This is a genomic window from Rhizobium esperanzae, from assembly GCF_014197615.1.
In the GTDB taxonomy this organism is placed as follows: domain Bacteria; phylum Pseudomonadota; class Alphaproteobacteria; order Rhizobiales; family Rhizobiaceae; genus Rhizobium; species Rhizobium esperanzae_A.
Map to the genome: position 1 here is coordinate 1 of NZ_JACIFY010000010.1, position 57,188 is coordinate 57,188.

Sequence of the window (57,188 nt, forward strand, 5' to 3'; positions counted from 1 at the left end):
TGCTCGCTGAGGCACGAGTTCAAAACCCAAGGATGACACGCATCCCCGTCGCACGACCCCATTATACACCAACGGCAACGTACAAGGATGAGGCTGGAGAGAGCTCAGAAAAATAAAAGGCCCGGCACGCAGTCGCGTGCCGGGCCTTTATCGTCAGATCGAAGCGATCAGTCGTTGGCCGAAACCTTGACGCCGAGCACCTGCGGCAGCGTGTTCGGAGCGCCCATGGCGGCACCGACGATCGTCGGGAACGGCACCGGCTTTTCGGGCGCGGCCTTGACGGTCAGGCTCTTCGGGTCGTCGAGGAAGGTGTTGACGGCAGCCGAAACGGCGTTCTGCAGTTCCGGGATATTGAGCTGCGCCAGCATGATCGGCGTCATCGCCTTCAGCGAATCCGCCATCTGCTTGCCGGACATGTTCTGCTGCGAACCGGCGTAATCCAGCGCACGCTTGGTGATCGACGCATCTTCGAAACGCACCTGTGCGGCCTCGAAGGACAGTTGCTGCATCAGGCCGAGCATGGCAAGGCCGAGCGCCTGCTGCGACTGTTCCTTGTTCGGATTGGTTTCGGATTCCTTCATCGCATCCTGCATCGATTTCATGAAGGCCATCGTGTAACCCGAGATCTTGAAGCCGAGATTCAGCTTGCCGATGTTGGTGAAGTCGAAGGCGAATTCCGAAATGTCGATGGTGCCGGGGGCAAGTTCCCAGGCGCCCTTCATGGTGATGTCGCCCTGGACGTGCTGCAGGGCGAGCTTCTCGATCGCGTCCTTGCTCTGTGCGTCTTCGGCCTTGCTGAGATCGGCCTTCATGCTTTTGAAAGCGCCGTCGAAATCGAAGCCGGATTCGTCTTCGCGAAGCGTCAGGTTCATGTCGGTCTGGAGCAGCGAGAACACTTCCGCGCCGTCCTTGACCACCTTCAACGGGCCGGTATGGGCGGTTTCGTAAAGCATCATCGTATCGAGTGAGTCGCCGCCAGCCGTTGCCGGCACGGAGATGCCGCCGAGCGTCAGTTCCTGCGCCGTCACGGTCACGCCGTCCTGGGTCTTGTTGATGTCGGGGAAGGCAGCTTCTTCGATGTAGTAGCCGCCGTCCTCGTCTTCTTCGACGCCGGAAAGGGTGATTTCGCCGATGGGCAGGCTTTCGCCGCCGGCCGGCTTGAGGGTGACATTCTTCAAGGTCACGGTCGTGCCGTCGATATCGATATTCTCAGCCGCAATCGTCCCGCCCTGAGCGGCGTAGGCGGCATTGATCTTCTTCAGCAGATCGGTGCCGTCGAGAGCAAAAGCCGAGCCGGCGAGCGAGAAAAAGGCGGCGCCCGACAGCATCAGCCGCGTTGTCCGGTAAAAGTTCATGGGGTGATTCCTCTGGTGGCGTGATGGCGGTTTGGAAATCTGCAGCTACACTACTACGGATTGGGCCCGCTTTATATTTACGGACTTCTAAATTTCCGTTGAAAGGAACGGCAAACGAAGTCCAAATTGCGGCGAAGCGTTTGTCTCATCCTTTGATGTCATTCCCAAGACTTCATCCACAGCTGCAATGGCCCGGATTCCTTGCCCGCCAGCCTCTTCTGGGCTAGTCAGAACCTATGGGACAAGAGATTTTGCCGCCTTCTGGCGGAGACGACGACAACATCCAGCCGGTCGACCTCAAGGCAGCGCTCGAGCAGCGTTATCTCGCCTACGCACTGTCGACCATCATGCACCGCGCTTTGCCCGACGTGCGCGACGGGCTGAAGCCGGTCCATCGCCGCATCGTCTATGCGATGAACGAGATGGGCCTGAGGCCGACTTCGGCCTTCAGGAAATGCGCCAAGATCGTCGGCGAAGTGATGGGTAACTACCATCCGCATGGCGACCAGTCGATTTATGATGCGCTTGCCCGTCTCGCCCAGGATTTCTCGCAGCGCTACACGCTGGTCAACGGCCAGGGCAATTTCGGCAACATCGACGGCGACAGCCCCGCCGCCATGCGTTACACCGAATCGAAGATGACGGCGGTCTCGGAACTGCTGCTCGAGGGCATCGATCAGGATGCCGTCGATTTCCGCGACACCTATGATGAATCGAATTCCGAGCCGGTCGTCCTTCCCGGCGCTTTCCCGAACCTGCTTGCCAACGGTTCCTCCGGCATTGCCGTCGGCATGGCGACCTCGATCCCGTCGCACAATGCCCATGAGCTTTGCGACGCCGCCCTGCATCTGATCAAACATCCCGATGCAACGGTCGAAAAGCTCGTCGAATTCATTCCCGGCCCGGATTTCCCGACAGGCGGCATCATCATCGACAGCCGCGACAGCATCATCGAGAGCTACCGCACCGGCCGCGGCGGTTTCCGCGTGCGGGCGAAATGGCAGACGGAAGATCTCGGCCGCGGCGGCTACCAGATCGTCATCACCGAAATCCCCTTCCAGGTGCAGAAGTCGCGGCTGATCGAAAAGATCGCCGAGCTGCTGATCGCCCGCAAGCTGCCGCTCCTGGAAGACATCCGCGACGAATCGGCCGAGGACATCCGTGTCGTGCTGGTGCCGAAGACCCGCAGCGTCGATCCGACCATCCTGATGGAATCGATGTTCAAGCTGACGGAGCTGGAAAGCCGCTTCCCGCTCAACATGAACGTCCTGTCCATGGGCCGCATCCCGCGTGTCATGGCGCTGAACGAGGTGCTGAAGGAGTGGCTGGATCACCGCCGTGAGGTCCTGCAGCGCCGCTCGCGCTTCCGCCTGGCGGCGATCGACAGGCGTCTCGAAATCCTCGGCGGCCTGCTGATTGCCTACCTCAACATCGATGAAGTGATCAGGATCATCCGCGAGGAGGACGAGCCGAAGCCGGTCATGGTGGCGCGCTGGGATCTGACCGACAATCAGGTCGAGGCGATCCTCAACATGCGGCTGCGCTCTCTGCGCAAGCTTGAAGAGTTCGAGATCCGCAAGGAATTCGACGAACTCACCAGGGAAAAGGGCGAGATCGAAGCGCTGCTTGCCTCCGACGACAAGCAGTGGCAGACGGTCGCCTGGGAAATCGGCGAAGTGAAGAAGAAGTTCGCCAAGGCGACCGAGGTCGGCCGCCGCCGCACCCAGTTTGCCGACGCACCCGAGGCCGACGAGGAAGCGATCCAGCAGGCGATGATCGAGAAGGAACCGATCACCGTCGTCATTTCCGAAAAGGGCTGGATCCGTGCGCTGAAGGGCCATATCGCCGATACGGCGACGCTGACCTTCAAGGAAGGCGACGGCCTGAAGGTGGCCTTCCCGGCGCAGACGACGGACAAGATTCTGATCGTCACCACGGGCGGCAAGGCCTTCACGCTCGGCGGCGATAAGCTGCCGGGTGGCCGCGGCCATGGCGAGCCGCTGCGCATCATGGTCGACATGGACAACGATCAGGCGGTGCTCACCGCTTTCGTCCACGATCCCTCGCGCAAGCAGCTGATCGTCTCGACAGCCGGCAACGGCTTCGTCGTTCCCGAAGCCGAGCTGGTCGCCAATACCCGCAAGGGCAAGCAGATCATGAACGTCGCACTGCCCGAGGAAACGCAGCTGCTGGTGCCCGTTGGCGGCGACCATGTCGCCGTCGTCGGCGAAAACCGCAAGCTGCTGGTCTTCCCGCTGGCGCAGGTGCCGGAAATGTCGCGGGGCAAGGGCGTGCGCCTGCAGCGATACAAGGATGGCGGCATCTCGGACGTTCGCTGCTTCGCGATAGCAGACGGCCTTATCTGGGAAGACAGTGCCGGCCGCACCTTCACGAAGAACAAGGACGAGCTTGCCGAGTGGCTGGCCGACCGCGCCACCGCCGGCCGTACCGTGCCGAAGGGCTTCCCGCGCAGCGGCAAGTTCGCCGGCTGAAGCTTTGCAGCGTCCTGCGTCTGTTCAGACGCGCAAAGGACGCTGTAACTCTTTGATTTGCCCCGGAAGTAAATTCCGCATTCGGCTCTTGGCGGGCGCGGGAACTCCTCTATCTCATTTTCGTTACCAAAAATATGAGAAGGTCGATTCCGAGGCTGGCGGAATGGCTGAGGCCCGTGCGCTTGGGGAAAGCGCGCGTGCCCTTACCGGAGGAAAATCGATGCCCGCCAGCACCATCAAATTACATGTCAGCCACACCTACAGGGCGCCGCCCGCGGTCGTCTACGACGCCTGGCTCAATCCCGAAATCGCCCGCCGCTTCCTGTTTGCCACCGATGACGGCCATGTTATCCGCGCAGATATCGATCCGCATGTCGGGGGCCGTTTCTTCGTCGTCGATCGCCGCCCGACCGGCGACGCCTTTCACCAGGGCGTTTTCCTGGAACTGAAGCGCCCGCAACGCATGGTCTTCAGCTTCTCGGTCGAGGAGCACGACCACAATTGCGACCGTGTCCAAATCGACATCGAACCTCTCGGCGGCGGCAGCCGCCTGACACTCACCCACGAAATGTGCGCCGAATGGGCCGAACATGAGGAAAAGACCCGGCAGGGCTGGGCGCATGTGGTCGAAGGGCTTGGCAGGGAGCTGGAACAGCAGCAGATGAAGGCTACCGGTTGAGCGCTACGGTGAAGTCACGGAGGAAACGTGTAGCGCCTTCCTCGTCGATCTCGCCGGCTGCGACGGCAAGAACGAATGTAATCACCTGTGCGTTGTCTGCATTGACGACATAGTTGTTGATGTAGAGGAACGTAAAGGCTGCGAGATAGCCTGTACGTTCATTCCCGTCCACAAATGGATGGTTTTTGACAATGGCATAGAGATAGGCTGCTGCGAATGCGAAGGTATCGGTTTCGCCAGCCTTATTCAGCGGGCGTGCCAAACTGGTTTCCAAGGCATTGGCATCTCATTTTGCGAGTTCCCGGAGCGCCACCCGATATTTTTCCATGCCGATACGGGTTGCTCGCATTTGCTCCGCGAGGTCCGCCGATTCCGGTACCAGCTGAATATTACCCTCGATTTCTTGCAACTCGAGGCTGTCGCCGCTGCTCAGACCCAGCCGTTGCGGCACCACTTTCGGGATAATGATACCCTCGGAATTTCCGATCTTGGGAATTACGACGTTCGTTGCATCCTCCGTGTGGTAACGGAGTTATAACGGGGTGGCTGAAAGGCAACAACGCCTATGCCGCAGGCTGTCTGCTGCTTTTGTCCCGCGCCATCCAGAGGGAATGCCCGCCGATTGTCGCCACCAGGATGCCACCGCCGACGAGTGTCATCGTCGCGGGCGTTTCGGCAAAGATCAGCCAGACCCAGATCGGCGCGAGCACTGTTTCCAGCAGATAGAACATGCCGACTTCGGGCGCTGAAAGATAACGCGGCCCGGTCGCGAGGCACCAGAAGGCGATCGGCATCACGATGGCGCCGTTGAGCAGGATCCAGCCGGGATGGGCGATGGCAAGCCCTGTGGGCAGCGCTTGCGCCAGGCCGATCGCGGCTGGCAGGATGGCGGCCAGCAGCGGGACGAAGCCCATTTTCCGGCGCGAGGCACGCCCGACCGTGATGGCTGCGGCAAGAATGAGCGCGCTGAGAAGCGCCATGGCGTCACCAAAAACATGGCCGCTCGCAAGCCCTTCGCGCACGATCAGTCCGACGCCCACGACCATGAACAGCATGGCGATCAGCGTTGCTGCCGGTGGTTTCTCCTTCAGGAAAATCCAGGAAAGAAGCGCCCCGAACATCGGGTTGAAGGCGACGATGAAGACGACATTGGCTGTCGCCGTATTGAAGACGGCCAGCACGAAGGTGAGGGACGAAATGCCGTAGAGCAGGCCGGCGAAAACGCCGGCTCGCCCCGGAATGAGGATCGGCCATTTGCCAGAGGCAAGGCGCATCGCTCCAAGGATGACGAGCGTGGCGACAACCGTTGCAGCACTTCGCGTTCCGAGCACCGACCAGATGTCGCCATCGCCAAGACGGACGAGCGGGATATCCATGGAAAGCGCCAGCCCGCCGATCGCCGTCAGCAGCAGACCCTTCCGATGATCGGAAAGAGCAGTGGGAAACATTCAGCCGGGGGTGCTTTCGGGCATCGAGGAGGGATCGAAACGTTCCCAGCCGCGCGGGGTCAGATGTTCTTGCGGCTGGAAGCGGGTCTTGTAGTCCATTTTTCGCGACCCTTGAACCCAGTAGCCGAGGTAGACATGCGGCAGGCCCAGCGCTTTGGTACGCCTGACATGGTCGAGAATCATGAAGGTGCCGAGCGACCGCCGCTCGACATCGGGATTGAAATAGGAATAGACCATCGACAGCCCGTCGCTCATCGTGTCGGTCAGCGCAGCGGCAAGCAGCTCGCCCTTCGGCCGCTGCTCCAGTCCGGAGCCTTCCTCGCGCCGGCGATATTCGACGATTCGCGTGTTCACATGTGTATCTTCCACCATGATTGCATAATCGAGCACAGTCATGTCGGACATGCCGCCCTGCTGGTGGCGGAAATCGAGATAACGTCGGAAGAGCGAATATTGTTCGCTGGAAGGCTGGGCGGCGAATTCGGTGGCGATGACGTCGGAATTGGCGGCAAGCACCCGCTTCATCGATTTCGTCGGTTCGAATTCCTGGGCGAGAATGCGCACGGAAACGCAGGCGCGACAGGATTCGCAGGCCGGGCGGTAGGCGATATTCTGGGAACGGCGGAAACCGCCCTGGGTCAGGATGTCATTCATCTCGGCGGCGCGCGGGCCGACCAGATGGGTGAATACCTTGCGCTCCATCTCATGCGGCAGATACGGACACGCAGCCGGAGCCGTCAGATAAAACTGCGGGGATGGCGTTGTCTGCGTATTCATCTGTCGCGGAAATTTCCTTGTCGAAACCGTGCCGTTTCTTGACAGCATGACCTAAGAATAGAAAACGTCAACAGCAGGGTGGGCTTCGCCTTCATTTCAGTCTTCTAATTTGAGATATGGGGCGCCGGCACGCCTGGGCAAAGAGAAAGCGGAGACTTTATTTCGTCTCCGCTTGAGGATTTCAGCAGCAATCTCTGTCAGCCGCTCAGGCGGTCCGCACCGTCACCGTGCCGACAAGCAGGTCGTGGATGAGACGGCTGCGCTCGGTAAACAGACCGGCAAGCAGGATGAGCGGCGTCAGCACCGAGTTGAGGATCCAGAACAGCGCCAGATGCACGATCGCCGTCAGGAAGTCCATCGGCCGGCCGTCGACGCGCACGATCGCGATCCCCATCGCGCGCATGCCGAGAGAGGCCTGGCTCGACCCGCCCACCGTCAGGCCGAAGTAAACGCCGGCGACGATGACGAAGAGGGCAGGGTAAAGCAGGAAGCCGAGGCCGAGCGTGAGGATCGACAGGAAGAACAGCACCACCGCGGCTGGAATCCAGAGCAGCGCCACGATGACGTAATCGAGGATGAAGGCGAAGACGCGGCGGCTCAACACGCCGCTATAGGCGCGCCAGTCCTCCGGTGCGGCATAAAGCGGATTGGGGTTGTAGCTCATCTCAATCTCCTCAGGAAAAGCGATGCCGCTGATATGGTATCGGCGCGACGAAATACAATAATTCGCCTTATACTCATCGTTTGCTGAGAATTTTCGCCACCTCGACTGCGAAATAGGTGAGGATACCGTCGCATCCCGCCCGCTTGAACGACAGCAGCGTTTCGAGCATCGCCCGTTCGCCATCGATCCAGCCGTTCATCGCCGCCGCCTTGATTTGCGAATATTCGCCGGACACCTGGTAGGCGAAGGTCGGCAGGCCGAAGGCCTCCTTCATCCGCCAGCAGATATCGAGATAGGGCAGGCCGGGCTTGACCATCAGCATGTCGGCGCCTTCTTCGACGTCGAGGGCCGCATCGCGGATCGCCTCGGTGCCGTTGGCGGGGTCGATATAATAGGTCTTCTTGTCGCCTTTCAGCAGTCCGCCCGTCGAGATCGCCTCGCGATAGGGGCCGTAGAAGGCGGAGGCGAATTTCGTCGCATAGCTCATGATGCCGACGCTCTGGTGGCCGGCCGCATCGAGCGCCATGCGGATCGCGCCGATGCGCCCGTCCATCATTTCCGACGGCGCGATGATGTCGGCACCGGCATCGGCCTGCATGACGGCGGCGCGCGCCACCTGGTCGACGGTCTCGTCATTGACGATCTCGCCGCCTCTCAGGATGCCGTCATGGCCGTGGCTGGTGAAGGGATCGAGCGCGACATCGGTGATGACGCCGATATTGGGCACCGCCTTCTTGATCGCCGCGGTTGCCTGATTGATCAGATTGTTGGCTTCGAGGCTGTTGGAACCGGTCTCGTCGCGCAGTTCCATCTCGATATTGGGGAAGGTGGCGATCGCCGGAATGCCGAGGCCGGCGGCTTCCCGTGCCGCCTCGACGGCTTTGTCGATGCTCATGCGGTTGACGCCGGGCATGGCCGCGATCGGATCGATGATGCCGGAGCCCGGCACGATGAAGATCGGCCAGATCAGGTCGTCGACGGTCAGCCGGTTCTCCTGCACCAGCCGGCGCGTCCAATCCGCCTTGCGGTTGCGTCGCATGCGGCGATGGCCGGTGATGTCGTCGACGAGATGCGTCCTGTCCTGCATGATATTGATCCCGAGCCCATTCCATTTATCGGAGCGCTCATTATCATGGCGCCCGGAAAATCCAAACCGGACGATTGGCCGCGGCGGAAAAACTGCTTGTAACGATACGATCCCCAACCGATGTTTGCGCCATGGAAACCGATTCCCCGACGATACCGAAACGCACCCTGGCCGACATTCTCTTCATTCTCTTCCTGAGACTGGTGGCCGTATCCTGCTTCTGGTTCGGCCTGCAATATTGGGCGATGCTCGTCGGTTATTCGCTGGTCGGCGCCGGCCGCTTCGATCTTTTGAGCCTGCCGTGGAAGGTGGCGAGCACCAGCCTCGCCGTGCTCTTTCCCGTCGCGTCGCTCGGCCTCTGGCTGACCGTCTCCTGGGGGCCGGTCATCTGGGTGCTGGCCGCCGGCGGCCAGATCCTGATGTATGGCCTGCTGCCGGATATTTTCGGCCCCAACAAGCTGATCATCCTGCTGCATGTCATCGTCGCCGTCGTTTACTGGATTTTCCGCCTCTTGCTCTGGCTGGAAAAGCGCCGGCACCGCCGCCAGGTAAGCGTTGATTTACCCTGAGACAACGTGGGGTTTCCAGTAAGGCTCCGTTAAGCCTGCGGTTTAAGTCGAATTTTATATGTATTCGATAGGGTCTCACTCAAGGCGGGAAGAAAACGACACCGCCAATCAAACAGTGAGGCAGTCAATATGAACACGAAAATCAAGCCGCAGGCGGTATCGAACTTCCGTGACCAGCAGGATCAGGGCATCCGTGATCTTTACATGGAATCCCTTCATCTTGTTGAACGTCTTCACCGTCGTCTTCTCGACGTCATCAAGGACGAGTTCGACCGTCAGGGTCGCAGCGACGTCAACGCCATCCAGGCGCTGCTCCTTTTCAACATCGGCAATTCCGAGCTGACCGCCGGCGAGCTGCGCTCGCGTGGCTACTATCTCGGCTCCAACGTTTCCTACAACGTCAAGAAGCTGGTCGACCTCGGCTTCATCAACCACCAGCGCTCGCGCATCGACCGCCGCTCGGTCCGCATCAGCCTGACCGAAACCGGCCAGGACATCGCCGAAACGGTCGCCAAGCTCTACGAACGCCACATCACCTCGATCGACAAGGTCGGCGGCATCGGCACCGACGAGTTCACCCAGATGAACAAGCTGCTCCAGCGCCTGGACCGCTTCTGGAACGACTCGATCATGTATCGCCTTTAAGACCCCTGACCTCCTTCAGGGTTGCAGAAAATCGGACGTGTTCCCTGCACGTCCGATTTGCCGTTTGTGCCCGCGTGGCATCTTTGCAACGCAAGCCAGGCAAGCATTATCGGCTGTATTCAAGCCGTTTTTTAGCCGTTATTAACCGGCACGGTTTACCCCGTCATATGGTTCCTTGTGTCGTGTTCCCGGCAGCCGGCAGTCTTCTACCGCCCCGGCAACACGAATTGGCCATATTGGTGTGGCAGCGAAAGGCTTAACAACCGGCGCTTTCAATGGACCGATCAGGAATGTTCAGGCTTCCGCATCGCAATCTTGTGATGGGGCAAGCGGGATTTTTTGATGTGCCGGGACAAGGAATGGACAGGGATCTGCGTTAAAGCGCAGTGATTTCGCAAAGAGCCGCGGCTTCTCTTTTACCGTGGCATTCAGTGGTTGGGACTATGTCGAAGAAAAACGGAAATGAAGCTCTCTCGCGCCGCGCCTTCCTTGCGTCCGCGGCAACGGTTGGCGCCGGTGCGATCGCCGCGCCGGCCTTCGCGCAATCGGCGCTCGATACGCTGATCAACGCGCCGCGCCGCGGCAACTGGGATGATCAGTTCGATGCGAAGGCGGCTTCGCGCACGGCAAGCGCCGTCGTTTCCAACACGCCGATCCTCGGCCCTCAATCGGTTGCCAGCGCCCAGCAGGCGGTCATGCAGTATCAGCAGATCGCGGCCGCCGGCGGCTGGCCCGAGGTCAATCCGGGTGACCAGAAGCTGCAGCTCGGCGTCAGCCATCCCGCAGTCCAGGCGCTGCGCCAGCGTCTGGCGATCACCGGCGACCTGCCGCGCGAGGCCGGCATGTCGAGTGCCTTCGATTCCTATGTCGACGGCGCCGTCAAGCGCTTCCAGGCCCGCCACGGTCTGCCGTCCGATGGTGTGCTCGGCGAATTCACGCTGAAGGCGATGAACATCCCCGCCGATGTCCGCCTGCAGCAGCTGAACACCAATATCATCCGCCTGCAGACGTTCCCCGAGGATCTCGGCCGCCGCCACGTGATGGTCAACATCCCGGCTGCCTATGTCGAGGCTGTCGAGGATGGCACTGTCGCGACGCGCCACACCGCGGTTGTCGGCCGTCTCAGCCGTCCGACGCATCTCGTCAATTCTAAAATCTACGAGGTCATCCTCAACCCCTACTGGACCTCGCCACGCTCGATCGTCGAGAAGGACATCATGCCGCTGATGCGCAAGGATCCGACCTATCTCGAAAAGAACGCCATCCGCCTGATCGACGGCAAGGGCAACGAAGTCGCCCCCGAGACCATCGACTGGAACGGCGAGGCGCCGAACCTGATGTTCCGCCAGGACCCCGGCAAGACCAACGCCATGGCCTCGACGAAGATCAACTTCTACAACAAGAACGGCGAGTACATGCACGACACGCCGCAGCAGGGCCTGTTCAACAAGCTGATGCGCTTCGAATCCTCTGGCTGCGTCCGCGTCCAGAACGTGCGCGACCTCTCGAACTGGCTCTTGCGTGAGACCCCCGGCTGGAACCGCCAGCAGATGGAGCAGGTGATCGCAACCGGCGTCAACACGCCGGTCAAGCTCGCCACGGAAGTTCCGGTCTATTTCGTCTATATCTCCGCCTGGGGCATGCCCGACGGCATCGTCCAGTTCCGCGACGACATCTATCAGATGGATGGCAATGCCGAGCTGGCGCTCGATACCACGGCCGGCATGGAACAGCCGGCCCAGTAAGCGGCGACCTCTGCATCGTGATTTGAGAACCGCGCTTTCGGGCGCGGTTTTTTTATGCCCGGGAAGACGCTCCTCGACGGGGGCGTCCAAGTATCGGCGGATTGCGGCCGCAAAAGAGCGCGGAGCGCGCGCTTTGCTCAGCAAATGTCGTTCTTCGTATTGCCCTTGCCACAGCGGAAGGATAATACCTCACCGCATTCCAGTTGAGGAGCCCGCCCATGACCAATGCTTCCACCGAATCCTTCTTCAATCGCTCGCTTGCGGACGTCGATCCCGAGATTTTCGGCGCGATCGGAAAGGAACTCGGTCGCCAACGGCACGAGATCGAACTGATCGCTTCCGAGAACATCGTCTCCCGCGCCGTGCTGGAAGCCCAGGGCTCCATCATGACCAACAAATATGCCGAGGGTTATCCCGGCAAGCGCTATTACGGCGGCTGCCAGTTCGTCGATATCGCCGAGGAACTGGCGATCGAGCGCGCCAAGAAGCTGTTCGGCGTCAATTTCGCCAACGTCCAGCCGAATTCCGGCTCGCAGATGAACCAGGCCGTGTTCCTGGCGCTGCTGCAGCCGGGCGACACCTTCATGGGTCTCGACCTGAATTCGGGCGGCCACCTCACGCATGGTTCGCCGGTCAACATGTCCGGCAAGTGGTTCAACGTTGTTTCCTACGGCGTGCGTGAAGGCGACAACCTGCTCGACATGGATGACGTCGCCCGCAAGGCCGAAGAGCACAAGCCGAAGCTGATCATCGCCGGAGGCACCGCCTATTCCCGTATCTGGGACTGGAAGCGCTTCCGCGAAATCGCCGACAGCGTCGGCGCCTATCTGATGGTCGACATGGCCCACATCGCCGGCCTCGTCGCCGGTGGCCAGCACCCGTCGCCGTTCCCGCATTGCCATGTCGCCACGACCACGACCCACAAGTCGCTGCGCGGCCCGCGCGGCGGTGTCATCCTCACCAATGAAGAGGATCTGGCGAAGAAGTTCAATTCGGCTGTCTTCCCCGGCCTGCAGGGTGGCCCGCTGATGCACATCATCGCCGCCAAGGCCGTTGCCTTCGGCGAGGCGCTGCAGCCGGAGTTCAAGGACTACGCCGCCCAGGTCGTCAAAAATGCCCGTGCACTTGCCGAAACGCTGATCGCAGGCGGCCTCGACGTCGTCTCCGGCGGCACCGACAACCATCTGATGCTCGTCGACCTGCGCAAGAAGAATGCCACCGGCAAGCGCGCCGAGGCAGCCCTCGGCCGCGCCTACGTCACCTGCAACAAGAACGGCATTCCCTTCGATCCGGAAAAGCCCTTCGTCACCTCGGGCGTGCGTCTCGGCGCACCGGCCGGCACGACTCGCGGCTTCAAGGAAGCCGAATTCCGCGAAATCGGCAATCTCATCGTCGAGGTTCTCGACGGCCTGAAGGTCGCCAATTCCGATGAAGGCAACGCCGCCGTCGAAGCCGCCGTGCGCGGCAAGGTGGTCAATCTCACCGACCGCTTCCCCATGTATGGCTACATGGGGTAAGGAGTAGGGATGCGCTGCCCCTATTGCGGTTCGGAAGATACCCAGGTCAAGGATTCGCGACCGGCGGAGGACAATACGTCCATCCGCCGGCGGCGTATCTGTCCGGATTGCGGCGGCCGTTTCACCACCTTCGAGCGCGTGCAGCTGCGCGAACTGATGGTCACCAAGAAGACCGGCCGCAAGGTGCCTTTCGACCGCGACAAGCTGGTGCGCTCCTTCGAAGTGGCGCTGCGCAAACGTCCCGTCGAGCGTGACCGCATCGAGCGCGCCGTTTCCGGTATCGTCCGCCGGCTGGAAAGCTCCGGCGAGACCGAAATTTCCTCCGAGCAGATCGGCCTGCAGGTGCTCGAAGCCATGAAGAGCCTCGACGATGTCGGCTTCGTGCGCTATGCCTCCGTCTATCGGGATTTCTCGCTTGCCGAGGATTTCGAGAAGGTCATTTCCGAAATCAACGCCAAGATTGCACGCGACCCGCTGGACGGATGAACTATGAGCATTACGCCGGATGACGAGCGTTTCATGGCGGCGGCGATCCGCCTGTCGCGCCGGCATCTCGGCCGCACTGCCACCAACCCCTCCGTCGGCTGCCTGATCGTCAGGGACGGCGTCGTCGTCGGCCAGGCGGTCACTGCCGTCGGCGGCCGTCCGCATGCCGAGCCGCAGGCGCTCGCGGAAGCCGGCGAGGCTGCCCGCGGCGCCACCGCCTATGTGACGCTCGAACCCTGCTCGCATCACGGCAAGACGCCGCCCTGCGCCGAGGCGCTGATCGCCCATGGAGTCGCCCGCGTCGTCATCAGCGTCACCGATCCCGATCCGCGCGTCTCCGGCCGCGGCATTGCCATGTTGCGCGAGGCCGGCATCGAGGTGGATGCCGGCGTGTTGGAGGCGGAGGGCCGGCGTTCGCTGGCCGCCTATCTCACCCGCCAGACGAAGAACCGCCCCTATGTGACTCTCAAGCTTGCCGTTTCCGCCGATGGCATGATCGGCCTCGAAGGGGAGGGTCAGGTGGCGATCACAGGCCCTGAGGCCCGCGCTGAGGTGCAGGCACTGCGCGCCGAAACGGATGCGATCCTCGTCGGTATCGGCACGGCGATATCGGATGATCCGCTGCTGACGGTGCGGACCCCGGGTCTCGAAGCGCAGTCGCCAATCCGCATCGTGCTCGATCCCGCGCTGGCACTGCCGTTGACGAGCAAGCTGGTTGCCACGGCCCGGGAAGTGCCGGTGATTGTGGTGGCGAGTGAGGAAGTGTCATTCTTGCAGGCGGAGGGGATACCCCCCTCTGTCCTGCCGGACATCTCCCCCACAAGAGGGGAGATCGGCAAGGAGCGTGATCCGAGCTCCCTCGCTCCTCTTAGCGACAAATCGACTTCAGGGAATGTAGGGCAGGGAGCAAGCCCCCAGCCGATCCCTCCCCTTGTGGGGGAGATGCCCGGCAGGGCAGAGGGGGGTGCTCCACCCACCGACCCCGCCGACATGGACTCCCGCCGCACCGTACTCGAAGCCGCCGGTGTCGAGGTTGTCTACTGCAATCCCTATCATCCGGAAATCCTGCTGCCGGCGCTTGCGACACGCGGCATTTCCTCGCTTCTGGTCGAGGGCGGCGCAAAGACGGCGCGGCTTTTTCTCGATGCCGGCCTTGTCGATCGTATCCAGCTTTACCAGGCGCCCGTGGTCATCGGTGAGGGCGGTATTGAAACCCCGCTGCGGGCAACCGACATACCATCCGGTTTCGCCCATCGGGGCACGTCTCTATTCGGCGTTGATCGCCTGGACGAATATGAAAGAGAGAATTGATGTTCACCGGAATTGTCACGGATATCGGTACGATCGAAAGTGTTTCGGCGTTGAAGGAAGGCATCAAGCTCCGCGTCGCGACCGCTTATGATCCCTCGACCATCGATATGGGCGCCTCTATCTCCCATTCCGGCATCTGCCTCACCGTCACCGGCCTGCCTGATGAAGGCAGCAACGGCCGGTGGTTCGAGGTCGAAGCCTGGGAGGAGGCGCTGCGGCTGACGACGATCGGCACATGGCAGCAGGGCAGCCGCATCAATCTCGAACGGTCGCTGAAGATCGGCGACGAACTCGGCGGCCACATCGTTTCTGGCCATGTCGACGGCAAGGCGGAAATCCTCTCGGTGACGTCGGAGGGCGATGCCACCCGTTACCGCCTTCGCGCCCCCGAACATCTGGCGAAATTCGTCGCTCCCAAGGGCTCGATCGCACTCGACGGCACCTCGCTGACGGTCAACGCGGTCGACGGCACGGATTTCGACGTCCTGCTCATCCGCCACACGCTCGAAGTCACCACCTGGGGCGACCGCAAGGCCGGCGATTTCGTCAATTTCGAAGTCGACACCATGGCGCGTTACGCCGCTCGGCTGGCTGAATTCCCGAGCGCTTAACAGTGAAAATCGCGGTCTGCGTGGGCGTTGTTTCGCGCTCTACCAATCCGGGGACAGCTTCGTCAAATACTGGCCGTAGGCACTCTTGCCGAGCTTCTCCGCGAGCTTGGCCAGGTCGTCCTGCGAGATGTAACCCATGCGCCAGGCGACCTCTTCCGGGCAGGCGATCTTGAAGCCCTGGCGTTTCTCCAGCGTGCTGACGAAACCTGCGGCATCGTACAGGCTGTCCGGCGTGCCGGTGTCGAGCCAGGCATAGCCCCGGCCCATCAGCTCCACGAACAGCTGGCCGCGCTCGAGATAGGTGCGATTGACATCGGTGATTTCCAATTCACCGCGCGGTGACGGCTTCAGGTTGGCGGCGATATCGACCACCTGCTGGTCGTAGAAATAGAGGCCAGTCACCGCCCAGTTCGATTTCGGCTCCTTCGGCTTCTCCTCGATCGACAGCGCATTCATCTTTTCGTCAAAGCCGACAACGCCATAGCGTTCCGGATCGGTGACATGATAGGCGAACACTGTCGCGCCCTGTTGTCGACTTGTGCCGGATTTCATGATTTCCGGCAGTCCGTGCCCATAGAAGATGTTGTCGCCGAGAACGAGTGCCGAGCTGTCGCCGTGCAGGAAGTCGGCGCCGATGATGAAGGCCTGGGCGAGGCCATCCGGGCTTGGCTGTACGGCATAGGTCAGCGAAATTCCCCATTGCGAACCGTCGCCGAGAAGGCGCTTGAAGGCCTCGACGTCATGAGGCGTGGTGATGATCAGCAATTCCCTGATACCGGCGAGCATGAGAGTCGTCAGCGGATAGTAGATCATCGGCTTGTCGTAGACCGGCATCAGCTGTTTCGAGACGGCCTGCGTGATCGGATGCAGACGCGTGCCCGTGCCGCCGGCGAGGATAATTCCCTTCATGCCCATCTCCTTAAAGACCCTTATTCAAAAGGTCTTGCATGACAACCGTCATGGACTGCTTCCATTCCGGGAGCCGGATTCCATATGTTCTGGCGAGCTTGTCGCCGTTGAGACGCGAATTGGCCGGACGCTTTGCCGGTGTCGGATAGTCCGCCGTCGGGATGCGCTCGATGCCGACGCTTCTGCCGCCGGATTTAAGAAGCTCTGCGAATATCTCTTCGGCAAAGTCCGCCCAACTGGCTTCGCCGCTGCCTGTCAGGTGAAAGGTGCCGCGGAGCGATGGCGCAGGGTCCGCTATGATACGGGTTGCGATCGCAAGGATCGCGTCGGCGATGTCGAGTGCCGAGGTCGGGCATCCTGTCTGATCGGCGACAACGCGAAGATGATCGCGCGTCTCGGAAAGCCGCAGCATCGTTTTCAGGAAATTGCTGCCAAAGGGCGAATAGACCCAGGCAGTGCGCAGGATGACGTGGTTCGGGTTCGCCGTCGCGACGGCCTTTTCGCCCGCAAGCTTCGAACGGCCGTAGACCGAAATCGGCGCCGTCGCATCCTCTTCGGAATAGGCGGAGGCCTTGTCGCCACTGAAGACGTAGTCGGTCGAAATGTGGATGACCGGGGCCCCGATCCGCGCGGCAGCCTCGGCAACCGCCCCGGCGCCTGCCGCGTTGACGGCAAAAGCAAGCTCGGCTTCGCTCTCGGCCTTGTCGACCGCCGTATAGGCGGCCGCCGAGACGATCACATCCGGGTGCAGAGCCGAGAAGGCGGCTGCGATGCTTTCGGGATCCGCAAGGTCCATTTCCGGGCGCCCGACGACGCTAACTTCGACGCCCGTTTCGGCGCCACGTCTGAGCAGCGACTGAACGAGCTGGCCCTGTTTGCCGGTCACGGCAATGCGCATCGCTTATTGTCCCTTGAAAACGCCGAGGCGTTCGCCGGAGTAGACGTTTTCGCGCAGCGGCCTCCACCACCATTCGTTTTCCAAGTACCAGTGCACCGTCTTTTCTATGCCGGTTTCGAAAGTCTCTTGTGCCTTCCAGCCGAGTTCGCTTTCGAGCTTCGAGGCATCGATCGCATAGCGTGCGTCATGGCCGGGGCGGTCCGTGACGTTGGTGACCAGACGCGCATGCGGTGCCTTGTCGCTGTAGACGCCGTCGAGAATAGCGCAGATGCGATGAACGACATCGATGTTCCTGCGCTCATTGCGGCCACCGACGTTGTATTTTTCGCCGGGGCGTCCTCTGGATGCGATCGTAAAAAGCGCGCGGGCGTGGTCTTCGACATAGAGCCAGTCGCGGACATTCGCGCCATTGCCGTAAACCGGAAGAGGCTTGTCCTCCAGTGCGTTCAGGATCATCAGCGGAATGAGCTTTTCCGGGAAATGGAACGGGCCGTAATTGTTGGAGCAATTGGAGACGACGACGGGCAGGCCGTAGGTGCGGTGCCAGGCGATCGCCAGATGGTCGCTCGCGGCCTTGGAGGCGGAGTAGGGCGATGATGGATCGTAAGGCGTCGTTTCCTCGAAGAGCCCCTGGTCGCCGAGCGAGCCGTACACCTCATCCGTTGAGACATGCAGAAAACGGAAGGCACTCTTGTCGCGCGCGTCAAGCCCATCCCAATAGTGCCGTGCGGCATCCAGCAGGCTGAATGTACCGACGATATTGGTCTGAATGAAATCCGCAGCGCCCGAGATCGAGCGGTCGACATGGCTCTCTGCGGCGAGATGCATGACGATATTAGGGCGGAAGGACGCGAATGCTTCCTGCATCCTGGCGCGGTCGCAGATGTCGGCGCGCAGGAATTGATAGTTCGGCATCGATTCGACGGATTTCAGCGATGCCAGATTGCCGGCATAGGTCAGCACGTCGACATTCAGCACCTCGGCGCCGATTTCGTTGACGAGATGGCGCACCAATGCCGATCCGATGAAGCCCGCTCCGCCCGTGACCAGTATGCGCATTGGCGATCAATCCTTGGGTTGCTGTGCTGAATAGGAAAAATGGCTTGGCAGATCGGCGAGCCGCGGCAGCGTCTTGTCCTTGTCGGATGAGACCATGTCTCTCTCATCGAAGGGCCAGCGAATGCCGAGCATCGGATCATTCCACGCGATGCCCCGATCATGCTGCGGGCTGTAGGGTGCGGTGACCTTGTAGCTGATGACGCTGTTCGGCTCGATCGTGACGAACCCGTGTGCGAAACCGGCCGGTATCCAGAGCTGCTTGCCGGTTTCCGGCGAGAGTTCCTGAGAGAGCCATTTGCCGAAGCTCGGCGATCCCACGCGGATATCGACGACGACATCCATGATCCGGCCGGCAAGGCAGCGCACCAGCTTGCCCTGTGCGAACGGCCCTATCTGGAAATGCAGCCCCCGGACGGTGCCGGCCTGCGCCGAAAGCGATTCATTGTCCTGGACGAACGTGACGTCGGCCACATTTTCCCGGAACCAGGCATCCTTGAATACCTCGGAGAAATAGCCGCGATGATCGCCGAAGCGTGGCGGCGTGATTGCAACGATGCCCTCGATGGCCGCGGTCTCAATACGCATGGCTTACCTTTTCTGCGGCCTTCATCAGGCGCCTGCCTTCATGACGCTCATCAGCATCTCCGCCTGCGAGCGGCTTCGCATGGCAGCAAAGCCTGTCGCGGCAATGGCATCGCGCTCGTCGGCATCTGCGATCAGCTTGTAGCAGCGCTCGATCATGTCGTCATAGCGCTCGATTGCCAAGCCGCCGATGAAGGGTTGGAGATCCGGATCGCGGATGTCGCCTTCCGTCAGCACGCAAACCTGATTGGCGAGCAGATAGGAAATGCGCACGATCTCGAAGACGCCGCTCGCATAATGATGGATGTTGATCACGATCTTGGCGCGGGCAATCGCCGCATCGCGTTCCGCGCCATAGATGTTGAAGAGGTGCGCGACCTTGAGCCCGCGGTCCTTCAGCGTCTTCAGGATATGGTGGCGGCGTTCGTTCATCGAGCCGTAGAAGAGGACGTCGATATCCTTGACGGGATTGTGCTGAATCTGGCTCAGGCAACCGCTGTAACCGATTTCGAGCACACCGGCGTGATCTATGCCTTTGGCGGCAAGGTTTTCGCGGTTGCGCGGGCTGTAGTCGAGCACCGGCATCGCCCTCAGGATCGACGTATAGCGTGAATTGATCCAGCTGCTTTCCTCGGACACCTGCTCGAGGTTGATGACGACGCTGTCTTTCGGCAGATGGTCGACGATCTCAGCGGGGAGAAGATTGCCGCCGTAGATGATCGGCGCACGGCCGGCGAATGCGCTCATATCGCGGACGATCGGCGCCGAGCCGCCGAGTTCTTCGAAGGCGCCTTGCAGGCCGAGCGCAACTTCGTCGAAGGCGTGGCTGTGATTGTAGTTCTCGGGCGTCACGATCCAGATGCAATGACGGTCCTTGTGTGCCTGCCATCCGCCGGCGAAGGGCAGCAGCGTGTTGCGGAGCGGCTGCTCGATTTTCGGCGCAGCTGGTATAGCGGGCCTTTCCGTCCGTACCGGCTGCTGCGGCATCGGGGAGGCGCCTGAGGGCTGCGGAGCATAGGCGCGCATCAATTCGCGGCCGCCGATGAACTGGCCGCGCGGCATCCAGGCGGGCGGATCATCAGCCATCCAGATCAAATGCGGCTGCTTGACGAGCGGCTGGCGGCCTTCCTGCCACGAGGTCAGGAGAGCCTCGTCACGGCTCTTCAGAAACGCTTCCTTTGCAACAAAGAGGCCATGCAGCATCCGGCCGAGGCGGGTACCGAACTTCCATTCGAAATCGGCAAGAGCCGGTACGAAGGCGGCGATTTTCAATCCGGAGGCGGCAGCCTGCTGGACATAAAGCCCGAGCAGGCGCTCGATCACAAAGGGGCGCATCTTCGCGTTGGCATCGCGCGAATAGTGAGCCGTACCGGAATAGGCGGCGCCCGCCGGCGTGCCGGCGCGCGCTTGATGTTCCAGCGATTCGAGAATGCGTTCGCAAAAAGCGAAATAGCCGGACCAGAATTTCCGATTGCCGCAAAAATAGTTGCAGAATGCGAAGGCAGTCTTGTCCTGCGGCGGCGCGATCGGATAGCCGAGCTCCTGGATATGCAGGAAGATCGGGTCCATGCCGGGATGACCGCCAAGCAGCGAATGTTCCCAGACGTTGCTGTAGATCGCCGCGTGGCCGATCAGCGGATTGTAAAGATAAGCGTCCGCACCTTCCGCCCTGGCCTTTTCCGCCTCTGTGACGAAGGATGGAAAGCTCGTGACGGACTTCATCTCGAATTTGCTGGAGAGCAGCCCCCAAAACACGTCGTCACCGAGGCCGATCGCCTCGTGATGCTGATGCAGGGTGAGGAAGAGTTCATATTCGCGGGTCGTAGCCTGCGTATTGAACGAGATGTCGAGCGGCATGGCAGCCGCATCGAGCTGGCTGTGCTGCAAAGGATCGAGATAAGGCTGATAGATAATGACGGATCCAGTGCCCGCAGCCTTCTCCGTGAGAAGCGCCAGATCAGGAAGACCGGCCGGCAAAGAAGAAATGGGCTGATTGATCGTCAAGGTATCGTCCTTCGCGAGTAGCTGCCGTCTTCGTGATTCACGATACGGCATTCGTATGGGTGTCGACTATTGGACGTGAAGCTTGCGCCACCCTGTTGGCAGGAATTTCGCTGGTCAGCCTGGGAACAGGTTAGGCCGCGATGTTCGTATCAGGCCAATTGCATGCTAGTGCCCAACTCTGGACGGCGTCATGAAAAACGAAAAGATCTATGTAACGAAGCCCAGCCTGCCGCCGCTCGAAGAATTCATTCCTTCGCTGGAGGCGATCTGGAACAATCGCATCCTGACCAATGGCGGGCCATTCCACGAGCAACTTGAGCAGGAGCTTTGCACTCATCTCGGCGTGAAGCACATCAGCCTGTTTTCGAACGCTACCGTTGCGCTGCTGACGGCGCTTCAGGCGCTTCGCGTCACGGGCGAAGTCATCACCACGCCTTATTCCTTCGTGGCCACGTCGCATTCGCTTCTCTGGAATGGCTTGAAGCCCGTCTTCGTCGACATCGATCCAGTAACGCTCAATCTCGATCCAGCGAAGATCGAGGCGGCGATCACCCAGCAGACGACGGCGATCATGCCGGTGCATTGCTACGGCCACCCTTGCGACGTCGATGCGATCCAGAGGGTCGCGGATCTCTACAATCTCAAGGTGATCTATGATGCCGCCCATGCCTTCGGCGTGGAGGACGAACGGGGAAGTGTTCTCAATCACGGCGACCTTTCCATCCTGAGCTTCCATGCGACGAAAGTTTTCAACACATTCGAAGGCGGGGCCATCATCTGCCCTGATGCCAAGACGAAGACCCGCATCGACCAGTTGAAGAACTTCGGTTACGTCGATGAAGTGACCGTGGTGGCGCCAGGCACGAACGGCAAGATGAGCGAGTTCAACGCGGCTCTCGGCCTGTTGCAGCTGAAATACATCAAGTTCGCCTTCGAAAGGCGTGAACTCATCGACCGTGCATACCGCGAGCGGCTTCACGGCGTTGCGGGGATAGAATGCCTGGATCGTTCCGGCGAGACCGTCTCCAACTTCTCTTATTTCCCGATCCTCATCCGCCCTGAATATCCCATTTCGCGCGATGGGCTCTATGAGTTGCTCAAGGAAAACAGCATTCATCCGCGCCGTTATTTCTATCCGCTGATTTCCAGCTTCTCGATGTACCGCAGCCTGCCTTCCGCGCAGCCGTCGAATCTGCAGGTCGCAACCGAAGCCGCACTGCAGGTGCTCTGCCTCCCCATCTATCCTGATATGGAGATGGAGATCGTCGAGAAGGTCTGCGCGCTTATCAAGTCGGCCTAAAAAACACGGTATTCCGTACTGTCATCTCGCACCGCAGATCGAAAGCATCTGCGGTGCGAGAGTGCGCCAATAGACACTAGATGTAGGGCCTTTGCATTTAGGTTGTCGCCTATCCGGCGTTTCTGATGTAATGCGGCCATTCTTCAGACTGGATTGTCGCGATGGTTTAGAGCAATGCGTTGCGGACGACATCGTGAGATCGCGCCATTGCGGTTCGCATGGCCGGTTCGGATCGAGGTCGGGACTGTAGGGCGGAGGAAGAAAATCTTCGCGCCAGCTTGCGGTAGCGACCGGATCCATTTTTCCACTTTTTTAACCCTCGGCGACACTATCCGTTCACAGTTCTTGAAGGATCTAAAGAGGCGCAGGGTGCAAAAACTCACCTATGCGTGTGCGGTGAATTGTAATTGCCGCCGCATGCCTCGTTATTTTGGTCGTGGATCTTTAGGATATTTCATAATGACAAGTGTATTCTCCGTCATAGACACCGGTATTTTGCCTGCACAATATCAGATTAACCTTAGTAACGACGCTCAAATTATCGGGTCAGTCGCTGGCGATCTCAGCCTTTCCTTCTCACCAGGTGCCGGTCGCGTGATCATGCGGCTTACCAACACCTCGACCTTGCCGGTCAACTGGACCTTTGTTGGCTTTCACAAGCTGCTTGGAACTTACGACTCTCGCCCGAATGCGATCAACTACATTTACGTTGAAGGCTTCGGGAACGCACCGGCAACAATTCGGATTTATCAGCCTGAATCCCCTTTGGTTGCAGCGACACCCACGATTACTTATAGGCTGAACGGAGTGAGCGTGGGGACTTTCGAGCTCCTGTCGACCTCCTATAAGGCTATGATCCGCTCCGTTACCAGCGGTCTGTCCATCGCAGTGGATTTTGGAAATGACGGCTACGTTCCGCCGCCTGGCTATGGAGCGTGGCCTACAGGGACGGGCTTTGTCGCCGACCCCACTCAACCGGGCCTGACTGCCAGCGCCAACGGCTTGCTGGTGACTTCATCTACGACGGCAAACCGTCAGATTCGGAGTAATGTAAGCGTATCGACAGGGCGCTTTGCATTTAAGTGCACCATCCAGGCGATGCAGAATATTGGTAACGTGTGCGGGGTCGGTGTCCTCGGTGCTGACGTACCCATTGACAATCTGGGCGATACAAACGTTCACCTCTACCAAGGAACCAGTGTCTACGTGCCTTATCGGAACCAGAGTCGCGTTTCGATAGCTCCTCCGTTCACGGTCGGTGCTATCTTCGAAGTCCTTCTTGATCTCCCGTGATGCAGGAAGGCCAATCACAGCCCGCCACCGTAACAGGTTGGCGGGTTTTTCATTTGGAGAGTGAGGTGAACGAAACCACCAAGGCTCATCCGGTGCAGATCGCGTATCGTGCGCCGCCAGGCGCTGTGGTGCGGTGTCACCATTCATGCCACGTCCGCCGCCTCGCATCGCTTGGCTGCGCTTAAGACATTGTGGCCGATCATGCCCAAATGAGCCTTGATACCGTTCAGCGGATGCGAGCAGCAGTTCGGATGTCACGACTCATGCGCCGCAACAGTCAAATATCCCATGGTCGATCTACGTCTTCATGACGGTGAAATAGCCATGCCGGGTATAGGCTCCGGCATCGGCGTCGCCGATGCCGGCGAGATGGATGCGGAGGTAGCGGCTTCTTCACCAGCCTGGCATCCGGGCCGTCGTCATAAGCCCAGCCGTCGGCGAACACGCATCGAGCCATCCCTTGACGAGCCCCGGCATTGACGACCAAGCACAATGCCATCGGCGCGGTTTGCTCGGTTAAGCCGACTCAATTTTCAGCAAGCGCCAGCTCTGCCTGCCGGATAAGAAATCGCGACCCGGCGCATTGCTGGTGGCAGCTCACAAGAAAGCGGTGTGACCATCGATCACGCCGTCTTCGTTACCTCATAAATGCCAGATTAAAGCGCCAGTTGCGGAGCTTGGATTTCGATCCGCTCCGTCACCGGGCGCCGGACGCCTTGCGGCTCAATCTCGACCCAGCGGTTTTCAAGCCGCGAGCGCTCGATCGCTTCCAGCAGCCGCAGTCCTTCCTCCGCCTCCGCGAGTCCGAGCACGTAGGGATGGGGCAGGCGTGCTATAGTGCTCTTGCGCTGCAATAGGGCGTCGGCGAGATCGGCATAATAATTGGCGAAGGCTTCGATGAAGCCCGAGGGATGGCCCGCCTTGAACCGCTCGTAGCGGATATCGTTAGCGATCATGATATCCGGGCTGGCGCGATCGAGAATCTGCTTGCGGCCGTTGCAATCGTAAAAATAGGCAACCTCGGGAGTTTCCTGAAGCCATTCGATCGATGCCTTGGAGCCGTAGAGCCGCACACGCAGTCCATTGCGTTGCCCGAGTGCGGTCTTGCCGTACCACATGCTGCAATGCAGGCCGCCGGCGCAGCGCACGAGCGCCTGCACATTGTCGAGCACCTGCGGGAAGTTACCGAAACTCTGGCCGGTTGCGCAGACCTCTTCCGGCTCCCGCCGCGTGAGGAAATGAAGCAGCGAGTGCACATGAACGCCGAGATCGAGCGAAACCGTGGGCACGGCGCCATCGTGCAGGCGCCAATCCTGTGGCGTCATCGGCTTCCCGTCACGGCGGAAACGGAGGAAGCTTTCCTGCGGCATCTCTATATGGATCTGTTGCAATTCGCCGAAAACACCGTGCTCGACCATGCTGCGGATTTCGCGGAGCATGGGGTATCCCGTATAGTTGTAGGTTACGGCCAAAAATGCCTCGTTACGCCGAGCATTCTCGATCAGGCGCGCCTCTGCGCTCGAGCCGGCCAGGGCTTTTTCCGAGATCACTGCAATACCAGCCTCTAGTGCGGCGACAACCTGCTTCGTATGCTGCTGCGTCGGCGTAAGCACGACGAGGGCGTCGACGTTGCCGGCCTCTTTCGAGAGCAAGGTATCGAAGTCGGCGTGGCAGCGTTCCGGCAAAACGCGATACTGCCGCGCTGTCTCGCGATTGACGTCGTCATGGCGGCTGAAGCAGCCGGCGACAAGATCAAATTTCTGATCAAGCTCGATCGCATCGCGATGAGCGCGACCCACAGCGGAATTAACGGCACCGCCTAGAAAAGCGAGGCGCAGCTTCTCTGGTACTCCCTGGCTTGAGCGGGTCATGCGAGATCTCCTTGCATCGTTTGGAGCGAAATGAATGTTTTGAACTCCGGCGCCACCTTCAGCATTTCGTCTCGCGTCTCGAAACGGGCGTAGAGGATAGCGAGCTTGTCTAGCGGTGCCGAATTCATCGGCTTGCCGGTGGTCTTGAGTTGCGCGATGCGGACATCGGGTGATGGAATGGAATGCGAGAAGGAAAACGGCGTCGAGGGCGTGTCGGAGGTGATGGTGTGGCGCCCAAAAAACAACGGCGGATTGAAGCGCGGATTGACCGAAAATTCCTCGCCCAGCAGCAGCGTTATGACGAGATCGGCATAATCGATGCCGAGAGACTGATCGACAAGCGAGCCGTAAAGATCGCCTGGGCAGCGCCGCATGCATTCGACGATCCAGACATCGTCGCCTTTCGACAGGAACTGCGTATGAATGAGGCCGTCCTGCAATCCGAGCAGCTTGACGACGCGCGCCATAATGGCCCGCGTCTTCGATCGGATGTTTTCGGAAAGGCGCGAGGGATGGTTCGATGAATCGACCTGGTATGGATAAACCGTGCAATATTCGTCGACGAAGACGTCGAAAACGATCTCCTGATCCTTGATGAAGGCGGAATGGCTGTGCAGGCTACCTTCGATAAATTCCTCGATAACGATCTCGGCCGTGCGCGAGTTTCGCCGGGCATCGGCGATGGCGTCGGCAAGTTCTGTCCGGTCGAAAACCTTCGTGACGCCACGACCGCTGAAACTGTCGCTTGGTTTTACCAGCAGCGGATAGCGCAGCGCATCGGTCTCGACCGGCGAGTCGCCATGCAGGCGCACCGAACGCGGGGCAGGGATATCGTGCTGCTCTGTAAAGTTGCGGAACGCCTGCTTCGTGTGAATGATGGTCGCGGTTTTCATCGAATCGAAGCGCGGAAAGCCGAGTTTTTCGGCAACGAAGGTGGTCGACATATAGGCAACGTCATTGCCTGTCGGCACGATGAAATCGAAATCGCCGTTCTCGGCGAGGGCGAGCAAGGCGTTTGGATCGCTGTAGTCGATGGAATGCGAGTGATCCGCATGCGCGTGGCAGGGTTCGTCCTGTCTGTTCCCACAAACGGAAATATGGAAGTCGCGTCTTTTCAAGGCGAATAGAAGGGGAACTGCACTGAAGTTGCTGCCGACGAGCAATGCTCTTTTGGTCATTCTCAAATCCGTTCCACACATCCCCGGATTGGTTGGATGCGCTGCACATTGGCCTACTGGAGCGCACAGCTCGATAGAGGGTGCGCAGTCTGTCAGCGTCCGTTTTCAATATGAGAGACTGGAAACGAACGCGATATTGAGAGTCATAGGACGTGGGCGTTACCCGAGGCTTGCCGCTTGGAGGTGAGTTGTTTGTGGGAAGGAGACGGATCGTCTTGTTAAGCCGATTGCCATCTCATACATTTTCTGCCGTGATTCCAACATCCGCATCGGCCAGAGATGCCGACTGCAGCTGCGAAAAGAGACACCGCGCAATGAATGAAAAACTGCCCGATCTGATCGAAGGCGAGCGTATATTCTTCCAGAAGGTGTTCGAACGGCAGTCCCGAGCAACAATGGAGATGCGGGAGCAATGGCGCGCGGAAACGATTCTTCAGCGCAGAAGACGCGTGTCGTCTGAGATCTACGATCTGCTTGGTGGGGTCGTGAAATACGGCCCGTTCAAAGGGCTGTCGCTTGCGAAGAACAACTGGTGGGGCGGTGGCGACTTCGGATCAATGCTCTTGGGCCTCTATGAGAAGGAAGTACTGGATTTCCTGTTCTCCGAAAGATTGGGTGCCGTTGAGAACTTCGTCGATGTCGGCGCCGCCGATGGATATTACGCTATCGGCATGGTTCGCTCGGGTCGGGCGAAAAACGCCGTCTGCTTTGAGCTGAGCGAGGAGGGGCAGCGCACCATTGCATCGAACGCAGAGGCGAATTCCGTGTCGGACAGGATCGAAATATTCGGCGCCGCAGACAGGCTGTTTCACGAAAAGCTCAGCCCGCTAGATCTGGCTAAAACACTTATCCTCATTGACGCCGAAGGTGCGGAGTTCGAAATCTTTGACGATTACTCCTTATCGGCATTGAAACGGGCGACGATTGTCATCGAGGTTCACAACTGGGTGGAGGGTTTCTGGGACAAGTACACTCGTTTCCTCACCTCGGCTTCAGCGCTATTCAACGTCAAATTCATTGCGCCAGTCATCAGGGATCTGACGCAATTTCCGGAGTTGAACGATTTCACTGACGACAACCGTTACCTCATTTGCTCCGAGGGACGGCCAAACGTGATGCGCTTCATCGTCTTGACGCCCAAAGGCTGATTGCGCCGACAGGCTGGAGCGCGACAAGCGCTCCAGCCTGTCATTCAGACACGGCATTGCCTTCCAATCTTGCCGATGCTCCCACCGAGCCCCAGAAGTCCCGGGTGAAGAGATAGCCGAATTCCTTTTCCTCGCGCTCCATTTTGAACTTGGCATTCAGAATATCATGCAGCTTCGGCAAATTGTAGTAGGGCACGGACGGCAACAAGTGGTGCTCGGCGTGGTAATTCATGTTGGCATAGAAGAATGCAATCGGTGCCGGCAGATTGACTGTTCTTGAAAAAAGAAGCGCGCTCTCGTCCTTGTGATCTTCAAGACCGAGGTGCTGCGCCAGCGCCAGAACACGATTTGGGAGCGACCCGGCGAACGGTGTGATGAAAAACATGAACGTCAGGGCAGGCGACCGCGTGGCCAGGAAAAACAACCCCAGGCAGATGGTGTTGAGCGCAAGCATGGCGATCGCATCGGGTTGAGCCGCATGCCGCTCGGCGGGCATCGCTTTCAATCGCATGCCGTTGCCGAAATACGCTTCGTAGCCAAAGGCATTGCAGAGCGCGTACAGGATCCGCCTACAAAGGTTTTGATAATCAAATAGGACGAGACGCGCGGCGCCCAGAAAGTCGAGAGGAAAGTCGCGATAGATCTCGCTGTCATCCTCATGGAATGTGGAAGCGTGGTGGAACTGATGGCTTTTTTCAAAGTAGCTCGGATTGTTCCAGGTCACATAGGAAAACAGCTTGAAGAGCAATGTGTTCAGCCACTTCCTGCTGAAGACCTTCTTGTGAAACAGCTCATGGCCGATGCCGGCATAGCCGGCGAACTGCCATAGGACGGCGTTAAGATAAAAGGCCACGAAAGCAAGCGCGGGATAGCCGCCTTCCCATGCGCGGACCATCGCGAAAAGCAGGCCGGCATGGATGCTGATCCTGAGGGCAAGGTGGGAATAAGCGATCCGGTCGTTTGATGCCGTGAGTTCTCGGAACTCGTCCTTCGTCAACAAGCTGCCGATTTTGATCTCGCTAGCACTCATGATTAGAGCTCTATGTTGATCAACGCAAATGCCACAAGGCTGTTTGCGACATGGAAGACCATCTGCGATTTCGAGAACTCCGCCAAATACTCGGTGACGTCCCCGTGGATCTTAGAATTGTAGTCATGCCAGACGATGACGCCGCGTTTGACAATGCCGAATGCATTTTCCGTATCCGCCCGGATGATCTGGTGCTCATGTCCGCCATCGATGAAGATCATCTCGGCCGACTGGAATGCCTCCTTGAAATTGATTGTTGTCGAGTCTTCCTTGACGAGCGCGAGGCGCTTCCTTTGCGCCTCTGTGATTGACGCGAGATAGGCCTCGCCGTCGATTTCCTGGCGCTTGCGGAGATAGTCGTCATTCTGCTCGGCGGACGACAAGGCGCTACGCTCGTCGGTCTCGGCTAGATGCGCCGTAAGGCCCTTCGGCAGGTCGATGGAGACCACGTTGCAGTCTTCCGGCGTGTTTTCTATGAAAAGGCGCGTGGTAAAACCCTTGTACGTGCCGATCTCGATGATTTTGCTGGGCGTCACGATCTTGGCGAGCAGCACCAAGACAACCTGGTCGACAAGCGTGATGCTGCCGATTTCAATCGGCGGCAGGCTGGCGATATACTCTTTCGCGATCTTCAATTCATCGGCGAGTTCCAAAAGCGCGCGTAATTTCAGTTCGTAAATTCCCGATTTCGCGGCAAGCGCGGAGCGTAACTCCGCCGCACTTTCAATGAGCTTCTGCATCCCCGATCCCGTGATTCCATCCATTGTTATTTGATCCTTTGCGATTTCTATTGTGCCTACATGAAACTCAGAGACGCGTGCTGATGCGAGCGATCCGTTCATCGAGTTCCGGGAACGATCCTCTCCAGTAAGAATAGTGATTAACGAGGTTTCGATAAGCCACGGGCAGCTCGGAGGGCTGCAGGAAGCCTTTCTCGATCGCGAGATCCAGCACTTCCTCGTAATAAGTGATCGAGTAGATGAAATAGCGGTTGGCTGCCGGGTTGGACTGTGAATTGGAGTGCTGGCGAAAATATGAGAGAGGCATGGGATGCCCGACGATCGCCCCGCGTAGGGAAAGCCCGACCCAGGAGGAAAGATCGAGCGGCCCGGAAATTATGCCGTCGACGACCTTGAAAAGACTGAAGCGGCCGTTCTCATCGAAGCAATCGGCAGCTCTCAACAACACCGACGAGAACTCGCCAAGCAGATTGTGATGCTTGACGGCAGTGATGCGTATGAAGTCGCGGCCTTCGATCACCTTCAGAGAGCCTTCGACCATCAAGCCGTTGCCGAGATTCGTAATCTGATTCCGCTCGTCGATGAAATAGCGTGGGGAAAACGCGAGCTTCGTGCCTCTGCCCTGCGTCGCTTCAAGTGCCTGGAGCAGATATTGAATGCAGAACGGATGGAGGATGTCATCGTCGAAGAGATATTTGATGTACTCGCCGCTGGCGAGCCCGGCGAGGCGCATGACGTTTTTGTACTCGGCGGGATCCGGGTTGCGGCTATATTTTACAAAACCTGAATATTTGTCGCAGATCTTCGCGATGGCATCCGTCGGGCAATCGTCCGAGACGATGATCTCGACATCGGTATAACTTTGGGCGATTGCGCTCTTCAGAGCGAGTTCAAAGAAATCAGGCTTGTAGGCCGGTATACAGATCGACACGCGCGGCAAATGTTTTCTCCTCCTGAGGCACCTCCCTGACGTCCGCCTGAGAGAGCGGGGATCGGCCCTCCGAAGGACCGAAGCAGACCGCTTGCCATGACCATAGAATGCGGGCGTTACGCGAGGCTTGCGGAGAGGGAGAGGCACAAGCGGCAAAATAGGCCGCGGATCTCGCCCGATAAATAGATACTTTCTCGGAGAAACGTGGCACGCCCTCGGGCATTCGCAACTGCGTTCCACGAGCATCGGGCCGGTGCGGTGGAACTCTGACCCGTGTTCCCGCTTGCCGGAATTCCTATCGCGCGAACTGAATGATTTCCCCATTATACTGCGTGCGCACCGTCTCGCGAAAGCCGAGTTTCGCTGCGACCCGCAACGAGGCGTGATTCTCAGGGCTGATGATGCAGCTCATGGGTTTTCCCGGGAAATGAGCCTCCGCCCAGCCGATCAGGGCGGTCAGCGCCTCGGTGGCGTAGCCGCGGCCGTGCGCTGAGGGCATGAGCGCCCAGCCGAGCTCCATCGTTCCCTCGATCGATGGGGTCATCTCCCGGCGGGATTCCATGAAGCCCGCTTCGCCGATGAAGCGGCTGCTCGCTTTCTCGATGATTGCGAGGAAGCCGAAGCCCATATGGTGCCACATGCCGGCCAGGCGCAGCATGCGGCTCCAGCTCTGTTCCCGCGTCGAGGCCACGCCGCTGATGAAGCGCACGACGTCCTCGTCCGCCCATAGGGCTGCATGCGCCTCGAAATCATCGAGATGGTGAGGGCGAAGCGTCAGCCGCTCCGTTTCGAGGCTCGGAATATCGGTCATATCGGATCCTTATGGAATCGCGCCCTCAGGCGCCGGGTTCACCGTCCCAATAGTCGAGGTCGCCTTCCAGCCGTCCGATATGGCGGAAGCGCCCGGCCTTTCGGTTGGTCTTGGCAAGGAACTTTCCGGAATCGGGATATTCGACGATCTCGGTCTTCGCCATCGTCGAGATGCCGAGATAGACGAGGGTGGCGGTGCCGGTGTTGACGATCTGGTGCGCCGTTTCCGCTCCGCCGGCCGGTGCGCCAAGCACGTCGCCTGCCTTGATCGGATGGCGCTCGTCGCCGAAGCGATATTCGCCGGCGCCCGCAATCACATAGAAAAGCTCGTCTTCGACATGATGATTGTGGAAAGGGCAGCCCGATTTGCCCGGCGGCACTTCGTTGTAGCTGACGCCGAGACCGGCCAGGCCGAGAAGCGTGCCGAACGAGGTGTCGGCGCTTTCATAGAACTCGCCCTGTTTCCAGTGGTCGAGCTCGAGACCGGCGATATTGATCACCGCCTTCTGTTCCGTCGTCATGATGTCCTCCTGTTGCCACAAGAGAAGCCATCATTTGAGGAAAATTCAATGCCTGTCTCGGAAATCCCCGGCATGGGCGGAGAGGAGACCGCCGCCCATGCTGTGAGCGCCGCACGTCGGATAGGACGCCAGACGCTCGATTCCGTTCACCCCACGCATCCCGCAAGATCGGTTTCGATTTTCCGGGATGCGCTGAAGCCGTCAGCGGACATAGAAGGTCAGGCTGCCATCGGCTGCCTGCTCGGCATTGACGACGTTGCGGACGTCGACGCCTTCATTGTTGAGACGGTGGGCGAGCGACCTGTTGGCGTCGATCGAGGCCTGAATGCCACGCACTGCCTGGCCGGACCGTTCCGGCGCCGAGCGCGGACCGGTGCTTTCGTCGTCGAGGTTGCGCCAGTTGTGGACCTGCTCGACATTGAAATCATTGCCCTGGAAGGTCCGGAGTGTCTGCTCGATGCCTTGGGTGGTGTTCATTCCGAGGCTTTCGGCCCGGCCGACGCCGGCAAATGTCAGAGAGGAGAGGGCGGCTGCGATGGTGAGGGTGACAACGCGATTCATGATGGTATCCTTTCATCTGCTTTGACGGTCGGCTGTCTTTGCAGGGGATCGTCTGCGTCACGATATGGAATTGGCGTTCGCCCTTTCGCGATTCAATGGGTTAAGCCACTGAAAAACCATTAAGAATTGTTCATGAAAACGGCCTTCGAATTGCCGTTTTCCAGGCATCCGGAAAAGCGGGTTTCAGATGCTTGCCCGGTGACGCAGGCGTGGCGCGGTTATCCCCTTGCGGATATTTCTTCATTGGCGTTGCGGCATCGGCCGAAAGTGCTTGCCATTCTGATGAAGGCATGTTTTGACCGCGGGCTGCCGAGTGGAAAACGCCCCACAAAACGAAGGTGAACCATGCCGAGAGAGACCGCTCCCCATATTTTGATCGTTGAAGCCCGCTTCTACGACGACATGGCCGATGCCCTGCTCGAAGGCGCGACCTTCGCGTTGCAGGAGGCCGGCGCCACCTTTGAGGTCGTCACCGTTCCCGGCGCACTGGAAATTCCGGCAGCGATTGCCATGTCGCTCGATGGAGACGACAATGGCGGAACGCATTATGACGGCTATGTCGCGCTCGGCATGGTCATTCGCGGCGAGACCTATCACTTCGATATCGTGTCGAACGAATCCTCGCGCGCTTTGATGGATCTTGCGGTCAGCGAGTCCCTTGCTATCGGCAACGGCATCCTGACCGTCGAAAACGACGAACAGGCATGGGCGCGCGCACGCCGCTCGGACAAGGACAAGGGCGGATTTGCCGCTCGCGCAGCTCTGACCATGATCGAGCTGAAGCAGAAACTGGGTGCATAAAGAATGAACGACGACAAGACGGAACGGCCGGTCAAGACTGCGAACCAGCGGGGCGCAGCCCGCCTTGCTGCCGTTCAGGCGCTTTATCAGATGGATGTCGGCGGCACCGGCGTTCTGGAGATCGTCGCCGAATACGAGGCGCACCGTCTTGGCCAGGAACTCGACGGCGCGACCTATCTGAAGGCCGATGCCGCCTGGTTCCGTTCCATCGTGTCCGGTGTCGTGCGCGATCAGGTTCGTCTCGATCCGCTGATTGCCGCAGCCCTGCAGGATGATTGGGCCCTGTCGCGTCTCGACAGCACCGTGCGCGCCATCCTGCGCGCCGGCGTCTTCGAGATCACCGACCGCAAGGACGTCCCGGTGGCGGTCATCGTCACCGAATATGTCGAGATCGCTCAGGCCTTTTTCGAGGACGACGAGCCGAAGCTCGTCAACGCCGTGCTCGACCGCATCGCCAAGCAGGTCCGCGGCGAGGCGAAGAAATAAGTCTTTAGCCGCCAAACAATCTCCCTAAGTCTTTCTTCGCACTGCAACGGTTTTCGCCCGTTGCGGTCTTGACGCCACGTGATCGACCACGCAATCTCCGCACCGCTTAGCTGTGGCATTTCTGTGGAGAGGAAGGCGAGTCGGCGGCGTATCTGCCGGAGAAGGAGTGAGCTCCGGCCTATGGGAGGAAAGAGCGAAATGACCATTCTTTTATGCGTAATTGCATGCGGTCTGCTCTCGGTGGTTTATGCCGCCTGGGCAACCCGGTCGGTGCTTGCCGCCGATCAGGGCAACAGCCGCATGCAGGAGATCGCGGGTTATATCCGCGAAGGCGCTCAAGCCTATCTGACGCGCCAGTACAGAACCATTGCCCTTGTCGGCGTTGTCGTTTTCATCGCAGCCTGGCTGCTTCTTTCCGCCGAGGCCGCCATCGGCTTCCTGATCGGCGCCATACTATCAGGTGCTGCCGGCTTTATCGGCATGCACGTCTCCGTTCGCGCCAATGTGCGCACCGCCCAGGCGGCTTCCGCCAGCCTCTCCGCCGGCCTCGACATCGCCTTCAAGTCGGGTGCGATCACCGGCATGCTGGTGGCCGGCCTCGCACTGCTCGGCGTCTCCATCTACTATACCATTCTGACCGTCGGCCTCGGCCATGAGAGCGGCTCGCGCGAAGTCATCGATGCGCTGGTGGCGCTCGGCTTCGGCGCTTCGCTGATCTCGATCTTCGCCCGTCTCGGCGGCGGCATCTTCACCAAGGGCGCCGATGTCGGCGGCGACCTCGTCGGTAAGGTGGAAGCCGGCATTCCCGAGGACGATCCGCGCAACCCGGCAACGATTGCCGATAACGTCGGCGACAATGTCGGCGACTGCGCCGGCATGGCCGCCGACCTTTTCGAGACCTATGCGGTTTCCGTCGTCGCCACCATGGTCCTTGCCGCGATCTTCTTTGCCGGTGCGCCGATCCTCCAGTCCGCGATGATCTATCCGCTGGCGATCTGCGGCGCCTGCATCATCACCTCGATCATCGGCAGTTTCTTCGTCAAGCTCGGTTCGAACGGCTCGATCATGGGCGCCCTCTACAAGGGTCTCATCGTCACCGGCCTGCTGTCGATCATCGGTCTTGGCGCCGCCACCTCGCTGACGGTCGGCTGGGGCTCGCTCGGCGCGATCGGAGGCGTCGACATTTCGGGCACGCACCTGTTCTTCTGCGGCGTCGTCGGCCTCGTCGTCACCGCGCTGATCGTGGTGATCACGGAATATTATACCGGCACCGGCAAGCGTCCGGTCGTCTCGATCGCCCAGGCTTCGGTCACCGGTCACGGCACCAATGTCATCCAGGGCCTGGCCGTTTCGCTGGAATCGACGGCGCTGCCGGCGATCGTCATCGTTGGCGGCATTCTCACCACCTACCAGCTCGGCGGCCTTTTCGGCACCGGCATTGCGGTCACCGCGATGCTGGGCATTGCCGGGATGATCGTCGCGCTCGACGCGTTCGGACCGGTGACGGACAATGCCGGCGGTATCGCCGAAATGTCGCATCTGCCGCCGGAGGTGCGCAAATCCACGGATGCGCTCGATGCTGTCGGTAACACGACCAAAGCCGTCACCAAGGGTTATGCCATCGGTTCGGCCGGTCTCGGCGCACTGGTTCTCTTCGCAGCCTACTCCTACGACCTGAAATATTTTGCGGCGAATGGCGACAAATTCCCTTATTTCGCCGGCATAGGCGACATCTCCTTTGATCTTTCCAACCCCTATGTGGTGGCGGGATTGATCTTCGGCGGTCTCGTTCCCTACCTCTTCGGCGGCATTGCAATGACCGCCGTCGGCCGCGCGGCCGGCGCGATCGTCGAGGAAGTCCGCCGTCAGTTCAAGGAAAAGCCGGGCATCATGCAGGGCACGGAAAAGCCGGATTACGGCAAGGCCGTCGACCTTCTGACCAAGGCGGCGATCCGCGAGATGATCGTGCCGTCGCTGTTGCCGGTGCTGGCGCCCATCGTCGTCTATTTCGGCGTGCTGCTCATCTCCGGTTCCAAGGCCTCGGCCTTTGCTGCGCTCGGCGCATCGCTGCTCGGCGTCATCATCAACGGCCTCTTCGTCGCCATCTCGATGACATCTGGCGGCGGCGCGTGGGACAATGCCAAGAAGAGCTTCGAGGACGGTTTCGTCGATAAGGACGGCATGCGTCACATGAAGGGTTCGGATGCACACAAGGCCTCCGTCACCGGCGATACCGTCGGCGATCCCTACAAGGATACCGCCGGCCCGGCCGTCAACCCGGCGATCAAGATCACCAACATCGTCGCACTTCTGCTGCTTGCCGTTCTCGCTGGTTGATGCCGCGGCAGCGGAGCGCAGCCCCTCACACTAACCCTCTCCCCGTAAAAACGGGGAGAGGGGACGTGCCCTGCGAGACGTGGGAGAGGGACGGAGAGGTTGCAGCATAAGGCGGATGGGGCCGGCATCGGCAATCTCCCGAGCCGAAATCACGTCCAATAAAAAACCCGCCGGAGCGATCCGGCGGGTTTTTCGTAGCGAGGCGTGTTGGCTCAGCGCAGGCTGCTCGGGTTCTGCGGCGTGCCGCCGGCGCCGCCGCCGAACAGGCTGCGGGCCGCGCTCGCGGCGCTGCCGCCGGAAAGCATCTGCTGCAGGAAGGTGAGTTCCTTGCCGCCGGTCGGCGTGACGCGTCCGATCGTGTCGAATACCTTGCCGTCCTGCAGCGTGTAATTGGCGCGGCGGCTCACAACGCCGTCCTTGTCGAAATAGATCGCCAGAACGCTCTGGTCGACGACCTTCAGCTTCTGGAAGGCGACGGCACGGGTGCGCCGTTGCGAGATGTAATAGAAGACTTCGCCGTCGAAGGTCGCCGTCGTCGATGGGGTGCCGAGCGAAAGCAGCACCTGCTCGCGGCTCGAGCCTTCCGGAACGAGGTTCAGCGACTGCTGGTCGGCGACATATCCACCATTGAGCACGGTGCTGGTCTGGCAACCGGAAAGGGCTGATGTGGAGGCGATTATCAAGGCAATGGCCGCACTGCTGAAGAATTTCACGTCAGACTTGAAATACCGTTTCTTCAACGACATCTACTCCCTTGAGTATCGATAGCAGCCATTCTGGGCCTTGCACGCTTACCTCCTGCAAAACCATTGTGGCCATTCCGGGTCGAATATCCCGAATTCGCTTCGCCGACGCATCGAAGGCGTCGTCCCGAAACTGGCCACGATCGGCATTGCAATTCGCGCCTGCTTCGGTAAACCAGCTTTCGAAATCATGCAACAAGGCCAGAGGCCAGCCGGCGTGAAGAATGAGGCATTTCCGGAAAAAACAATGATCTTCGGGCTCTTCCGTAAGAAAAACAACAATCAGGCAATCGTCGACAGGCAATATGCGGCGCTGACGGCGGCCGCGCGCATGCCGGAGATCTATGAGCGGCTCAATGTGCCCGATACGGTCATGGGCCGTTTCGAGATGCTGTCGATCGCCATGATTCTGTTTTTTCGCCGCACGCGCAGCTCTGCCACCAGCGGCCAGGAGATCGCCCAGGAGATCGTCGACGCTTTCTTCCAGGATATCGACTATTCGATCCGCGAACTCGGCATCGGTGATAACAGCGTGCCGAAGCGCATGAAGAAGCTTGCCGGCATGTTTTATGGCCGGCTCGAAGCCTATTCGAAGGCGATGGACGCAGGCGATGCCGAAGCGCTCGCTCTCGCTCTTCAACGCAATATCTACCCCGAAACCGCCGCACCGGCCGATATGGCCGGCCTCGCCGGATGGATGATGGCGGCTGAATCGCATCTGTCGGCCCTCGCCGAAGAGGTGATCGCCACCGGTACGGCAACGCTGCCACCGGTTGCCTGAAGGAGGAAACGATGAAGAACGATCGGGACGATGTTCCCTTCTCCTATCACGTCAAGGTCGGCCATATCTCGGCCAACCCCGTCGAGGTCCATGTCGAGGCCGACGCCAACGAATTGAAGGCGCTCGCCAAAAGCTGGAGCGTCGTCTCCGTCGACGATCTGAGCGCCGATCTGCAGATTGCCCGCTGGAAGCGCGACGGTGTGCGCATCAAGGGCCGCGTTCAGGCGAAGATCGTCCAGTCCTGCGTCGTGACGCTGGAACCGGTCGAATCCGCCATCGACGAGAGCTTCGAGCAGATCTTCGTGCCGGAGGGCTCCAAGCTTGCCCGCCAGCCCGGCAACGACGCCGGCGAGATGTTGCTCGATCCCGACGGCCCCGATCTGCCGGAGACCTTTGTCGGCGATACGATCGATGCAGGCGAGGTGGTTGCCGAATTTGCCGCTCTCGCGATCGATCCCTATCCGCGCAAGGAGGGCATCGAATTCGCAGGCCATATCGAGGATAGCGGCGAGAACGACAAAAAGCCCTCGGCTTTCGCTGCTCTCAAAGATTGGAAAAAGGACTGAAGCGTCTCTGGCATTTGATATAATTCAGTTGTAAGCGACGCCAAAACCGGTATTTTGGCCGAAATTTCGCCCTCGGCGAAAAGAAGGATCAGAGACGCGTGATCAGAATATCTCTCGACCTCATGGGTGGCGACTTTGGTCCCCAGGTTGTCATCCCCGGCGCCGCCAAGGCGTTGGATCGGCATCCGGATATTTCCTTCGTTTTCTATGGTCTCAAGGAACAGTGCGATCCGGTTCTCGCCAGGTTTCCGAAACTCAAGGAAAAATCGCTCTTCCACGACTGCGAGCTCGCCGTCGGCATGGATGAGAAGCCGAGCCAGGCGCTGCGCCGCGGCCGCTACATCTCCACCATGTGGCGTTCGATCGAGGCGGTGAAGACGGGGGAGGCCGATGTTGCGGTCTCGGCCGGCAATACCGGCGCGCTGATGGCGATGGCGAAGTTCTGTCTTCGCACCATGGCCAATATCGAGCGCCCGGCGATCGCCGCGATCTGGCCGACGCTGAAGGGTGAGAGCATCGTGCTCGACGTCGGCGCGACGATCGGCGCCGATGCCCAGCAGCTGATGGATTTTGCCTTGATGGGTGGCGCCATGGCGCGTGCGCTGTTCGAGGTCGAACGTCCGACGGTCGGCTTGCTGAATGTCGGCGTCGAGGAGATGAAGGGCCAGGAAGAGGTCAAGGAGGCCGGCCGGTTGTTGCGCGAGGCGAACATCGACTCGCTCGAATATTCCGGCTTCGTCGAGGGCAACGACCTCGGCAAGGGCACGGTCGACGTCGTCGTCACCGAAGGATTTTCCGGCAATATCGCGCTGAAGACTGCCGAAGGCACCGCCAAGCAGATCGGCGAATATCTGCGTGCCGCCATGTCGCGCACGCTGCTTGCCCGTATCGGCTATCTCTTCGCCAAAAGCGCCTTTGATCTGCTTCGCGAGAAGCTCGATCCGAGCAAGGTCAATGGCGGCGTATTTCTCGGCCTGAACGGCATCGTCATCAAGAGCCATGGCGGGGCGAATGCCGAAGGCATCGCAGCCGCCATCGAAGTCGGCTACGACATGGCCAAGAACGGCCTCAATCAGAAAATAGAAAACGATCTTAAGAAATATCATGCCAAGCGGCTGCCCCCGATGGGCCCGGAAGCTGCATGAGCGATGGGGTTCAATCGAAGATGATCCGTTCAGTGGTTCGCGGGTTCGGAGCCGCACTTCCGAAGCGCGTGATGACCAATGGTGACATGGAGGCGATCGTCGACACATCCGACGAATGGATCGTCCAGCGCACCGGCATCCGCCAGCGTTATCTCGCCGGCGATGACGAGACGACGGCCTCGCTCGGCGAGGCCGCCGCGCGCGCGGCCCTTGCCAATGGCGGCCTGACGCCGGCCGATATCGATCTCATCATCTGTGCCACCTCGACGCCGGACAACACCTTTCCGGCAACCTCGGTCAACATCCAGAATCGTCTCGGCATGAGCCACGGCTTCGCCTTCGACGTCCAGGCCGTCTGCACTGGTTTCGTCTATGCAGTCACGACAGCCGATGCCTATATCCGCGGTGGGCTTGCAAAGCGCGTTCTCGTCATCGGCGCCGAAACCTTTTCGCGCATTCTCGACTGGAACGACCGCACCACCTGCGTGCTGTTCGGCGATGGCGCCGGCGCGATCGTGCTCGAAGCGAGCGAGGGCGAGGGCACCGTTTCCGATCGCGGCGTGCTGACCGCGCATCTGCGTTCCGACGGTTCGCACAAGGAAAAACTCTATGTCGACGGCGGCCCGTCGACGACCGGCACCGTCGGCAAGTTGCGCATGGAAGGCCGCGAGGTCTTCAAATATGCCGTCGGCATGATCACCGATGTCATTCAGGCGGCCTTCGATGCCACCGGCACCACCGCCGACGACCTCGATTGGCTGGTGCCGCACCAGGCCAATCGACGCATCATCGACGGTTCGGCGAAGAAGCTGAACATCGATGCGGCGAAGGTCGTCGTAACGGTCGATCTGCACGGCAATACCTCGGCCGCCTCGATCCCGCTCGCCCTTGCGACCGCTGCCGGCGACGGCCGCATCAAGAAGGGCGACCTGGTGATGCTCGAAGCAATGGGCGGCGGCTTTACCTGGGGCGCCGTTCTGCTGCGCTGGTAGTGCGTAAATCCTGAAAAACTGGCGGCGAACAAGAGCTTGACCGTGACGCGCAAGACAAATACTCTTTGCGCGATTTCACAAAATATTTGAAATGGGCGGGGAAACCATGACCGGAAAAACAGTGACGCGCGCAGACCTGGCGGAATCCGTTTTCCGAAAGGTCGGGCTTTCCCGGACCGAATCCGCGGAACTGGTGGAAACGGTCATCGACGAAGTTTGCAACGCCATCGTGCGTGGTGAAACCGTCAAGCTTTCCTCCTTCGCCACCTTCCAGGTGCGCGACAAGAACGAGCGGATCGGCCGCAACCCCAAGACTGGCGAGGAGGTTCCGATTTCCCCCCGCCGGGTCATGACCTTCAAGGCGTCGAACGTGCTGAAAACGCGCATCCTCAAGGCGCATGTCTCTCGCAAGGTCAAGCTGAAGCCGCAGAATCCGGCCTCCTGAGCATCGGCCTTCCGTTTCTAAAATGGCGTTTTTTTGCTTTTGCACTGTCCATCGTTGTGCGCAACGTCGAGACATGACTTGAATTGTCGACGCCAAACCGTTGAAATATGATGAGTCGCCGTTGGATCGAGCCGCGAGGTCGCGTAGCAGTATGACGTTGGACAAGAGCCCCGATGCCTTTCGCACCATCAGCGAAGTCGCAGACGATCTTGATCTGCCGCAGCATGTGCTGCGCTTCTGGGAGACGCGGTTTCCGCAGATAAAGCCGATGAAGCGCGGCGGCGGCCGCCGTTACTACCGGCCCGAGGATGTGGATCTCCTCAAGGGCATCCGGCATTTGCTCTATGATCACGGCTATACGATCAAGGGCGTGCAGAAGCTTCTGAAAACCAACGGCAACAAGTTCGTCATATCGGTCGGCCATGGCGATCTTGCCAGCGTCGAGGCGCTTGCGTCGGGTGTGCAGGAGGCGAGCGCCGGTGAACCGCGTGTCGGCATGGCCGACGAAGACCAGATTGTCGGCCGCGCCAAGCCGCCGATTACCCGCCGCTTCTTCAACTTTGTGGCTGGTGACGACGAGCAGGAAGTCTCGATCGGCAAATCGAGCGTCGGCAAGGAAGACAGGGCATTGCTGCAGGAAGCGCTCTACGACCTGCTGGAATGCAAGCGTCTGCTCGATCAGGTGCGCTGACCGAAAAGGCTCCAAGGCGTATCGCGCGAAACTTGATTGAAGCGAGGCGCTTCGGCGGCATCCATCAGCCTTCGGTAAGCCGCTTCATCGCCTGTTCGAGTTCGCTGAGCTGGAAGGGTTTTTGCAGAACCGGCAGTGTGCTCGGGCTGCTGCCGGCGGGGGCCGCACCGTATCCCGTCGCGTAAACATAGGGTTTGCCGCGTTCGTCGAGCAGTTGTGCGACCGGCAGCGAACTCTGCCCCGCAAGCGAGACGTCGAGAATGGCAGCGTCGAAATCCGCGTCTCTGGCGGCAACAAGCGCCCGTTCCAGATCGGGCGCGCTGGCGCAGACCCGGTAGCCGAGATCGGCGAGCATGTCCTCGAGCAGCATGGCAATCAGCGCGTCGTCTTCGACGACGAATATGTCTTTCATGTTCCCGTCCACCCACTTCCCCTTGCCGGGCATGGAGATTTATGTGGAACTGCCTGCGCGCCTCGTCAAGACGTCACGTCCGGCAGTGCGAGAAACAGCATATTGCCGGGTGAAATTCGATGTGTAAAAGCTCTGATGCCGTCTTCGCGGCGGCTCTTGCATAATTCCTTAAATCGGAATCGACTCGGAAATAAAATTATGCAGAACTTCAAAGTGTTACAGTGCCTCTTGCGCGTCCGAAAAGCCCGCTTGGCGCTGTAAGCGAGGGATCTGGAATGGATTTGCTGAGCGCCACGGATTGGCTGCGTCATAGGCCGGGTTATACATATCCGCTGGCCGTTGCCTTCGTTGGCCTGACGTTTCTTCTCAGGCTTGCCGCCAGCGACTATCTCTCGGGTTTTCCCTTCCTGAGTTTTCTTCCGGCGATATTGCTGGCGAGTTTCATCGGCGGCGCCGGGCCGGGCTTCGTCGCGGCCATACTCGCCGCCTTCATTGTCCAGCAGTTTTTCGTCGAGCCCCACGATATCTTCTGGCCGATCAGCGCCGGTCAGTGGGTCGGCCTTTCGACTTACCTTGTCAATGCGGTGATCATCATCGGCCTGATGGAGATGATCATCATCGCGCACGACCGGCAGAGCCGCCTGCGCGATGAACTCAACAGCTTCAACACGCGCCTCGAACAGACGGTGATCCAGCGCACCGCCGAGCTGAGGCACGAGATGGAGGAGAATGCCGCCGCTCAGGCGCAGGTGCGCCAGTTGCAGAAGATGGAGACGATCGGTCAGCTCACCGGCGGCGTCGCCCATGATTTCAACAACATGCTGGCGATCATCATCGGCAACCTCGATCTCGCCCAGCGGCGTATGAGCGGAAACGAGGATCCCCGGCTGCCGCACTCGATCCAGAATGCCAAAGACGGCGCCCAGCGGGCCGCGGTCCTGACCGCGCGTCTTCTCGCTTTCTCGCGCCAGCAGCCTCTCGCCCCCGAGGTGCTCGATCTCAACAAGCTGGTCGGCGGCATGTCGGAGCTGCTGCGGCGTACACTCGGCGAGCAGATCCGGATCGAGACGGTGCTGGCCGGCGGCCTCTGGCCGAGCTTTGCCGATCTGAGCCAGCTTGAGAACGCCATCCTCAATCTTGCCGTCAACGCCCGCGACGCCATGCCGGGCGGCGGGCATCTGACGATCGAGACGGCCAATACCGAACTCGACGAGCGGTATTCACGGATGCATTCGGAGGTCGAGGCCGGCCAATATGTGATGATCAGCATGACCGACACCGGCACCGGCATGTCGCCTGAGGTGATCGAGCGCGCCTTCGACCCGTTCTACACCACCAAGGGACCCGGCAAGGGCACCGGTCTCGGCCTCAGCCAGGTTTACGGCTACATCAAGCAGAGCGGCGGCCACATCAAGATCTATTCGGAGATCGACAGGGGCACGACGGTGAAGATCTATCTCCCCCGTCGTGTCGGTGCGACGGACGCGCGGTTGAATGCGGCCGGCGCCCAGCCGATCCCGCAGGGCAGCGTCAACGATACGATCCTGGTGGTGGAGGATGATGAGAACGTCCGCATCATGACCGCCGAAAGCCTGCATGAACTCGGTTACACAGTGTTGCAGGCGGCAAGCGGCATGGAAGCGCTTCTCGTTCTCGAGGAAAATCGGGACGTCGACCTGATCTTCACCGACATTGTCATGCCGCAGATGAGCGGACGCCAGCTTGCTGATATCGTCCAGGAAAAATGGCCGTCGATCCGGATCCTCTACACGACGGGCTATACCCGTAATGCCATCGTCCATAACGGGGTTCTCGACCCTGGCGTCTCCCTGCTCGCCAAGCCCTTCAGCCTGGAGCAACTCGCCCACAAGATCCGCGAACTTCTGAATGTATCGGCGAGAGTGGAAGACGAAAGGACGTGAAGCGTCACGACTTCACGCCCACCGCTGGGGGCGCGTTATTCCAGGACCTGGATCACACGATGCGTCTTCGGCTCGACGATGACGCGCCGCTCATTGATGACGGTATAGCCATAGCCGTCAATATTCGGCACGGTATGCACTTCGACGGTATCGGGCAGCGTCGCGCCAACCGCGATATCGCCGTCGTAGACGACCGACGGCGTCTGTTGCTCCATCACATAGGTGCGCACCTCGCCGGGCAGCACGACGGAGCCGGTCGGTGCGGGATCGGTGACGATTACGGTGCTCTGCGCGAAGGCGGCGGAACTGATGGTCAGCATGGCGGCCGCAGCCAGCATGATCTTGCGCATGGGATGTTCTCCTTCTTCAACCTGAGACATCAGGGCAACGCCAGCCGTGCGGCATAGTTCCCCGCAGCCTTCGCCAATGCGGAAGTCAGGCGCCATGAGCGGCAATTAAGTTGTTGATAAATCAGTTTATGCACCATACGGTTGAGTTGTTCGAATCACGTTCAATGCGCGTTCGTTCAGTGACGGCAGGGGCGGGTTTTTTACGCTTCGTTAACCATGTTGGCGATTTATACCCTGTGAACGGCCGGTCGGTCGTTGATTCGAAGGTCCGTCGCGTTTCGGTTTGCGAATGGATATCTGAAAGACGAATGCGGCGGCTCGAGACATGCGTTTGCGGAAGACGATATCGCTGATGGCCGTAGTGAGCACGATGGCCGGCTGCACGTCGACAGGCGGTGTGCGCCAGCCTTCCGGGCCCGAAACCGTGGCGCCTGAAAAGGCGCTGGTCATGCCGCCGCCGGGCGGCCCGTCGATCGTCAGCGTCGTCGAGCGCAAGCGTGGCAACGGCGTCGAGCAGACGGTATCGCTGTTTACCTCATCCTCCGTGCCCGGCCAGAATTTTCTGAAGGTGCAGTTCCTCGGCGCGTCCGGGGCCAATCCCGGGACGGGCGATGCGGGCTTCAGCATGATCAACGAGAGCGGCATCCGTCGCGAAGTGGCGCGCGCGGCCCCCGGCGTGCCGATGGCGACGTCGGCGACCTTCCTGCAGAACGCCTACGGCCCCTTCGGTTATGCCTCCGGCCGCAGCCGTGCCGGCGACAGCTGCATCTATGCCTGGCAGCAGATCCGCTCGAGCGTCAACGCCATGAGCCAGGCGCGCAATTTCGGCATGATCCAGCTGCGCCTGCGTCTCTGTGACGCCAGGGCGAGCGAGCGCCAGCTGCTCGGCATCGTCTATGGCTATACCGTCACCGGAACATTTGACGGTGCGACCTGGAACCCCTACGGCAATCCGCCGCCCGCCGACGCCGCGCTCGGACGCACCGGCGCGCCGGTCTATCCCGACGAGGGCGGTTATCGCCCCAGCCCGATGCCGATCGGCTATGAGCCGGCGCCTGCCATCGTCAGTCGGCCGCGGGCCGTTCCCGTTCACAGCGCGCCGGCGTCGCAGCCGGCTGCGGGCGCGACATCGTTGCCGGCCCCCATCGGTCCGCGCGTGCCGCTGCCGGGCGAGGCGCCGCAGGCGAGTGCCGGGCCGGCTGCAGCAGCCGAGCCGGTCGAACAATCCGCAAGGGCGATCGGCGTCACCGTGCCGTCGCCGGACTGCATAGGCGACGTGGCCATGACGGCCGCCTGCCGGAAATAACGAGCATGCCCGGAACGCCGGATGGTGTCCCGGTTGAGCAATTTCGAAGGAACATCGATGCGCAAAGCCCGCAGTGTCATCATATGGGCCGTGGTTTCGCTCTGCATGATCGTGCTGATCACGCTGCCGGTCAACTTGCAGACCCAGCTCATCACCAGCATCACTGTCGTGACTGTCATGGCGCTGATCAAGATATTGAAAGGCGAGGGGACCTGGCGTCTGGTGGCGCTCGCCTTCGGCACCTCGATCGTGCTGCGCTATGTCTACTGGCGCACCACCAATACGCTGCCGCCTTTGAATCAGCCTGAAAATTTCATCCCCGGCCTGCTGCTCTACCTTGCCGAAATGTACAGCGTCGCGATGCTGGCGCTCAGTCTCTTCATCGTCGCCACACCACTGCCGCCGCGGCCTTCCCGTGCCGCCAATCCCGGGCGTCTGCCGCATGTCGATGTCTTCGTGCCGTCCTACAATGAGGATGCCGGGCTTCTCGGCAATACGCTGGCCGCCGCCAAGGCCATGGACTATCCGGCCGACAAGCTGCATGTCTGGCTGCTCGACGACGGCGGTACCCTGCAGAAGCGCAATTCCGGCAAGCTGCTCGAAGCCCAGGCGGCAGCCGCCCGCCATATCGAGCTGAAGCAGCTCTGCGAAGATCTCGACGTCAGCTACCTAACGCGCGACCGCAACGAGCACGCCAAGGCCGGCAATCTTAACAACGGCATGAAACACTCGAGCGGTGAACTCATCGCCGTCTTCGATGCTGACCACGCACCGGCGCGCGATTTCCTGCTCGAGACCGTCGGTTATTTCGAAGACGATCCGAAGCTCTTCCTCGTCCAGACGCCGCACTTCTTCATCAATCCCGACCCGCTGGAGCGCAACCTGCGCACCTTCGACAAGATGCCGAGCGAGAACGAGATGTTCTACGGCATCATCCAGCGCGGCCTCGACAAATGGAACGCCGCCTTCTTCTGCGGCTCGGCGGCGGTTTTGAGCCGCAGGGCGCTCGAATCCCAGAACGGCTTTTCCGGCATCAGCATCACCGAGGATTGCGAGACGGCGCTGGCGCTGCACGGCAGCGGCTGGAACAGTATCTATGTCGACAAGCCGTTGATCGCCGGTCTGCAGCCGGCCACCTTCGCCAGCTTCATCGGTCAGCGCAGCCGTTGGGCGCAGGGCATGATGCAGATCCTGCGCTTCCGCTTCCCGCTGCTGAAGCGTGGCCTGTCGATCCCGCAGCGTCTCTGCTACATGTCCTCGACGCTTTTCTGGCTCTTCCCGTTCCCGCGCACCATCTTCCTGTTTGCGCCGCTCTTCTATCTGTTTTTCGACCTGGAAATCTTCACCGCCTCCGGCGGCGAGTTCCTGGCCTATACGCTGGCCTATATGCTGGTGAACCTGATGATGCAGAACTACCTCTATGGGTCGTTCCGCTGGCCATGGATTTCCGAGCTCTACGAATATGTCCAGACCGTGCATCTGCTGCCGGCCGTCGTCTCCGTCATGCTCAATCCGCGCAAACCGACCTTCAAGGTGACCGCCAAGGACGAATCGATCGCCGTCAGCCGCCTGTCGGAGATCAGCCGTCCGTTCTTCGTCATCTTCGCGGTGCAGATCATCGCGCTCGTCATCACCATCTACAGGATCTATGCCGAGCCCTATAAGGCCGACGTCACCCTCGTTGTCGGCGGATGGAACGTCATCAACCTGATCATGGCCGGCTGCGCGCTCGGCGTCGTCTCGGAGCGCGGCGAACGCGCACTGTCCCGCCGCGTCCGCGTCAACCGGCGCTGCGAATTCGGCGCCAACGGCAAGTGGTACGCGGCCTCGATCGAGGACGTCTCCGTCCACGGCGCAAGGCTTCACATCTTCAACAAACAGCTCGATGAGATGCTGGTCGGCGCCCTCGGCGAAATCCGCTTCCGGCCCTATAGCGGCGCGGATCTGGAAACCTTGCCGCTGATCGTCCGCAACATCGAGCCGTCGGGCGACATCAGCAATGTCGGCTGCCAGTACGTGCCGAAAAGCGCGCTCGATCATCGCCTGATCGCCGACCTGATGTTTGCCAACTCAGGCCAGTGGACCGAGTTCCAGGCCTCGCGCCGCCGCAATCCGGGCCTGATCCGCGGCACCATCTGGTTCCTCGGCCTGTCGTTCTACCAGACCAGCCGCGGCCTCGTTTACTTCTTCCGCAGCATGCGGCCGGAGCGAGAAGCCCAGCAGCAGGCGGCAAAGGTCAACGCCGGATGAGAAGGATCGTCGCTGCCTCGCTTCTGCTCCTGAATGCCTCCGCCTTCGCCCAGGCGCAGACGGCCCCCTTCGACATGTCCGGCGAGCGGCCGCCCGGCGCTTCCGTGACCCCGAGATTGACGCCGCCGCCCGCGCCGCCGGCAACGAACGCGCCGGTTCCCGTTACACCTCCCGTTTCCGTATTGCCGGCACCCGCACCCCAGGCTGCTCCTGCACCTGCACCCGTGACGCCGGCGATTGCCGTCCAGCCGCAGCCGGCGGCCCCGGCGGTCCAGCCGGCCGCGGTAGCGAATGCGGCTGCGCCTGCGGGCGCCGGCGATGCCCGTCGTTATGTCGTGCCGTTTTCGAAACTCGGTCTCAGCGGGGAATACGACCGGCGATCATGGTCCGTCTATCTGACGCCGGAACAGGCGGCCGCCAAGGCCAGCTTCACCTTCGCCTACCAGAACTCGATCGTCGTCGCCCCTGAGGCCTCGGCGCTGACCGTCTATCTCAATAACCGCCCGATCGGCCAGCAGCGCGTCGGCTCGCCGGACAGCCCGTCGACGGTGACTTTCGCGGTTCCGCCAGGTCTGCTGCAGCCGGGCGCCAATCTCGTCACTTTCGAAGCCGGTCAACGCCACCGCACCGATTGCAGCATCCAGTCCACCTATGAATTGTGGTCGAATATCGAACCTGATGGAACCTATCTGAGCTTTGCCGGCAAAGATGCCGCCCAGCTGTCGAGCGGCGACGCGATCCGCGCCATCGGCGTCGACGGCGCCGGCAAGACCGAGTTCGACATCGTCGTCCCGGCGCTGGAGCAGCCGGGAACCACCAAGCCGCTGCTGCGGCTGGCGCAGGGCCTGTCGGTGCTGAGCAGCATGCCCAACCAGATTTTCGCCTTCAGCACCGCGTCGCTTCCTGCCGGCGGGCCGGGCAAACTCAGCGTGCTCGTCGGCACCGCGGCGGAACTGCGGCCGCTCTTTCCCGGCCTGCCGGCCGGCGCCGAAAGCGCGGCGCTCGCCGCCTTCGTGACCGATCCCCGCAGCGGCTCACCTGTGCTTCTGATCAGCGGCCCCTCGTGGCAGGCGGTCTCCTCGGCGATCGATACCATCGTCTCGCCGACGGACAGGGCTTCGGACGTCCGCCGCGACGTGCTGACCACCGAGCGCTGGAGCGCGCCGAACGCGCCGCTGGTCTTTTCCGATACGAACATCGCTTTGTCGCAGCTCGGTGTGAAGACCACCGAATTTTCCGGTCGGCGGTTGCGGACCAGCTTCAATATCGCCGTGCCGGCTGACTTTTATGCCAATGCCTATGGCGAGGCGAAGGTGCTGCTCGACGCCGCCTATACCGATAATGTGCTGCCCGGCAGTCACATCGATATCTACGTCAACGACAATATCGCCTCTACCGTGCCGATCACCACGACATCGGGCGGCATTCTCCGCCATCTGCCGATCCGCGTGACGATGCGCCACTTCAAGCCCGGTCTCAACACGGTGGCGATCGAGGCGATCCTGATGACCAAGGACGATGCCGCCTGCGCGCCGGGCGCAACCGCCGGCGCAACGCCGCGCTTTGCCCTGTTCGATACTTCCGAGCTGCACATTCCCGATTTTGCCCGCGTCGGTCAGCGTCCGAACCTGGCAGCCATGGCCGGCACTGCCTATCCCTATGGCCGGGCCACGGAGCCGACGCCGCTCTTCATCGACCGCATCGACGCCGACACGCTTTCAGCTGCTGCAACCCTGCTCGGCCAGATGGCAATCACCGCCGGCCATCCGATCGCCGTCGAAACGGTCGCCTCGCCGAACACGATCGGCGATCGCGATGCGATCTTCATCGGCTCCATTTCGCAGATGCCGGCGACCGCGCTGTCGCAGGCCAATATCTCCACGGCGAGCCAGGCCTCGTGGCGTCCCGTGACGGATGCGCAGCCGGGCGTCGTCGACACCGGCACGGCCTTCGAGGAGTGGAATTCCAAAGTCAGCGGCGGTGTCTTGCGCAGCCGCGTCACGGCCTTTCGCGAGTGGGTGTCGCGCAATTTCGACATCTCCCGCAGTTCGCTGCAATTCGTGCCCGGCGCCGAGGAAATCTTTACGCCGCCCAACGCCGCCTCGCTGCTGGTTGCCCAGGGCTCCAGCCCCGCGGGAGCGGGCTCATGGACTGTTGTAACGGCACCATCGGCGAAGGATTTGCGTGAAGGGCTCGAGGTTCTCACGTCACAACTGAACTGGCCGCAGATATCGGGCCACATCACCACATATTCGAGCAAGACGGGCAAGATCGAGACGATGCCTGTCACCCGTTTCGACTTCGTGCCGTCGATGCCCTGGTCGATCGCCAACTACCGGCTGATCGCCGCCAATTGGCTATCGACGAACATCCTCTCCTATGCCTCCCTGCTCGTTGTCTTCGTGCTTTTGATCGGGGTCAGCACATCGACGATGCTCAAACGGCTGGGCCGGTCGAAATGAGGCGGCTGCGCGCATTCCTGCTGGCGGCCACGGTCGCACTTGCGCCGACGGGCGAGCCCGCCGTCGCACAGCAGGCGATGATCAATGCCGGCGCGTGGTCGGCCTATAAGGCGAAGTTTCTCGATGCGTCCGGCCGCATCGTCGATAACGGCAACGGCAATATCAGCCACAGTGAAGGGCAGGGCTATGGCCTGCTGCTTGCCTATCTCGCAGCCAACCCCGCCGATTTCGAGCAGATCTGGTATTTCACCCGCACCGAGCTGCTGCTGCGCGACGATGGCCTGGCCGTTTGGAAATGGGATCCGAACGTCAAGCCGCACGTGGCCGATACCAACAATGCCACCGATGGCGACATGCTGATCGCCTATGCGCTGGCGCTTGCCGGCACGGCGTGGAAACGCAACGACTATATCCTCGCCGCCTCCCGCATGGCACAGGCTCTGCTTGCCGAAACCGTCGCCAGCTCTCAGGGCCGCACCTTGCTGTTGCCGGGGACCCAGGGTTTTACCGGCAGCGACCGGGACGACGGTCCTGTCGTCAACCCGTCCTACTGGATTTACGAGGCGATCCCGGTAATGTCGGCGCTCGCGCCGTCGGATGCCTGGAAAAAACTGTCGGATGACGGCGTGGAGCTGTTGAACGGGATGCAGTTCGGCCCTCGCAGGCTTCCAGCCGAATGGGTGAGCCTGCGCGATAAGCCGCGGCCGGCAAAGGGGTTCGACGCCGAGTTCTCATATAACGCCATCCGCATCCCGCTCTATCTCGCGCGGGGCGGCATCACCGACAAGGCGCTGCTTATCCGCCTGCAAAAGGGGATGTCGCAAGACGGCGTTCCAGCCACCATCGATCTGACCACCGGCCGGCCGAAGACCCTGCTGCCGGACCCTGGTTATCGAATTGTTAACGATGTTGTGGCCTGTGTTGTCGATGGGACCAAGCTGCCAAGCTCGGCCCTGCAATTTGCGCCCGCGCTCTATTATCCATCCACCCTTCAACTGCTGGGGCTGGCTTATATCGGGGAGAAGCATCCGGAGTGTCTGTGAAGTCTTCTCTCGTGGCAGTTTCAGCGGCAGTGGTGGTGGCGACCCTCGTCACCGGGCTGAAAGACCGTGCCGCTCTGCAGGAAAAGCTGGGGCTTGGCGCTGCCGGCAAGCCGGCGCCGGAACTGATGATGATGGGCCGCATCAAGCCGACCGAGGCAGCCGGCAATTCCGAATTCAATGCGCAGCTCGTCGCCGACAAGATCGAGGCGATCACCTCCTCGTCGCCATCGGCATCGGATATGCCGGATCCGAATGCCGTCGCGCAGCAGCCTGCAGCCCTACCATCCGCCGCGCCGCCATCTCAGCCTCAAACAGCGGCCCCACCGGCGCCGGTCACGCCTTCCATCGTTGCTGAGCCGCCGGCGCCACCGCCGGTCGCCGCCCCGACGCAGCCGGCCGTCGATGAAAGCGCGCTTCGTTATTTCGCCAGCCGCGGCGACAAGGTGCGGCTGCAGGCCGAAATTTCCCGCCTTCAGGCGCTCTATCCCAACTGGGTTCCGCCGGCCGATCCGCTCGCCGTGCCGCAAAACGGCGACAAGCAGCTCGAGGCCATGTGGCAGCTCTATTCGGATGGCCGTTATGCCGAGCTGCGCAAGGCGATCGCCGATCGTCAGGCAGCCGGCGCCGGATGGCAGCCGCCAGCCGATCTGCTCGACCGGCTCGACGTCGCCGAGGCCCGCGCCCGCCTCGTCAACGCTTCGGACCTCAAGCAATATGCGACGGTGGTCGATGTCGCCGCCGCCACGCCGAGCCTGCTCACCTGCAGCGAGGTCGACGTTCTCTGGCGTGTCGCCGAAGCCTTCATCCAGACGGAGAGGCAGCAGCGCGGCCAGGACGCCTACACCTATATCCTGAAGAATTGCGCCAATCCGGCCGAACGGCAGGCAACGGTCGAAAAGGCCTCCACGCTGCTTTCCTATCAGCCGATGCAGTCGCTGCTCGCGCTGGAGAAACCCGCCGCCGACGGCAGCAGGGAATTCGATGCGATCCGCGACAACCTCGCTCGACGCTTCATGGCCGAAGGCAACGACGATCCGAAGCTCGCCATCGCGGCCGACTACATCGCTCGCCTCGAAAAGCTTGCCGAAAGCCAGGGGCTGGCCTCCGACGCGCTGCTGCTCGGCTGGTACCAGCTTCGCCACAATAACGACGCCGATGCCGAAAAATGGTTCCGCGCCGCCCGCGCCAAGCAGGATTCGGCGACCGCGTCGCAGGGGCTGGCGCTGGCGCTGATCGCCCGCAAGGCGCCCCAGGAAGCCGAGGACGTGATGTTCCGCTGGCGCGCTGAGTCCGATGATGCGAGCGCCACCTATCTCGCTGCCACCGCCAACCTGATGGCGCTGCAGCCGCCGGCCGATCTCGCCGAAGACGTGCTGCATCGCATCGCCGCCGAGGTCATTGCCCGCAAATACGTGCCGACGGCGCAACAGTTCGGTTGGTATGCCCGTTCCCTCAACCAGTTCCAGACCGCCGCACGCTGGTTCGAGACCGCGCTTGCCTGGAAACCCGATGACGAACCCTCCGCCTATGGGCTTGCCGTCACCCGCGAGCAGTTGAACGACCGCCAGGCCGTGCTCGCCATCCAGCACGCCTGGGCCGGTCGGTCGACCCGTATCACCAATCTTGAAGACACGTCTTCGCTGAGCCTGAACGGCGCTCCGCTGCAACCGGAAAAGAGCCCGATTGCCCTGCAGCAGCCGGTTCAGCCGGTGCAGCCGACACAGCCGCCGCAGCGCCCCGCGGTAACGGCTGAGCCGCTTCCGGCCGAGCGCCCCACCGCACCGCAGCCCGGGCCTGAAGCGGCCGTTCGCACGGCAAGGCCGGGGATGAAGACGGTGGCCGTCCAGCGCGGTCCGCGCCAGACGCGCGGCTGCTCGACGACCGTCGATGCGGCGCAGCTCGGCCCGGCCGACGCGCTGTCGCGCGGCTGGTGCCTGATGGATATCAACCGGCCGATGGAGGCGATCTCCGCCTTCGAGGCGGCATTGCAGAGCCCGCTCCGCAAGGACCGCGAAGACGCAGCCTACGGCCAGAGCCTTGCCTATCTGCGCGCCGGCCTTTCCAGCAACGCCGCCGTCGCCGCCACCAAGGCGCCGCAGAGCCGCCAGCGCGCCGCCGAGCTCCAGGTGGCGATCCTTGCCGACCGGGCGCTTTCGGCCTTCGACGCCGGGCGCTACCGCGAAACCCTCGTCTATCTCGATCAGCGCGCCCAGTTGCAGCAGGAGCGTATCGACCTGATGGTTCTGCGCGGCTACTGCTACTTCAATCTGAAAATGTACGGTGATGCGACCCGTATCTTCGAAGCCGCAGCCGCCACCGGCAGCCGCGATGCCACCCGCGGCCTTGCCGACGTTCGCAAGGTCACCCATCCCGATGTCAACGACTAGCGTTGACGCCGCCGTCGCCCTCCGCTACTCGCCTGTGTAGTTCAAAATGCTCCGGCGTCTTTGCATGTCGTAAAAGGCGCGCGGCGCTGCAGCGCCCGCAAGGAAACGCCCGTGCCCGCTCTCCATGACATCCTCGACAAGTCCTACGACGCCTTCCTCTTCGACATGGACGGAACGCTGCTGAATTCCATTGCCGTCGTCGAGCGCGTCTGGAGCGAGTGGGCAAGACGCCACGGCTTCGAGCCGGAGGTCTTCCTGAAGACGATCCACGGCATCCGCGCTTCCGACGTGATCCGCGGGCTCGGCCTGCCGGGCGTCGATCCGGCCCATGAGGCGGACCTGCTGCTCGCCGAGGAGATGGAGGATGTCTCCGGCATCGTCGAAATACCCGGCGCCATCCGCTTCCTCTCCGCCATTGCCGACGGCAAATGGGCAATCGTCACCTCGGCGCCGATCGAGCTTGCCAAGCGTCGCATGGCTGCGGCCGGCATCCCGATGCCGAAGGTCATCGTCAGCGGCGGAGAGGTCAAATCGGGCAAGCCCAGCCCCGAAGGCTATCTGCTCGGCGCAAGCCGGCTCGGCGTCGATCCCTCGAAATGCCTGGTCTTCGAAGATGCCGTCGCCGGCATCCTCGCCGGCGAGGCCGCCGGCGCCGACGTCACGGTGATTACGCAAACCCATGCGACGCCCTTCGAAACCCCGCATTTTTCCATCGAGAACTACCAGGCATGGCGGCCCCGCCAAATCGCCGAAGGCCGGCTGACGATCGCTGCGATCTGAACATCGTTGCAACCGGCTCCAACGTTGTCCAAACAAAAGCTTTGCTCTCAATTGGTTGCTCACCACGCCGCGTAGCGTATCCCCAAAACGCAGCCCCTTCATTCGCCGCTGGACGAAAATTCAGCGCAGGTCAGAACTGCGAAGATAGGCACGCGTCTTGCAATTCGCTGATCCACCTTGAATGGTTCACGCTGTGGCAGTTAGATAAGTGGACAAACGTAGTAGTGAACCAGCGCTGAGGCGGTTCAGTTGCGGGACGCCTCAATTGAACCTGGCAAAGCTCTTCAGTAAGACCGTCTTTGTGAGATCGCCTTCGGGGGAAGCCGGCAATAGGACCGCAGCTGAAGATATGTGGTGTCTGCTATAACAATCTTGTAGTAGTTGAAGATATCGGCGTAGATTATACGCGAAGTACAGCGCCGAAATAGCCGTCGAGATCGTTTATGCAACTTTCAGGCTCAGTTAGCTTCCGCCCTGTTCGTATTGGTTTCCTCACACCTGTCGAAGACCTCGCGCTGCTCAGTCGTATAGCACGCCTGAACACTTGTCTGTGGGGGGGACGTTACAATCCGATCATTCCGTATTTCCAAAACTGCGGTGACCGATGGCGCCGTCCACATTCTAAGGCAACCGGATTAGATATCGCCCGAGAGTACATAAATTTCTTTGAACCTGATGTGTTGGTCGAAACTACGCCCGGCATGGCGAAGACGCTAGGTTGGGCTGAAGGTGAGCGGTACCTCAGTATGCCGCGCATTCTCCCACTCGACGAGTTTTATGGGTTGGATGATCGCGGCCGCGTCCAATTTCCGCTTGGCATCGACATCTTTGAAGCCATAGCGCATCTCTACGATACAGATTACCGATACGAGCGCCGTCACAAGGAGCCATTCGCTAAAATCGCTGACGTTGAAGGTGATGCATTCTTTGATGTCGTATGTGGTCGCTATCCGTCCGAGGCGCCTCTGGCCTATATCTCGAGAGCATATGACGAAGCTTTCTCGCCCGTTCCCTTATCTCCGGATGCCAATACCGCACTCCGCTATTTGAAAGATGGGTTTCTGGGGCCATTCTGGGTTACGGGACATGAATTGGACGAAAGGCCTGGACGCGGCTATCGAGATGAAACGTTTTATGTTTTCGACCCAACTGTTCCGGGTGACGTGATTGACTACTGGAATTTTCGGTTAGTTGCGCGCCACGTGGCGCCCATCAATGTCAATTGGTTCGGCGAATGTGCAGAGTTTATCCGCGAAGAAATCAATGCAATACACCGGCCGATACCGGGCAATCCCTTCGGAACGATGTTCCATGGTGTAATCTGCTTTGCTTCCTCAATAGATGAGAAACGGCGCGACCAGATTGCGAAGGAGCACCTCGCGGACCTTCCTAATGGAGCGTTTTATTTCGGTTCTGACATCTCATCATGGGAGGCAAGTAGGCGCGGCCGTGATCGGCGCGACAGTAAGATGATCGCGTACGGCGCGCCCGTCACGTTTGAGGAAACGTCGAGAGAGGGCTCCCTAAAAATTCCTTCTCCATCGCCTCCATTTGCCAACCGGTCGAAGCGCTATTCACAAGCGCGCTGGATGAATGTGATTGCTCCGAGCACGGCTTATCGTGAGGGTTCAGTTGCCACGGTGTACCCCTCCAATTTATGGAAGCCCGGATACCCGCGCCTCTCGGGAGGAGATTTCCGGGTTACGAGAGAGGGATGGTTAGTCGAAGTTGAGTACGATATCGGTTACTCTCATTTAAAAGTCGAACCAGGGCGGAGTGCCATTATTGGGTGGCTGGCGACACAGGGAATAACAGCCACACCATCTGAGGAAGGGCAGATCGCAGCCCAAGTTATTACCGCTGCGGGAGGATTGCAGGCATCCGGCATGTTCGGCGACTTCGATACGCTGAAGTTACTTGGCGAAATGGCTGAGGGCCACTCCGAGGTCAGCCGGAACGGCAGACGCGTCTCGCAAGCTGTCCCTGATCGCTCAAAGCATGTCAATACAATCCGCCAGCATTTCAAGGAGCGAGAAAAGCGTTCCTTTGGTTACTGGAACAAGCTTGATTACTTTTTGGAGCGTTCAGTATTTCGTGCGGGACTTCGGGTTCAGTGTCCAATTTGTGGCCATCAGAACTGGTTCGATCTGGATGCTATCAGCTACAGACCTGTCTGCACCCGCTGCCTCAATGGGTTCGAGTTTTCGCAATCGCCAAGCCACATAGACAACGTCGATTGGTTTTATCGCATTGTCGGTCCCTTCGCGGCTCCGGATTATGCCCGAGGCGGTTACGCGGTGGCGTTAACTTTACGTGCGCTCTCCGGCAACCACAACACAGAAATGACTTGGTCGACTGGGCTGACACTAAAGCCTCTAAATTGCGAGGTTGATTTTGTGGCATGGCATCGGGCGGGCCGGTTTGGAGGGGACGAGTGTGACGAGCCTCTTCTCGTCGTAGGCGAAGCGAAAAGCTTTGGCCGCAACTCGATCAACAGCGAGGCAATCGAAACACTAAAGAAGGTCGCCGAGAGTTTTCCAGGCTCAGTCATGGTTGTTTCTACGCTTCGCAAGAGTGAAGAATTGAGTTTAGCGGAACTTGGACGGCTCCGGCATCTGGCCTTGTGGGGTCGCCGATCCAAACTGGAAGGCGAACCAGTCAATCCTATTGTTCTTTTTACCCGAACCGAGCTGTTTGCAGAGCATGGGATACGAGGGGCTTGGGAAAAGGTCGATGGTAAGAAAATGCATGCAGTTCATGATTTCAGCGATTTGCATACACTGGCTGACCTGACTTCAGAACGTTATTTGGGCCTGGGGGCACATTGGGATAAACAAGCGGGTGAACAGGCCCCCGAGGTGATGTTGTCAATTCTCAGGCTGCTCAAAGCTCGCTCTTCCACCACGAGTCCAATTGCCGCCTAATCTGTCGGGTTAGCCTCGTATCTTGCTGCCGGTGGCTAAGCGCCACAAATCTCAGGGACGGCTAGCGAACATCGAACAGAGCGAGGCGAATGGCCTGCCAGTCCATCATTTCACCTTCCGTCTCAACTCGCTCTTGAGACAATG

Annotated in this window: 53 protein-coding genes; 30 read left to right on the top strand and 23 right to left on the bottom strand. The window is 60.4% G+C overall.

Annotated elements, in window-relative coordinates:
- Nucleotides 1-167: 167 nt before the first annotated feature.
- Nucleotides 168-1,355: a hypothetical protein gene (locus GGD57_RS14575; protein ID WP_184470865.1), complete on the bottom strand. Its 1,188-nt coding sequence runs from the start codon at nt 1,353-1,355 to the stop codon at nt 168-170.
- A 236-nt stretch (nt 1,356-1,591) separates the two neighbouring features.
- Here GGD57_RS14575 and parC point away from each other — a divergent pair, with 236 nt between their 5' ends.
- Both parC and GGD57_RS14585 read left to right on the top strand, forming a co-directional pair.
- The gene (parC, locus tag GGD57_RS14580; RefSeq protein ID WP_184470867.1) at nt 1,592-3,847 is read left to right on the top strand and encodes a DNA topoisomerase IV subunit A; all 2,256 of its coding nucleotides are present in this window, start codon (nt 1,592-1,594) and stop codon (nt 3,845-3,847) included.
- A gap of 220 nt (nt 3,848-4,067) precedes the next feature.
- On the top strand, nt 4,068-4,526 hold the full coding sequence (locus GGD57_RS14585) for an SRPBCC family protein (protein ID WP_184470869.1): 459 nt from the start codon (nt 4,068-4,070) through the stop codon (nt 4,524-4,526).
- Here GGD57_RS14585 and GGD57_RS14590 read toward each other — a convergent pair.
- The 6 genes from GGD57_RS14590 to hemB form a co-directional block, all read right to left on the bottom strand.
- Nucleotides 4,516-4,800 (bottom strand): type II toxin-antitoxin system death-on-curing family toxin, encoded by a 285-nt coding sequence (locus GGD57_RS14590; protein WP_184470871.1) that lies wholly within the window; start codon nt 4,798-4,800, stop codon nt 4,516-4,518. The genes GGD57_RS14585 and GGD57_RS14590 overlap by 11 nt on opposite strands.
- Before the next feature lie 12 nt (nt 4,801-4,812).
- The gene (locus tag GGD57_RS29225) at nt 4,813-5,022 is read right to left on the bottom strand and encodes an AbrB/MazE/SpoVT family DNA-binding domain-containing protein (protein ID WP_348645979.1); all 210 of its coding nucleotides are present in this window, start codon (nt 5,020-5,022) and stop codon (nt 4,813-4,815) included.
- 67 nt (nt 5,023-5,089) lie between these two features.
- Nucleotides 5,090-5,974, bottom strand: a complete 885-nt coding sequence (locus tag GGD57_RS14595) for a DMT family transporter (protein ID WP_184470873.1) — start codon at nt 5,972-5,974, stop codon at nt 5,090-5,092.
- Nucleotides 5,975-6,751, bottom strand: a complete 777-nt coding sequence (locus GGD57_RS14600) for an arginyltransferase (protein WP_184470875.1) — start codon at nt 6,749-6,751, stop codon at nt 5,975-5,977.
- 205 nt (nt 6,752-6,956) lie between these two features.
- Nucleotides 6,957-7,415, bottom strand: a complete 459-nt coding sequence (locus GGD57_RS14605; protein WP_097611152.1) for an RDD family protein — start codon at nt 7,413-7,415, stop codon at nt 6,957-6,959.
- Nucleotides 7,416-7,488: 73 nt separating this feature from the next.
- On the bottom strand, nt 7,489-8,502 hold the full coding sequence (gene hemB, locus GGD57_RS14610; RefSeq protein WP_184470877.1) for a porphobilinogen synthase: 1,014 nt from the start codon (nt 8,500-8,502) through the stop codon (nt 7,489-7,491).
- Nucleotides 8,503-8,633: 131 nt separating this feature from the next.
- Here hemB and GGD57_RS14615 point away from each other — a divergent pair, with 131 nt between their 5' ends.
- From GGD57_RS14615 to GGD57_RS14645, 7 genes are all read left to right on the top strand, one after another.
- Nucleotides 8,634-9,071, top strand: a complete 438-nt coding sequence (locus tag GGD57_RS14615) for a DUF6163 family protein (protein ID WP_184470879.1) — start codon at nt 8,634-8,636, stop codon at nt 9,069-9,071.
- A gap of 129 nt (nt 9,072-9,200) precedes the next feature.
- Nucleotides 9,201-9,716, top strand: coding sequence for a transcriptional regulator LdtR (gene ldtR / locus GGD57_RS14620; protein ID WP_003574072.1), 516 nt, complete (start codon nt 9,201-9,203; stop codon nt 9,714-9,716).
- Between the two features lie 443 nt (nt 9,717-10,159).
- Nucleotides 10,160-11,461, top strand: a complete 1,302-nt coding sequence (locus GGD57_RS14625; RefSeq protein WP_184470881.1) for a L,D-transpeptidase family protein — start codon at nt 10,160-10,162, stop codon at nt 11,459-11,461.
- A gap of 218 nt (nt 11,462-11,679) precedes the next feature.
- Entirely contained in the window at nt 11,680-12,978 is a 1,299-nt protein-coding gene (gene glyA / locus GGD57_RS14630) for a serine hydroxymethyltransferase (RefSeq protein WP_184470883.1), read from the top strand.
- 9 nt (nt 12,979-12,987) lie between these two features.
- Nucleotides 12,988-13,464 carry a transcriptional regulator NrdR gene (nrdR, locus tag GGD57_RS14635; RefSeq protein ID WP_085736815.1) on the top strand — a complete coding sequence of 159 codons (477 nt, stop codon included), beginning with the start codon at nt 12,988-12,990 and terminating at the stop codon, nt 13,462-13,464.
- Between the two features lie 3 nt (nt 13,465-13,467).
- Entirely contained in the window at nt 13,468-14,775 is a 1,308-nt protein-coding gene (gene ribD / locus GGD57_RS14640; RefSeq protein WP_184470885.1) for a bifunctional diaminohydroxyphosphoribosylaminopyrimidine deaminase/5-amino-6-(5-phosphoribosylamino)uracil reductase RibD, read from the top strand.
- On the top strand, nt 14,775-15,386 hold the full coding sequence (locus tag GGD57_RS14645) for a riboflavin synthase (RefSeq protein ID WP_085736817.1): 612 nt from the start codon (nt 14,775-14,777) through the stop codon (nt 15,384-15,386). Before ribD ends, GGD57_RS14645 begins: the two co-directional genes overlap by 1 nt.
- Before the next feature lie 39 nt (nt 15,387-15,425).
- Here GGD57_RS14645 and rfbA read toward each other — a convergent pair whose 3' ends face one another.
- Genes rfbA through GGD57_RS14670 form a run of 5 tightly spaced genes read right to left on the bottom strand, consistent with a single transcriptional unit; the run spans nt 15,426 to nt 20,838 of the window.
- On the bottom strand, nt 15,426-16,295 hold the full coding sequence (gene rfbA / locus GGD57_RS14650) for a glucose-1-phosphate thymidylyltransferase RfbA (RefSeq protein ID WP_184470887.1): 870 nt from the start codon (nt 16,293-16,295) through the stop codon (nt 15,426-15,428).
- A gap of 10 nt (nt 16,296-16,305) precedes the next feature.
- Nucleotides 16,306-17,193 carry a dTDP-4-dehydrorhamnose reductase gene (rfbD, locus tag GGD57_RS14655; RefSeq protein ID WP_184470889.1) on the bottom strand — a complete coding sequence of 296 codons (888 nt, stop codon included), beginning with the start codon at nt 17,191-17,193 and terminating at the stop codon, nt 16,306-16,308.
- Between the two features lie 3 nt (nt 17,194-17,196).
- Nucleotides 17,197-18,252 carry a dTDP-glucose 4,6-dehydratase gene (gene rfbB / locus GGD57_RS14660; RefSeq protein WP_184470891.1) on the bottom strand — a complete coding sequence of 352 codons (1,056 nt, stop codon included), beginning with the start codon at nt 18,250-18,252 and terminating at the stop codon, nt 17,197-17,199.
- Between the two features lie 6 nt (nt 18,253-18,258).
- Nucleotides 18,259-18,837: a dTDP-4-dehydrorhamnose 3,5-epimerase gene (gene rfbC / locus GGD57_RS14665; protein ID WP_184470893.1), complete on the bottom strand. Its 579-nt coding sequence runs from the start codon at nt 18,835-18,837 to the stop codon at nt 18,259-18,261.
- 24 nt (nt 18,838-18,861) lie between these two features.
- Complete coding sequence (locus GGD57_RS14670; protein ID WP_184470895.1) at nt 18,862-20,838, bottom strand: glycosyltransferase family 1 protein; 1,977 nt, start codon at nt 20,836-20,838, stop codon at nt 18,862-18,864.
- A gap of 190 nt (nt 20,839-21,028) precedes the next feature.
- On the opposite strand from GGD57_RS14670, the gene GGD57_RS14675 reads away from it, so the two are divergent.
- Both GGD57_RS14675 and GGD57_RS14680 read left to right on the top strand, forming a co-directional pair.
- The gene (locus GGD57_RS14675; protein WP_184470897.1) at nt 21,029-22,138 is read left to right on the top strand and encodes a DegT/DnrJ/EryC1/StrS family aminotransferase; all 1,110 of its coding nucleotides are present in this window, start codon (nt 21,029-21,031) and stop codon (nt 22,136-22,138) included.
- 459 nt (nt 22,139-22,597) lie between these two features.
- Complete coding sequence (locus GGD57_RS14680; protein WP_184470899.1) at nt 22,598-23,431, top strand: hypothetical protein; 834 nt, start codon at nt 22,598-22,600, stop codon at nt 23,429-23,431.
- A gap of 656 nt (nt 23,432-24,087) precedes the next feature.
- Here the strand turns inward: GGD57_RS14680 and GGD57_RS14685 are convergent.
- Together GGD57_RS14685 and GGD57_RS14690 are read right to left on the bottom strand one after the other, a co-directional pair.
- Complete coding sequence (locus tag GGD57_RS14685; protein WP_184470901.1) at nt 24,088-25,302, bottom strand: Gfo/Idh/MocA family protein; 1,215 nt, start codon at nt 25,300-25,302, stop codon at nt 24,088-24,090.
- Entirely contained in the window at nt 25,299-26,480 is a 1,182-nt protein-coding gene (locus GGD57_RS14690; RefSeq protein ID WP_184470903.1) for an ATP-grasp domain-containing protein, read from the bottom strand. The genes GGD57_RS14685 and GGD57_RS14690 overlap by 4 nt, the downstream gene beginning before the upstream one ends.
- 314 nt (nt 26,481-26,794) lie before the next feature.
- Between GGD57_RS14690 and GGD57_RS14695 the strand changes: the two genes are divergently transcribed.
- Nucleotides 26,795-27,628 (top strand): FkbM family methyltransferase, encoded by an 834-nt coding sequence (locus GGD57_RS14695; RefSeq protein WP_184470905.1) that lies wholly within the window; start codon nt 26,795-26,797, stop codon nt 27,626-27,628.
- Nucleotides 27,629-27,668: 40 nt separating this feature from the next.
- Here the strand turns inward: GGD57_RS14695 and GGD57_RS14700 are convergent, their stop codons facing one another.
- The 6 genes from GGD57_RS14700 to GGD57_RS14725 form a co-directional block, all read right to left on the bottom strand.
- On the bottom strand, nt 27,669-28,658 hold the full coding sequence (locus GGD57_RS14700; RefSeq protein ID WP_184470907.1) for a fatty acid desaturase family protein: 990 nt from the start codon (nt 28,656-28,658) through the stop codon (nt 27,669-27,671).
- A 2-nt stretch (nt 28,659-28,660) separates the two neighbouring features.
- Complete coding sequence (locus GGD57_RS14705; protein ID WP_184470909.1) at nt 28,661-29,422, bottom strand: class I SAM-dependent methyltransferase; 762 nt, start codon at nt 29,420-29,422, stop codon at nt 28,661-28,663.
- A 43-nt stretch (nt 29,423-29,465) separates the two neighbouring features.
- Nucleotides 29,466-30,329, bottom strand: a complete 864-nt coding sequence (locus tag GGD57_RS14710) for a glycosyltransferase family 2 protein (RefSeq protein WP_432443363.1) — start codon at nt 30,327-30,329, stop codon at nt 29,466-29,468.
- Between the two features lie 295 nt (nt 30,330-30,624).
- Nucleotides 30,625-31,140 (bottom strand): GNAT family N-acetyltransferase, encoded by a 516-nt coding sequence (locus tag GGD57_RS14715; protein WP_184470913.1) that lies wholly within the window; start codon nt 31,138-31,140, stop codon nt 30,625-30,627.
- Nucleotides 31,141-31,165: 25 nt separating this feature from the next.
- Nucleotides 31,166-31,660: a cupin domain-containing protein gene (locus GGD57_RS14720; RefSeq protein WP_184470915.1), complete on the bottom strand. Its 495-nt coding sequence runs from the start codon at nt 31,658-31,660 to the stop codon at nt 31,166-31,168.
- A gap of 201 nt (nt 31,661-31,861) precedes the next feature.
- On the bottom strand, nt 31,862-32,221 hold the full coding sequence (locus tag GGD57_RS14725) for a hypothetical protein (protein WP_184470917.1): 360 nt from the start codon (nt 32,219-32,221) through the stop codon (nt 31,862-31,864).
- A gap of 132 nt (nt 32,222-32,353) precedes the next feature.
- On the opposite strand from GGD57_RS14725, the gene GGD57_RS14730 reads away from it, so the two are divergent.
- The 4 genes from GGD57_RS14730 to GGD57_RS14745 all read left to right on the top strand — a co-directional run bounded on the left by GGD57_RS14730 (nt 32,354) and on the right by GGD57_RS14745 (nt 35,845).
- Nucleotides 32,354-32,563 carry a hypothetical protein gene (locus GGD57_RS14730; protein WP_184470919.1) on the top strand — a complete coding sequence of 70 codons (210 nt, stop codon included), beginning with the start codon at nt 32,354-32,356 and terminating at the stop codon, nt 32,561-32,563.
- Between the two features lie 3 nt (nt 32,564-32,566).
- Complete coding sequence (gene ribH / locus GGD57_RS14735) at nt 32,567-33,022, top strand: 6,7-dimethyl-8-ribityllumazine synthase (protein WP_004674116.1); 456 nt, start codon at nt 32,567-32,569, stop codon at nt 33,020-33,022.
- A 3-nt stretch (nt 33,023-33,025) separates the two neighbouring features.
- Nucleotides 33,026-33,508, top strand: a complete 483-nt coding sequence (gene nusB, locus GGD57_RS14740; RefSeq protein WP_010068697.1) for a transcription antitermination factor NusB — start codon at nt 33,026-33,028, stop codon at nt 33,506-33,508.
- Nucleotides 33,509-33,706: 198 nt separating this feature from the next.
- Entirely contained in the window at nt 33,707-35,845 is a 2,139-nt protein-coding gene (locus tag GGD57_RS14745) for a sodium-translocating pyrophosphatase (protein ID WP_184470921.1), read from the top strand.
- A gap of 212 nt (nt 35,846-36,057) precedes the next feature.
- Here GGD57_RS14745 and GGD57_RS14750 read toward each other — a convergent pair whose 3' ends face one another.
- On the bottom strand, nt 36,058-36,591 hold the full coding sequence (locus GGD57_RS14750; protein ID WP_085736825.1) for an outer membrane protein assembly factor BamE: 534 nt from the start codon (nt 36,589-36,591) through the stop codon (nt 36,058-36,060).
- A gap of 187 nt (nt 36,592-36,778) precedes the next feature.
- On the opposite strand from GGD57_RS14750, the gene GGD57_RS14755 reads away from it, so the two are divergent.
- From GGD57_RS14755 to GGD57_RS14780, 6 genes are all read left to right on the top strand, one after another.
- Complete coding sequence (locus GGD57_RS14755; protein WP_184470923.1) at nt 36,779-37,369, top strand: ubiquinol-cytochrome C chaperone family protein; 591 nt, start codon at nt 36,779-36,781, stop codon at nt 37,367-37,369.
- 11 nt (nt 37,370-37,380) lie between these two features.
- Nucleotides 37,381-37,935 (top strand): YceD family protein, encoded by a 555-nt coding sequence (locus GGD57_RS14760; protein ID WP_184470925.1) that lies wholly within the window; start codon nt 37,381-37,383, stop codon nt 37,933-37,935.
- 98 nt (nt 37,936-38,033) lie between these two features.
- A complete protein-coding gene (gene plsX / locus GGD57_RS14765; protein WP_085736826.1) occupies nt 38,034-39,080 on the top strand; it encodes a phosphate acyltransferase PlsX in 1,047 nt (348 codons plus the stop codon).
- Nucleotides 39,081-39,100: 20 nt separating this feature from the next.
- Complete coding sequence (locus GGD57_RS14770) at nt 39,101-40,072, top strand: beta-ketoacyl-ACP synthase III (RefSeq protein WP_184471168.1); 972 nt, start codon at nt 39,101-39,103, stop codon at nt 40,070-40,072.
- 106 nt (nt 40,073-40,178) lie between these two features.
- Nucleotides 40,179-40,517 (top strand): integration host factor subunit alpha, encoded by a 339-nt coding sequence (locus GGD57_RS14775; protein ID WP_003574027.1) that lies wholly within the window; start codon nt 40,179-40,181, stop codon nt 40,515-40,517.
- A gap of 151 nt (nt 40,518-40,668) precedes the next feature.
- The gene (locus tag GGD57_RS14780) at nt 40,669-41,208 is read left to right on the top strand and encodes a MerR family transcriptional regulator (RefSeq protein WP_126909854.1); all 540 of its coding nucleotides are present in this window, start codon (nt 40,669-40,671) and stop codon (nt 41,206-41,208) included.
- 64 nt (nt 41,209-41,272) lie between these two features.
- Here GGD57_RS14780 and GGD57_RS14785 read toward each other — a convergent pair whose 3' ends face one another.
- Complete coding sequence (locus tag GGD57_RS14785) at nt 41,273-41,620, bottom strand: response regulator (protein WP_184470927.1); 348 nt, start codon at nt 41,618-41,620, stop codon at nt 41,273-41,275.
- Between the two features lie 275 nt (nt 41,621-41,895).
- Here GGD57_RS14785 and GGD57_RS14790 point away from each other — a divergent pair, with 275 nt between their 5' ends.
- Entirely contained in the window at nt 41,896-43,542 is a 1,647-nt protein-coding gene (locus tag GGD57_RS14790; protein WP_184470930.1) for an ATP-binding protein, read from the top strand.
- 35 nt (nt 43,543-43,577) lie between these two features.
- Here the strand turns inward: GGD57_RS14790 and GGD57_RS14795 are convergent, their stop codons facing one another.
- Entirely contained in the window at nt 43,578-43,892 is a 315-nt protein-coding gene (locus GGD57_RS14795; RefSeq protein ID WP_184470932.1) for a DUF1236 domain-containing protein, read from the bottom strand.
- A 325-nt stretch (nt 43,893-44,217) separates the two neighbouring features.
- On the opposite strand from GGD57_RS14795, the gene bcsN reads away from it, so the two are divergent.
- The 7 genes from bcsN (at nt 44,218) to GGD57_RS14830 (ending at nt 57,044) form a co-directional block, all read left to right on the top strand.
- Entirely contained in the window at nt 44,218-45,198 is a 981-nt protein-coding gene (gene bcsN / locus GGD57_RS14800) for a cellulose biosynthesis protein BcsN (RefSeq protein ID WP_184470933.1), read from the top strand.
- Between the two features lie 57 nt (nt 45,199-45,255).
- Entirely contained in the window at nt 45,256-47,448 is a 2,193-nt protein-coding gene (bcsA, locus tag GGD57_RS14805; RefSeq protein WP_184470935.1) for a UDP-forming cellulose synthase catalytic subunit, read from the top strand.
- Entirely contained in the window at nt 47,445-49,910 is a 2,466-nt protein-coding gene (locus tag GGD57_RS14810; protein WP_184470937.1) for a cellulose biosynthesis cyclic di-GMP-binding regulatory protein BcsB, read from the top strand. Before bcsA ends, GGD57_RS14810 begins: the two co-directional genes overlap by 4 nt.
- Nucleotides 49,907-50,953, top strand: coding sequence for a glycosyl hydrolase family 8 (locus GGD57_RS14815; RefSeq protein ID WP_184471170.1), 1,047 nt, complete (start codon nt 49,907-49,909; stop codon nt 50,951-50,953). The genes GGD57_RS14810 and GGD57_RS14815 overlap by 4 nt, the downstream gene beginning before the upstream one ends.
- Complete coding sequence (locus tag GGD57_RS14820) at nt 50,950-53,340, top strand: cellulose synthase (protein WP_184470939.1); 2,391 nt, start codon at nt 50,950-50,952, stop codon at nt 53,338-53,340. The genes GGD57_RS14815 and GGD57_RS14820 overlap by 4 nt, the downstream gene beginning before the upstream one ends.
- A gap of 111 nt (nt 53,341-53,451) precedes the next feature.
- Nucleotides 53,452-54,120 carry an HAD-IA family hydrolase gene (locus GGD57_RS14825; protein WP_184470941.1) on the top strand — a complete coding sequence of 223 codons (669 nt, stop codon included), beginning with the start codon at nt 53,452-53,454 and terminating at the stop codon, nt 54,118-54,120.
- A gap of 443 nt (nt 54,121-54,563) precedes the next feature.
- Entirely contained in the window at nt 54,564-57,044 is a 2,481-nt protein-coding gene (locus GGD57_RS14830) for a hypothetical protein (protein ID WP_184470942.1), read from the top strand.
- Nucleotides 57,045-57,188: the final 144 nt, after the last annotated feature.

Coding starts and splice junctions, on each gene's coding strand:
- rfbC (WP_184470893.1), bottom strand. CDS start 18,837: ATGCGTATTGAGACCGCGGCCATCGAGGGCATCGTTGCAATCACGCCG.
- GGD57_RS14775 (WP_003574027.1), top strand. CDS start 40,179: ATGACCGGAAAAACAGTGACGCGCGCAGACCTGGCGGAATCCGTTTTC.
- GGD57_RS14700 (WP_184470907.1), bottom strand. CDS start 28,658: ATGAGTGCTAGCGAGATCAAAATCGGCAGCTTGTTGACGAAGGACGAG.
- GGD57_RS14575 (WP_184470865.1), bottom strand. CDS start 1,355: ATGAACTTTTACCGGACAACGCGGCTGATGCTGTCGGGCGCCGCCTTT.
- bcsA (WP_184470935.1), top strand. CDS start 45,256: ATGCGCAAAGCCCGCAGTGTCATCATATGGGCCGTGGTTTCGCTCTGC.
- GGD57_RS14585 (WP_184470869.1), top strand. CDS start 4,068: ATGCCCGCCAGCACCATCAAATTACATGTCAGCCACACCTACAGGGCG.
- GGD57_RS14725 (WP_184470917.1), bottom strand. CDS start 32,221: ATGAATCGCGTTGTCACCCTCACCATCGCAGCCGCCCTCTCCTCTCTG.
- hemB (WP_184470877.1), bottom strand. CDS start 8,502: ATGCAGGACAGGACGCATCTCGTCGACGACATCACCGGCCATCGCCGC.
- GGD57_RS14730 (WP_184470919.1), top strand. CDS start 32,354: ATGAAAACGGCCTTCGAATTGCCGTTTTCCAGGCATCCGGAAAAGCGG.
- GGD57_RS14705 (WP_184470909.1), bottom strand. CDS start 29,422: ATGGATGGAATCACGGGATCGGGGATGCAGAAGCTCATTGAAAGTGCG.
- ribH (WP_004674116.1), top strand. CDS start 32,567: ATGCCGAGAGAGACCGCTCCCCATATTTTGATCGTTGAAGCCCGCTTC.
- GGD57_RS14720 (WP_184470915.1), bottom strand. CDS start 31,660: ATGACGACGGAACAGAAGGCGGTGATCAATATCGCCGGTCTCGAGCTC.
- GGD57_RS14755 (WP_184470923.1), top strand. CDS start 36,779: ATGCAACAAGGCCAGAGGCCAGCCGGCGTGAAGAATGAGGCATTTCCG.
- GGD57_RS14645 (WP_085736817.1), top strand. CDS start 14,775: ATGTTCACCGGAATTGTCACGGATATCGGTACGATCGAAAGTGTTTCG.
- GGD57_RS14695 (WP_184470905.1), top strand. CDS start 26,795: ATGAATGAAAAACTGCCCGATCTGATCGAAGGCGAGCGTATATTCTTC.
- GGD57_RS14715 (WP_184470913.1), bottom strand. CDS start 31,140: ATGACCGATATTCCGAGCCTCGAAACGGAGCGGCTGACGCTTCGCCCT.
- bcsN (WP_184470933.1), top strand. CDS start 44,218: ATGCGTTTGCGGAAGACGATATCGCTGATGGCCGTAGTGAGCACGATG.
- nrdR (WP_085736815.1), top strand. CDS start 12,988: ATGCGCTGCCCCTATTGCGGTTCGGAAGATACCCAGGTCAAGGATTCG.
- GGD57_RS14750 (WP_085736825.1), bottom strand. CDS start 36,591: ATGTCGTTGAAGAAACGGTATTTCAAGTCTGACGTGAAATTCTTCAGC.
- GGD57_RS14745 (WP_184470921.1), top strand. CDS start 33,707: ATGACCATTCTTTTATGCGTAATTGCATGCGGTCTGCTCTCGGTGGTT.
- nusB (WP_010068697.1), top strand. CDS start 33,026: ATGAACGACGACAAGACGGAACGGCCGGTCAAGACTGCGAACCAGCGG.
- GGD57_RS14830 (WP_184470942.1), top strand. CDS start 54,564: ATGCAACTTTCAGGCTCAGTTAGCTTCCGCCCTGTTCGTATTGGTTTC.
- GGD57_RS14625 (WP_184470881.1), top strand. CDS start 10,160: ATGTCGAAGAAAAACGGAAATGAAGCTCTCTCGCGCCGCGCCTTCCTT.
- GGD57_RS14615 (WP_184470879.1), top strand. CDS start 8,634: ATGGAAACCGATTCCCCGACGATACCGAAACGCACCCTGGCCGACATT.
- parC (WP_184470867.1), top strand. CDS start 1,592: ATGGGACAAGAGATTTTGCCGCCTTCTGGCGGAGACGACGACAACATC.
- ldtR (WP_003574072.1), top strand. CDS start 9,201: ATGAACACGAAAATCAAGCCGCAGGCGGTATCGAACTTCCGTGACCAG.
- GGD57_RS14685 (WP_184470901.1), bottom strand. CDS start 25,302: ATGACCCGCTCAAGCCAGGGAGTACCAGAGAAGCTGCGCCTCGCTTTT.
- rfbB (WP_184470891.1), bottom strand. CDS start 18,252: ATGCGCATACTGGTCACGGGCGGAGCGGGCTTCATCGGATCGGCATTG.
- GGD57_RS14785 (WP_184470927.1), bottom strand. CDS start 41,620: ATGAAAGACATATTCGTCGTCGAAGACGACGCGCTGATTGCCATGCTG.
- GGD57_RS14770 (WP_184471168.1), top strand. CDS start 39,101: ATGATCCGTTCAGTGGTTCGCGGGTTCGGAGCCGCACTTCCGAAGCGC.
- GGD57_RS14690 (WP_184470903.1), bottom strand. CDS start 26,480: ATGACCAAAAGAGCATTGCTCGTCGGCAGCAACTTCAGTGCAGTTCCC.
- rfbA (WP_184470887.1), bottom strand. CDS start 16,295: ATGAAGGGAATTATCCTCGCCGGCGGCACGGGCACGCGTCTGCATCCG.
- GGD57_RS14600 (WP_184470875.1), bottom strand. CDS start 6,751: ATGAATACGCAGACAACGCCATCCCCGCAGTTTTATCTGACGGCTCCG.
- GGD57_RS14680 (WP_184470899.1), top strand. CDS start 22,598: ATGACAAGTGTATTCTCCGTCATAGACACCGGTATTTTGCCTGCACAA.
- GGD57_RS14795 (WP_184470932.1), bottom strand. CDS start 43,892: ATGCGCAAGATCATGCTGGCTGCGGCCGCCATGCTGACCATCAGTTCC.
- ribD (WP_184470885.1), top strand. CDS start 13,468: ATGAGCATTACGCCGGATGACGAGCGTTTCATGGCGGCGGCGATCCGC.
- GGD57_RS14760 (WP_184470925.1), top strand. CDS start 37,381: ATGAAGAACGATCGGGACGATGTTCCCTTCTCCTATCACGTCAAGGTC.
- GGD57_RS14815 (WP_184471170.1), top strand. CDS start 49,907: ATGAGGCGGCTGCGCGCATTCCTGCTGGCGGCCACGGTCGCACTTGCG.
- GGD57_RS14675 (WP_184470897.1), top strand. CDS start 21,029: ATGAAAAACGAAAAGATCTATGTAACGAAGCCCAGCCTGCCGCCGCTC.
- glyA (WP_184470883.1), top strand. CDS start 11,680: ATGACCAATGCTTCCACCGAATCCTTCTTCAATCGCTCGCTTGCGGAC.
- GGD57_RS14810 (WP_184470937.1), top strand. CDS start 47,445: ATGAGAAGGATCGTCGCTGCCTCGCTTCTGCTCCTGAATGCCTCCGCC.
- rfbD (WP_184470889.1), bottom strand. CDS start 17,193: ATGCGCATTGCCGTGACCGGCAAACAGGGCCAGCTCGTTCAGTCGCTG.
- GGD57_RS14780 (WP_126909854.1), top strand. CDS start 40,669: ATGACGTTGGACAAGAGCCCCGATGCCTTTCGCACCATCAGCGAAGTC.
- GGD57_RS14595 (WP_184470873.1), bottom strand. CDS start 5,974: ATGTTTCCCACTGCTCTTTCCGATCATCGGAAGGGTCTGCTGCTGACG.
- GGD57_RS14605 (WP_097611152.1), bottom strand. CDS start 7,415: ATGAGCTACAACCCCAATCCGCTTTATGCCGCACCGGAGGACTGGCGC.
- GGD57_RS14790 (WP_184470930.1), top strand. CDS start 41,896: ATGGATTTGCTGAGCGCCACGGATTGGCTGCGTCATAGGCCGGGTTAT.